General features: G+C 45.1%; 38 protein-coding genes and 1 tRNA gene. 21 read left to right on the plus strand and 18 right to left on the minus strand.

Annotation, left to right across the window (positions count from 1 at the left end):
* The first annotated feature begins 10 nt into the window (after window positions 1–10).
* Together pal and JFC06_RS01735 are read left to right on the plus strand one after the other, a co-directional pair.
* Window positions 11–529, plus strand: coding sequence for a peptidoglycan-associated lipoprotein Pal (pal, locus tag JFC06_RS01730; RefSeq protein ID WP_198333735.1), 519 nt, complete (start codon window positions 11–13; stop codon window positions 527–529).
* A gap of 125 nt (window positions 530–654) precedes the next feature.
* Window positions 655–1,449 carry a 4'-phosphopantetheinyl transferase family protein gene (locus tag JFC06_RS01735; RefSeq protein WP_198333736.1) on the plus strand — a complete coding sequence of 265 codons (795 nt, stop codon included), beginning with the start codon at window positions 655–657 and terminating at the stop codon, window positions 1,447–1,449.
* A 127-nt stretch (window positions 1,450–1,576) separates the two neighbouring features.
* Here the strand turns inward: JFC06_RS01735 and JFC06_RS01740 are convergent, their stop codons facing one another.
* Complete coding sequence (locus JFC06_RS01740; protein WP_198333737.1) at window positions 1,577–2,413, minus strand: hypothetical protein; 837 nt, start codon at window positions 2,411–2,413, stop codon at window positions 1,577–1,579.
* 591 nt (window positions 2,414–3,004) lie between these two features.
* Between JFC06_RS01740 and JFC06_RS01745 the strand changes: the two genes are divergently transcribed.
* On the plus strand, window positions 3,005–3,763 hold the full coding sequence (locus JFC06_RS01745) for an IclR family transcriptional regulator (RefSeq protein WP_193006949.1): 759 nt from the start codon (window positions 3,005–3,007) through the stop codon (window positions 3,761–3,763).
* A gap of 143 nt (window positions 3,764–3,906) precedes the next feature.
* On the opposite strand, the gene mmsB is transcribed toward JFC06_RS01745, so the two are convergent.
* The 8 genes from mmsB to JFC06_RS01785 all read right to left on the minus strand — a co-directional run bounded on the left by mmsB (window position 3,907) and on the right by JFC06_RS01785 (window position 15,707).
* Complete coding sequence (gene mmsB, locus JFC06_RS01750) at window positions 3,907–4,842, minus strand: 3-hydroxyisobutyrate dehydrogenase (RefSeq protein ID WP_198333738.1); 936 nt, start codon at window positions 4,840–4,842, stop codon at window positions 3,907–3,909.
* A gap of 112 nt (window positions 4,843–4,954) precedes the next feature.
* On the minus strand, window positions 4,955–6,208 hold the full coding sequence (locus JFC06_RS01755; protein WP_198333739.1) for an enoyl-CoA hydratase/isomerase family protein: 1,254 nt from the start codon (window positions 6,206–6,208) through the stop codon (window positions 4,955–4,957).
* A 229-nt stretch (window positions 6,209–6,437) separates the two neighbouring features.
* Window positions 6,438–7,220 carry an enoyl-CoA hydratase gene (locus JFC06_RS01760; protein WP_198333740.1) on the minus strand — a complete coding sequence of 261 codons (783 nt, stop codon included), beginning with the start codon at window positions 7,218–7,220 and terminating at the stop codon, window positions 6,438–6,440.
* A gap of 56 nt (window positions 7,221–7,276) precedes the next feature.
* The gene (locus JFC06_RS01765) at window positions 7,277–8,437 is read right to left on the minus strand and encodes an acyl-CoA dehydrogenase family protein (RefSeq protein WP_198333741.1); all 1,161 of its coding nucleotides are present in this window, start codon (window positions 8,435–8,437) and stop codon (window positions 7,277–7,279) included.
* Between the two features lie 152 nt (window positions 8,438–8,589).
* On the minus strand, window positions 8,590–10,074 hold the full coding sequence (locus JFC06_RS01770; protein ID WP_193006954.1) for a CoA-acylating methylmalonate-semialdehyde dehydrogenase: 1,485 nt from the start codon (window positions 10,072–10,074) through the stop codon (window positions 8,590–8,592).
* Window positions 10,075–10,392: 318 nt separating this feature from the next.
* Entirely contained in the window at window positions 10,393–12,414 is a 2,022-nt protein-coding gene (locus JFC06_RS01775) for a propionate--CoA ligase (protein WP_198333742.1), read from the minus strand.
* Window positions 12,415–12,637: 223 nt separating this feature from the next.
* Window positions 12,638–14,308: a fatty acid--CoA ligase gene (locus tag JFC06_RS01780; protein ID WP_198333743.1), complete on the minus strand. Its 1,671-nt coding sequence runs from the start codon at window positions 14,306–14,308 to the stop codon at window positions 12,638–12,640.
* Between the two features lie 253 nt (window positions 14,309–14,561).
* Window positions 14,562–15,707 (minus strand): MFS transporter, encoded by a 1,146-nt coding sequence (locus JFC06_RS01785; RefSeq protein WP_265091394.1) that lies wholly within the window; start codon window positions 15,705–15,707, stop codon window positions 14,562–14,564.
* A 685-nt stretch (window positions 15,708–16,392) separates the two neighbouring features.
* Here JFC06_RS01785 and JFC06_RS01790 point away from each other — a divergent pair.
* Entirely contained in the window at window positions 16,393–17,139 is a 747-nt protein-coding gene (locus tag JFC06_RS01790) for a hypothetical protein (RefSeq protein WP_198333744.1), read from the plus strand.
* 127 nt (window positions 17,140–17,266) lie between these two features.
* Window positions 17,267–18,013 carry a hypothetical protein gene (locus tag JFC06_RS01795; protein WP_198333745.1) on the plus strand — a complete coding sequence of 249 codons (747 nt, stop codon included), beginning with the start codon at window positions 17,267–17,269 and terminating at the stop codon, window positions 18,011–18,013.
* A gap of 107 nt (window positions 18,014–18,120) precedes the next feature.
* Here the strand turns inward: JFC06_RS01795 and JFC06_RS01800 are convergent, their stop codons facing one another.
* Both JFC06_RS01800 and JFC06_RS01805 read right to left on the minus strand, forming a co-directional pair.
* Window positions 18,121–18,630, minus strand: a complete 510-nt coding sequence (locus JFC06_RS01800) for an Rrf2 family transcriptional regulator (protein WP_193006959.1) — start codon at window positions 18,628–18,630, stop codon at window positions 18,121–18,123.
* A 195-nt stretch (window positions 18,631–18,825) separates the two neighbouring features.
* Window positions 18,826–20,079 (minus strand): NnrS family protein, encoded by a 1,254-nt coding sequence (locus tag JFC06_RS01805; RefSeq protein WP_198333746.1) that lies wholly within the window; start codon window positions 20,077–20,079, stop codon window positions 18,826–18,828.
* A 177-nt stretch (window positions 20,080–20,256) separates the two neighbouring features.
* Here JFC06_RS01805 and JFC06_RS01810 point away from each other — a divergent pair, with 177 nt between their 5' ends.
* A complete protein-coding gene (locus JFC06_RS01810) occupies window positions 20,257–20,487 on the plus strand; it encodes a hypothetical protein (protein WP_193006961.1) in 231 nt (76 codons plus the stop codon).
* Window positions 20,488–20,600: 113 nt separating this feature from the next.
* Here the strand turns inward: JFC06_RS01810 and JFC06_RS01815 are convergent, their stop codons facing one another.
* On the minus strand, window positions 20,601–22,091 hold the full coding sequence (locus tag JFC06_RS01815) for an aldehyde dehydrogenase family protein (RefSeq protein WP_198333747.1): 1,491 nt from the start codon (window positions 22,089–22,091) through the stop codon (window positions 20,601–20,603).
* Window positions 22,092–22,510: 419 nt separating this feature from the next.
* Here JFC06_RS01815 and JFC06_RS01820 point away from each other — a divergent pair, with 419 nt between their 5' ends.
* The 7 genes from JFC06_RS01820 to JFC06_RS01850 all read left to right on the plus strand — a co-directional run bounded on the left by JFC06_RS01820 (window position 22,511) and on the right by JFC06_RS01850 (window position 30,870).
* On the plus strand, window positions 22,511–23,122 hold the full coding sequence (locus JFC06_RS01820; RefSeq protein ID WP_406947925.1) for a TetR/AcrR family transcriptional regulator: 612 nt from the start codon (window positions 22,511–22,513) through the stop codon (window positions 23,120–23,122).
* Between the two features lie 220 nt (window positions 23,123–23,342).
* A complete protein-coding gene (locus JFC06_RS01825; RefSeq protein ID WP_198333749.1) occupies window positions 23,343–24,554 on the plus strand; it encodes an iron-containing alcohol dehydrogenase in 1,212 nt (403 codons plus the stop codon).
* 124 nt (window positions 24,555–24,678) lie between these two features.
* Window positions 24,679–25,728 (plus strand): NADP-dependent oxidoreductase, encoded by a 1,050-nt coding sequence (locus tag JFC06_RS01830; RefSeq protein ID WP_198333750.1) that lies wholly within the window; start codon window positions 24,679–24,681, stop codon window positions 25,726–25,728.
* A 259-nt stretch (window positions 25,729–25,987) separates the two neighbouring features.
* A complete protein-coding gene (locus JFC06_RS01835) occupies window positions 25,988–26,665 on the plus strand; it encodes a type 1 glutamine amidotransferase domain-containing protein (protein WP_193006966.1) in 678 nt (225 codons plus the stop codon).
* Window positions 26,666–26,712: 47 nt separating this feature from the next.
* On the plus strand, window positions 26,713–27,342 hold the full coding sequence (locus JFC06_RS01840) for a glutathione S-transferase family protein (RefSeq protein ID WP_193006967.1): 630 nt from the start codon (window positions 26,713–26,715) through the stop codon (window positions 27,340–27,342).
* 417 nt (window positions 27,343–27,759) lie between these two features.
* Window positions 27,760–29,448, plus strand: a complete 1,689-nt coding sequence (locus JFC06_RS01845; protein WP_198333786.1) for an MFS transporter — start codon at window positions 27,760–27,762, stop codon at window positions 29,446–29,448.
* Between the two features lie 90 nt (window positions 29,449–29,538).
* Window positions 29,539–30,870 carry an HlyD family secretion protein gene (locus JFC06_RS01850; RefSeq protein ID WP_198333751.1) on the plus strand — a complete coding sequence of 444 codons (1,332 nt, stop codon included), beginning with the start codon at window positions 29,539–29,541 and terminating at the stop codon, window positions 30,868–30,870.
* 76 nt (window positions 30,871–30,946) lie between these two features.
* Here the strand turns inward: JFC06_RS01850 and pdxH are convergent, their stop codons facing one another.
* The 5 genes from pdxH to cysS form a co-directional block, all read right to left on the minus strand.
* Window positions 30,947–31,606: a pyridoxamine 5'-phosphate oxidase gene (pdxH, locus tag JFC06_RS01855; RefSeq protein WP_198333787.1), complete on the minus strand. Its 660-nt coding sequence runs from the start codon at window positions 31,604–31,606 to the stop codon at window positions 30,947–30,949.
* A gap of 44 nt (window positions 31,607–31,650) precedes the next feature.
* Window positions 31,651–33,021: a phosphoglucosamine mutase gene (gene glmM / locus JFC06_RS01860; protein WP_193006969.1), complete on the minus strand. Its 1,371-nt coding sequence runs from the start codon at window positions 33,019–33,021 to the stop codon at window positions 31,651–31,653.
* A 197-nt stretch (window positions 33,022–33,218) separates the two neighbouring features.
* Window positions 33,219–34,691 (minus strand): IMP dehydrogenase, encoded by a 1,473-nt coding sequence (guaB, locus tag JFC06_RS01865; protein WP_193006970.1) that lies wholly within the window; start codon window positions 34,689–34,691, stop codon window positions 33,219–33,221.
* A 339-nt stretch (window positions 34,692–35,030) separates the two neighbouring features.
* Complete coding sequence (locus JFC06_RS01870) at window positions 35,031–36,971, minus strand: mechanosensitive ion channel family protein (protein WP_198333752.1); 1,941 nt, start codon at window positions 36,969–36,971, stop codon at window positions 35,031–35,033.
* Between the two features lie 145 nt (window positions 36,972–37,116).
* On the minus strand, window positions 37,117–38,577 hold the full coding sequence (gene cysS, locus JFC06_RS01875) for a cysteine--tRNA ligase (RefSeq protein ID WP_198333753.1): 1,461 nt from the start codon (window positions 38,575–38,577) through the stop codon (window positions 37,117–37,119).
* Window positions 38,578–38,810: 233 nt separating this feature from the next.
* Between cysS and JFC06_RS01880 the strand changes: the two genes are divergently transcribed.
* A complete protein-coding gene (locus JFC06_RS01880; protein WP_198333754.1) occupies window positions 38,811–39,407 on the plus strand; it encodes a cob(I)yrinic acid a,c-diamide adenosyltransferase in 597 nt (198 codons plus the stop codon).
* Window positions 39,408–39,534: 127 nt separating this feature from the next.
* On the opposite strand, the gene JFC06_RS01885 is transcribed toward JFC06_RS01880, so the two are convergent.
* On the minus strand, window positions 39,535–40,479 hold the full coding sequence (locus tag JFC06_RS01885; protein WP_193006974.1) for a hypothetical protein: 945 nt from the start codon (window positions 40,477–40,479) through the stop codon (window positions 39,535–39,537).
* A gap of 286 nt (window positions 40,480–40,765) precedes the next feature.
* Between JFC06_RS01885 and JFC06_RS01890 the strand changes: the two genes are divergently transcribed.
* The 7 genes from JFC06_RS01890 (at window position 40,766) to JFC06_RS01920 (ending at window position 49,889) form a co-directional block, all read left to right on the plus strand.
* The gene (locus JFC06_RS01890; RefSeq protein WP_198333755.1) at window positions 40,766–41,494 is read left to right on the plus strand and encodes a glycerophosphodiester phosphodiesterase; all 729 of its coding nucleotides are present in this window, start codon (window positions 40,766–40,768) and stop codon (window positions 41,492–41,494) included.
* A 449-nt stretch (window positions 41,495–41,943) separates the two neighbouring features.
* Entirely contained in the window at window positions 41,944–43,122 is a 1,179-nt protein-coding gene (locus JFC06_RS01895) for an acyl-CoA desaturase (protein ID WP_198333788.1), read from the plus strand.
* Between the two features lie 342 nt (window positions 43,123–43,464).
* Window positions 43,465–44,931, plus strand: coding sequence for a protein adenylyltransferase SelO (locus JFC06_RS01900; protein WP_198333756.1), 1,467 nt, complete (start codon window positions 43,465–43,467; stop codon window positions 44,929–44,931).
* Window positions 44,932–45,262: 331 nt separating this feature from the next.
* Window positions 45,263–47,599: an NADP-dependent malic enzyme gene (locus tag JFC06_RS01905; protein ID WP_193006977.1), complete on the plus strand. Its 2,337-nt coding sequence runs from the start codon at window positions 45,263–45,265 to the stop codon at window positions 47,597–47,599.
* Window positions 47,600–47,759: 160 nt separating this feature from the next.
* The gene (locus JFC06_RS01910; RefSeq protein ID WP_198333757.1) at window positions 47,760–48,947 is read left to right on the plus strand and encodes a tRNA nucleotidyltransferase; all 1,188 of its coding nucleotides are present in this window, start codon (window positions 47,760–47,762) and stop codon (window positions 48,945–48,947) included.
* 160 nt (window positions 48,948–49,107) lie between these two features.
* Window positions 49,108–49,184, plus strand: a tRNA-Ile gene (locus JFC06_RS01915).
* Between the two features lie 171 nt (window positions 49,185–49,355).
* A complete protein-coding gene (locus JFC06_RS01920) occupies window positions 49,356–49,889 on the plus strand; it encodes a DUF4102 domain-containing protein (RefSeq protein WP_201547810.1) in 534 nt (177 codons plus the stop codon).
* Window positions 49,890–49,941 lie beyond the last annotated feature (52 nt).

Raw genomic sequence — 49,941 nt, forward strand, 5'->3', positions numbered from 1 at the left:
GGAGCTCATCATGTCAACCAGTTTTTCTAAGATCGCGGTTCTTGCTATATTATCAAGCGCAGTTGCCCTAACCACAGGCTGTGCTACCAAACGTTCTACTTCTGAAGTAGTTGTGGCCCCGCTCGGTATTCCAAGTGGCCAAGCTGACTACACTGGCGCTGTCATCGTAGATAACCCAAATGCTGTTATCACTACCGCTGAGAACTTACAAGCGGTTGTCTATTTTGCTTTCGATAGTAGTGAGATTACCGCACAAGCAGCCAGTGTCTTGGACCAACACGCAGCGCTGCTAAGCTCAAATCCAGCAGCTGGCGTTGTTATCGCAGGTCACACTGATGAGCGCGGTAGCCGTGAATATAACATGGCATTAGGTGAGCGCCGTGCCCAAGCCGCCCGTGACTATCTTGCTGCTCAAGGTGTGCCCGTAAACAATATCCGTGTCATCAGCTATGGTGAAGAACGCCCTGCAGTTACTGGTAACACTGAAGAAGCTTATGCACAAAACCGCCGTGCTGAGTTGTCTTACTAAGACTGACGCAACCACCAATAACTAATAAAGCGTCGTTTAATTGATAAAAGCCCAGTAATATTGATTGCTGGGCTTTTTACGGTTTATTAAACTAAGATAACTCACCCTACTCGACACGATCAATGATGCCAACGGTAAAATTAACCCATCTTCAATACACTCAGCTCAACCCGACGACATGGTGCGCCACTGCGCAAGTAAGCGAACCTTTGTGTCTAAGTTTTGATACCTTACGGGAAAAATCGTCATGGTTATTGGTTTTTAATACGTCGACTATACACTTTAATAAAATGGTTGGTCTTAACTGGCAGTACTGTAGTCCACGCGTTATTTTATCGGCTCGTGAGATGGCCCATCAACAACGCCAAATACAGCGTAAAGGGGTGCGATTATTGCTACAGCAGCTCTTAAATTATCTAGAGCTTCGCGATACACTGGATGAATCAGACTTCCCCTATCAGCTTATCGACAGTAAACACTATGTGTGCTTTAGTCACACAGGTGCTACCCAAAAAAAAGCGATTAATCCAAACCTGAATCAGTCGTTGAATACGCGTTCAAATAGTAAAGTCGCTGTCACTATTAGCCGTCATCGACCTATAGGCATTGATATAGAGACTAACGACGTTGCATGGCATGTGGCGCAGCGTTTTTACTCAGACAATGAGCTTAGGGTCATACAGTCATTGCCAACCAGCCAACGTGACATTATCACTAAACTACTCTGGCAAATAAAAGAAAGCTTTATAAAAATTCATCAATACAAACTGGCACAAGGTTTAGGAGTAGATTATTCATACCTCATTGCTGATTTACTGAACGCTATTAGAGACCCGTCACTTTTGTGGGTCACGGCTGACTATCGCTCGCAATACCATGTTGCTATCCTACCCATTCAGCAAACTGTGGTTATTTTTTAGAGAAGTGATCACTGTACGACTTTTAAGACATTGCTTTTTCTTTACTTTAAACAAAAAAAACGATCCTTTTTAGGATCGTTTTTTTTCTTACTTTTCTTCTAACGACAGTATTTAAACTGGGCTTGGCTTAGAAGCGGTAAGTAGCACCAAGTTTGACAATTGGCATCCACTCAAGATAGTCTTTATCTTCTAACTCTGTTTCAGCAGCAGCAGCAGCGTCAACAGCCACAGCATTCAAAGGGTTCGTAGCACGCACTGTAGCGTCAGTTTTACCCATATAAGCTGCACCTAGCTCACCAAATAGACCGAAGTTATTAGTGATGTTAGGACGGAAGCCAATAGTAGCATAAGGTGCTAACTTATTACGATGCTCTAGTGAACCTTCTAAAGTTTCACCGTTACCTACAAGATAATCTTCATCATCAATCGTGAAAACACCATCTTCAGCACTTGCACGCACATCGATATCGTTATCAGGTACGATGATACCAGCGCCCATTGTGAACCAGTTACCAGCAGGACGTAACTGCACGCCTAGGTATGGGTTGCTAAAATCTGCATCAACATCATAGTTGACGTCATCTACATCAACGTCACCGCCAAAAAGATCAGCGACATCGCCACCAGCCCAACCAGCTTGTAGTTCAGTTTTCTCGTTTAGTGACCAACCGATGTTAGCACCATAACCCAGTGTACCAACTTCAGCACTAACTGAGGCTGGGTTCACTACTTTGCTAAAGAAACCTTTAGTACCACCAACGATAGCGCCAGTTGTATTGCTTACCACACCAGCGTCCGCATCGTATGCATAAGAAGCAGGCTCTGCTTCATAAGCAACCGCTACCGGCTCAGCTTCATAAACAACGGCATCATTGTCATCAACAACGATCACTGGCTCAGCAGCTAGTGCAGCACTTGATGCTAAAACGGCAGCAGAAATTGCTGTTAATTTAATAGTTTTCATAAATACTCTCCTAAAGTGTGGAATAAATCGCCCATAAAAAAATGATTATCTCGCTTTTGTGAATCAACCATTTTGTTGAGCAGATTAAAACAATTTTGCCTCAAAAAGTCACCCCTGAAGGCGCGCTTTTTATTTGCTATTATGTAAAGATTGCATAGGTATTGTAATAATTACCCTACCAACCTGCAAAACTTCGCCTTTTAGTTACACAATGCTCCTAAAGTAACCAAACAGCCTCGACATGAATATTAAGTGGCTTAATGTTCATGTAAAGGTATTACAAAATATGTCATTATAATGACTTACCTGCTTATTCAACTCAAGGGTAGTTATATAGCTTATTACTACAGTTTGTTGTGTTTTGTGAGCTAACGTAGCTATTCTTACTTTAAAACGAAATTCCAGACATATAGGCAGTCATGTAAATATTGCTATATAGTGTGACTAACGCTTGTCTGCGCTTGATATTATGCTAAATTAGAGTGAGTGATGAGTGTGGCGTAAGCCTTTGAATTGTCCCGTTTGTCCTATTTATAAATATCTTGCAATGTTTGCCGCTGTATTCTTTATTATTACTATTGAGCCATTTATATGCCTAAAGTATCGTCGATCACCCGTGTGCTAGAAATCATAGAGGCGGTATCTTATGCGTCTCTGCCTCTATCGCCCCTTGAGCTGTCACAAGAGCTAGATATACCTAAGCCGACCATTCACAGATTGATTCAGAATTTGGTCGATGAAGGGTTTTTGACCGTCGATATTGGTGGCGGTATTATTCCTGGTAAGCGGGTACGTAACCTAAGTGTTGAGCTTTGGCAGCAGCGGCTATTTTTTAATGAGCGGCAAATGATCTTGCAAAAGCTGGTTGACGAAATTAAAGAAACCTGCGGTATTGGTGTGCCCTATCATATGGATATGATCTATACCAACCGAGCACAAACGACCTTACCGCTACAGATTTATCTACCCGTGGGCGCAAAATCTCCCATGTGGTGCACCGCCACGGGCAAGCTATACCTAAGCCAGTTATCTGCTACCAGTCGCCACAAAATACTACAAGGTTTACCGTTAGATAAATTTACTAAAAACACCATTACCGATATTGATGCCTTAAATGACGAGCTTGACCGTATTGCTGAAACGGGCATCGGTATAGACAATGAAGAGTTTATCTCTGAAATGGTGGCAGTGGCAGTACCTATATTGGATAAGAAGTCACGCTATCTAGCCTCACTATACATGCATGCACCAACCATACGAGTATCTTTAGATGAGCTATTGACGCATGTACCACGTCTACAAAAAGCAGCACAGGATGTTCAGGCTCTTGTGTACGATCTACAAAGCTAAAAGCACCTAACAGTAAAAATAAAAAAGTCTGCCCTATTCAATAGGGCAGACTTTTTTATTTTACTTCTACGCATATATCTCAGCTACAACTTACATCACCAAATCAAATTAAGAATGTGTCACTGAGAGATACAGTGGCAATACTAGGACAGCACTGAGCTATCGTGACGCCCCATAATACTTGAGAAGTCCTTATCACCATTCTCTACAGTATGAGCCTCATAAAGCTCTGTCGCCTTGGCCCCCATTGGCGTTTCGACATTGGTATCCTGAGCCGTTTGCATGGCCAGATTGAGGTCTTTTTGCATCAGCTTACTCATAAATCCACCTTGATAGCCATTACTAGAAGGCACATTTTCCATGACTTGGGGATAAGGATTATAGACTTCTAATGTCCAGTTGCGACCTGAGCTTTGTAGCATAATGTCTGATAATACTTTGGGGTCTAAGCCATTTTTAACCCCTAAGTTAATGGCTTCGGCCGTTCCTGCCATGAGAATACCCAGTAGCATGTTATTACAGATTTTTGCAACTTGTCCTGCCCCATGGTCGCCGGCATGAAAAATATTTTTTCCCATCACAGCTAGTATTGGTTCAGCTTTGGCAAAGGCATGAACGCTACCACCCACAATGAAGGTTAAGCTACCAGCGACTGCACCGCCTGTACCACCAGAGACTGGTGCATCCAAGAAATCTATACCAAGGTTACTTGCTGCCTCCGCTACTACCGTCGCGTCAGCCGCTGCTATCGTGCTGCTGTCAATGACCAGTGTGCCTTTGGGCAACTCTGCAAGTAAGCCATTTTCACCTAAATAAACAGAATGAACATGCTTGCCCGCTGGCAACATACTGATAACAACTTGAGCGTTACTTGCTGCGTCTTTAGGGCTATCAGCAACGCTTGCTCCTGCTTGCTGTAGACGCTGTGTCGCTGATTCAGACAAATCATATACAGATAGCGAATACCCTGCTTTTAACAGGTTCTCCGCCATCGGCGCTCCCATATTACCAAGCCCGATAAAGGCTATGTTTGGCTTAGCACCATTTTTATCAGTCGTACTTGTATTTTGTGTACCCATCTCATCACTCCTTGATGATTGCTTATGTAGGACATTACTACAGATAGTCTGTCATTATTTTTTTGAGGCTAATTTATATCTCATACTTACGCTGCTTTGGTAAGCCAAATCTTTAGCGCACAAGCTCATTGCCTAACGCGTTTTCACTCAACCAATCGCCCAAAGGATGCTCGCCTTTGGGATAAGGATTTACAAAATGCTGTTGAATGTATGCGTGCCCTTCTGCACTCAAACAGTCGGCCAATGAACGTGACCACTGCGGATTGCGATCTTTGTCAATTAGTAGCGCCCGCACCCCTTCTTTGAAGTCCGGATTGGCGGCACAATGTACGGCCACATTGGTCTCTAAATATAAAACTTGCTCTATCGATAAATCAGTGACTTTATGATAAAGCGCATAGGTCAAAGCCGCAGTCGTGGGGCAACCGTGACGATAGGTTGCGACAGCTCGCTGTGTCCAGCTATCCTCAGCAAAGGCTGCATCTAACTGTGCCAGCGCTTCATCACTTTGGAGTACAGCATCAATATCCCCTAAGCCGCCGCTGTTCATCAATTGCTGTATAGGACGCCAATAGGTAGCCAACTTGCTAGGAGGTAAATCAGCCACTGGTTGCGCGGCAAGTGCACGGCTAACGATGCGATGAGCGCTATGATCATGACTGTTATCTGTGTTACTAGAATCCGTTGCCGCTTGCCAATTACTCTGTCTTAAGCGCTGAATAACAGCATCATAGTCACTACTGGCGACTGCATACTCTGCCAGATTGGCCAATAGAGCATCGTTACCATTACACATCGCGCCCGTCAGCCCTAAAAACAAACCAGTTTTGGCTGGCATGCGCTGTAAAAACCAACTGCCCGAGGCATCAGGAAACAGGCCAATAGTCACCTCAGGCATGGCAAAACGCGTGCGCTCAGTAACCAAGCGATGACTGCACGCCGCCATCAGTCCCATCCCGCCACCCATAATGATGCCATTCCCCCAAAGTATTAATGGTTTGGCATAAAAATGCATCTGCCGGTAGAGACGATATTCATGACTAAAAAACTCTGTCGCATACGGGTTTGGCAGTGGCGCACTGGTAGACATACTGTCATACAGCTTACGGATATCACCGCCAGCACAAAACGCTTTATCGCCTGCCCCTTTTAATACTAAAGCAACTATTTGATCATCACTCTGCCACTGCTCTAACTGTGCTGATAGTAACTGGCACATATCAACGCTCAAGGCATTCAAAGACTTAGGCGTGTTTAACGTCATGATGCCGATCAGATGGCCGCAATCTGTCGGCTCAGTATCAAATAACACCGATGCTTCCTGCTCTACAATTTTTTGATTATTACTATCATCCGTTGCTGTCATCAAGATCACCTACAAAAATTGAAAATAAAGTTACCATTAAGGCTAGGGCGTGTCCTCGATTCAATCGATAGTCATCTAAATGGACTAAAAATGGCTAAATCTTGCCAAACAGCGGCAAATAGTTGGTTAATATCTCGATATTATCTGCACTATTTTTCTTGTTTGACTGCAATTTATCTCATTTTTATCACCATTTTTAAAATGAGGACACGCCCTAAGTTTATGCCGTTTATTTATTTTGCCAGTTGGGTTTACGCTTCTCTAAAAACGCTTGAACGCCTTCGCGCTGATCTTTTGTATCGAACAACTTAACAAAGGCCTCACGCTCATGGATAAGGTTTTGCGCAGGTGGCGTGTCTCTTGCCGCTTGAATGAGTTTCTTGGAATAGCTGACGGCCACAGGTGACTGCTTAGCGACGTTTTGGGCTAATGTTTGTGCTGCTGCAAGACCCTCACCTTTAGCAGTGACTTCTTCCACCAAGCCAATACGCAATGCGGTATCGGCATCGACGCGCTCACCGCATAAGATCATACGCTTTGCCCAGCCTTCGCCAACGAGCCAAGGTAGATTTTGCGTACCGCCTGCACATGGCAATAAACCCACTCCTGTCTCTGGTAGCGCCATCTGTGCATGCGCCTCGGCGATACGAATATCACAGGCGAGCGCACATTCAAGTCCGCCACCCATCGCATAGCCATTGATAACCGCGATACTGACGCCGCGGTAAGCAGACAACGCTTCAAACGCTTCGCCAAAAGCAATGGCCATGCTGATTGCATGACCTTTATCCCCGTCTGAAAAGTTATTGAGATCCGCACCTGCTGAAAAAAACTTCTCGCCATCACCATGTACGATTAAGGCATAAATATCGTCCTTGGCATTTAGGTCAGTGATCAACTGTTTAAACGCTTGCAGACTGTCCATCGTCCAAGTATGGGCAGGCGGGTTATTCAGTGTGACGGTGGCGGTGTGACCGCTGATCGATAGTTTAAGATTGGTATAGTCTGTCATAAAACATCCTTGTTTTAGCATGGCTTTATTGGCAAATAACTGAATATATAGCTGTACTAGCGCAATTGACCCAACGCATCGTCTTGTAACAGTTGCCGTGAGACAATCACTCGCATAATTTCATTCGTGCCTTCTAAAATCTGATGGACACGCAGATCTCGTACGTGGCGCTCAAGTGGATACTCGTTTAGATAACCATAGCCGCCATGCAACTGTAAGGCTTCATTTGCAACCTCAAAACAAAGGTCGGTTGATAAGCGTTTTGCCATCGCGCAGTAGGCCGTGGCTTGCGCGTCATTAGTATCGACTTTATTAGCGGCAAGATAGAGCATTTGCCGCGCCGCAATCGTTTGAGTGAGCATATCTGCAAGCTTAAACTGTACTGATTGTAAGCTTGCAATCGGGCTGCCAAACTGGCTGCGCTCTTGGACATAATTGGTCGCCGTCTCTAGCGCTGACTGGGCCGTACCAATCGCACAAATCCCAATATTAATCCGCCCACCGTCCAAGCCCTTCATCGCAATACGAAAGCCCTGACCCTCTTCGCCGATTAAGTTTTCTGCAGGGACTTTTACGTCCTTAAAGCTAATCGTCCGCGTTGGCTGTGCTTTCCAGCCCATCTTATGCTCATTTTTACCGTACTCTATCCCAGCACTATCAGCGTCAACGACGAATGCTGACACCCCTTTTGGTCCTGCACCGCCCGTACGTGCCATAACCACTAGCACATCGGTCGAGCCTGCGCCTGATATAAAGGCTTTTTCTCCATTGAGCACATAGTCATCGCCTTGCTTCACTGCTTTGGTACGAAGAGAAGCGGCATCAGAACCCGCATTTGGTTCCGTTAAACAGTAGCTACCCAGCCATTTACCGCTGACCATATTTGGCAGATACTTTTTGCATAAGGCATCACTACCGAACTCACCGATCATCCAGCCGGCCATATTATGAATGCTCATGTAAGCGGCAACGGCCGTATCGCCCCATGCCAACTCTTCAAAAACCATGGCAGAGTCCAAACGTGGTAGCCCTAAGCCATCGTACTCTGGGTTGGTATAAAGCCCTAAAAAGCCAAGCTCACCAGTTTTTTTGATCACATCAACTGGGAAGTGCGAGGTACGATCCCATTCCGCCGCATTTGGCTTAAGCTCTTTTTGGGCAAACTGTCTGGCCGTTTGGCGAAAAGCAATCTGATCTTCGGTTAATGAAAAATCCATAGGGTCATCCTTGTGCGTGCGTAACAAATGTGGTGAATTAGAGTTGACGAACTATTATGTCAATATAAGTGCGGTTTGACGATAACAGCATCAAACTGCAAAGTTACCGTCAAAAAACTTCTCGCTGTACCGCAAATATAGTAGATCAACGACTAAATTGAAATAGTGGTATTGACGCCGCGGCTCGCCTCATCATCAAACCAGCGCGCAGTGACTGTCTTTGTTTGGGTATAAAACTGCACGGCTTGCTTGCCATAAGGGCCGAGATCACCAAGTTTACTGGCACGTGAGCCTGAGAATGAGAACATCGGTAGTGGCACTGGAATCGGTAAGTTGATACCGATTTGACCGACCTGAACGTCTTGTTGGAATTTGTGCGCGGCCGCCCCCGACTGCGTAAAAATTGCCGTACCATTACCATGTGGGTTGGCATTAAGCAGCTCAATCGCTTCATCAAGGTCGGCTGCACGCATGATACACAATACTGGCCCAAAGATTTCTTCTTTATAAATTTGCATGTCGCTTGTGACATTATCAAAAATAGTAGGTCCAACAAAGTTACCTTTCTCAAACCCTTCGACCGTGATACCGCGGCCATCCAGTAGCAGGCTCGCCCCTTCTTCTACCCCCGTACCGATCAGGTGCTCAACGCGAGCTTTGGCTGCAGGAGAAATTAGTGGACCTAAATCTTTATCGTTCTTACCCGCTGATACCACCAAGCCTTCTGCTTTGGCCTTAATATCATCGATCCAGTCACCAGCTGCCCCTACTAGCACCACAACGGACAGTGCCATGCAGCGCTGACCGGCAGCACCAAATGCGGCACCAGCTAGCTGGTTGAGCGTCTGCTCTTTATTCGCATCAGGCAAGATAACGCCATGGTTTTTGGCACCCATCATACACTGAGCCCGTTTGCCAGATTGACTAGCGCGCTCATAAACATGCTTACCAACGGCAGTAGAGCCGACAAATGATACCGCTTTAATATCAGGATGATCACAGATAGCATCGACGGTTGCTTTGCCACCATGCACCACGTTTAACACCCCTTCAGGTACGCCAGCTTCAATTGCTAATTCAACCAAACGCATGGTAACCATTGGGTCTTGCTCAGAAGGCTTAAGGATAAAGGTGTTACCGGTGGCGATCGCCATGGGGAACATCCATAGTGGAATCATCGCTGGGAAGTTAAAGGGTGTGATGCCAGCACAAACGCCTAGGGGCTGCCAGATACTATAAGTATCTACACCAGATGCGACGTTTTCTACAAAATCACCAATCTGCAAATTGGCAATACCTGCTGCATGTTCGACGACTTCTAAACCCCGAAATACATCGCCGCGAGCATCAGCGATGGTTTTACCTTGTTCTGCGGTCAAGATTTCTGCCAACTCATCCATGTGCTCACGAATGAGTGTCTGATACTTTAAAAAAATACGGGCACGCGTGGTAATAGGGGTCTTGCGCCATGTCTGAAAGGCTGTTTGGGCGGCAGCAACCGCTTGGTTAATTTCATCGTCCGTCGTTTGTGGGACTTTAGCGATGACTTCCTGCGTGGCTGGATCGGTGATATCAATCCATTCATCGGTATTCGATTGAGTAAACTGGCCGTTAATAAGCTGCTGGACGTGGTGCATAAGATATCCTTATCTTGTTTGCGAGACTACCGTTTAACGGTGTCTTTATATTCATAAAGGGGACGAATAACTATAAATTTTTCTCGATAAAACTTAATTCTAAAATGATTTAATTTGTATCGTTATTGACTATAACAATAAATCATTTTTAGGGTCAAGCGCTTTATCGAACTTTTATTTAAGTTGCGATCAATGTGGTGATCAATCAAACAAATTTTCTCTAAGACGTTAACAAATAAAAAAGCCCATGAGTCTTCATGAGCTTTCGTTTCGCATGGGCGTTGCACCATCAAAATTCGTTCTAAAAGAGACGTGAAATTAGTAGTCTTTCATAGACTGCTTGATGGCATCAATCGCTGCTGGATTATCAAGCGTAGACATATCGCCGGTGTCTTTATCTTCTGCCAAAGCACGAATAGCTCGGCGTAGAATTTTACCAGAGCGGGTCTTTGGCAGCGCTTGCGGGAAGTAAATGGCCGCGGGCCGAGCGATACCGCCCAGAGATTTAACCACCGCACCAACCACTTGTTGCTCAATGCGGAAGCGATTTTCGGTTGTCGCTACTTGTTCATGATCCTTTAACACACAAAAAGCGATGGGCAACTCACCTTTTAGCTCATCTTGAATGCCCACAACGGCGCATTCTGCCATCTCGGGATGACTGCTGATGGCCTCTTCAATCTCTTGCGTGCCGATTCGATGACCAGCGACGTTAATCACGTCATCGGTACGTCCCAAAATATAAAAGTAGCCATCTTCATCAGTCACCGCATAATCTGAAGTAGAGTACTGCTGACCATCAAACAGGCCAAAATAACTACTGATAAAACGCTCATCATTACGCCACACTGTCGTGAGGCAACCGGGTGGTAGTGGGGCTTTAATCGCTAGTAGGCCTTTTTCACCAGGCGCGCAAACCTTACCCGTTTCTTCATTTATCACCTGGGCATCATAACCGTACATCGGATAACCTGGCGATCCTTGTTTGTGCGGTTTGTGGTCAAATTTTGGCGTATTACTTAAGATTGGCCAACCGGACTCTGTTTGCCAGTAATGATCTAAAATAGGCACGCCTAAATGCTGGGTGAGCCAATTGGCCGTTGATTCATCAAGCGGTTCACCTGCCAAAAAGAATGATTTGACGCTTGATACATCATAGCGGGTCATCCACGTCTCATCTTGTTTTTTGAGCATACGCACGCCCGTGGGTGCGGTGAACAAAATATTAACTTTATTGGCCTCGACAATCCGCCACCAAATACCCGGGTTTGGACGATGCGGCAAGCCTTCATACATGACACTGGTCATGCCCGCAAGCAATGGGGCATAGATCGTATAAGAATGCCCGACCGCCCAGCCGATATCTGATATCGCCCAAAAAGTCTCGCCAGCCTTGCCATCGTAGATATAATCCATTGAGGTGGTAAGTGCGACGGCGTGCCCGCCCGTATCACGCTGCACTCCTTTTGGCGTACCCGTCGTACCAGAGGTGTAGAGCAAGTAAGATGGGGTGTTGGACTCTAACCATACCGGCTCAACAATGGCATTGGCCTCACAGCTACGGCGGCGTTCAGTGGCATAGTCCACATCAATGTCTTGAGGTTTAAATGGAAGTACGCCGCGATTCACAACGAGGACATGCTCAGGTTTTACATTTGCCTGCGCAACCCCTTGATTGACCAAGTTTTTATAATTGATGACTTTACCACCGCGCAGACCTGCATCCACTGTGATGACCATTTTTGCTTCGGCGTCATCCATACGAATTGCCAAATTGTGTGCCGCAAAGCCCCCAAACACTACCGAATGCACCGCCCCAATACGAGCACAAGCTAGCATGGCGTAAGCCGCTTCTAAAATCATCGGCATGTAGATAACGACGCGATCACCTTTCTCAATGCCGTGACGCTGTAGTACATCGGCAAAATAATTCACTTCTTTGTACAGATCATTATAGGTCAGACGACGCTTTGCATAGTCCGTATAAAACTCCACGCTATTGCCCAAATCTTTAAACGCATCGACAACGCCTGGGAAGGTTTCTGTTAACTCTTGATTGATCTCTGACGATAGCCAGATAAAGGCGTCTTGCTCTGCCCGCTCTTCTAGATGCCGATCCACACAGTTATAGCAAAGGTTGGTCTCGCCACCGACAAACCACTGCGCGAAAGGTAAATTGCTATCGTCAAGGATCTGCTCAGGCTCTTTGTGCCAATAGATACGCTTGGCTTGCTCGGCCCAAAACTGCTCTCGATCCGTAATTGAGTTATGATAAATATCAGCGAATTTAGGCATGTCTGTTGTTTGAGAAGAGACTGGATTTTTGGTTGGGTCACTCATAATAGCTGTCCTTAGCGTAAACGAGGTGTGAGGCAATGTTATTGAAGCAGTGTTATTTTAGTAGATAATATTTAATGAGTTACTGGTCATCCTTGCCAGAATTAAAAAACCGATACATAGTGTATCGGTTTAAAATGTAGCAGAGCCAATCATAAAGGTCAACTATTAAGCGTTCATCCGCCCAATCTTTTGACTGATGCACGCATTTTATCAGCTACTACCATTACACTTCGGTCTGATTGGCATACATCTCACGCATGACCTTTTTGTCATGCTTGCCTACCGAGGTTTTTGGCAGATCGTCGACAAACTTAAACTGACTGGGCACGCCATATTTAGGAATCATACCACGCTCTACTGCCTTTTCAGCAATGGCTTTAATATCATCAACACTGGTGTCTGGGCAAGCAGGCTTGAGGACAATGAGTGCTAGTGGACGCTCGCCCCACTGCTTATCGCGAACGCCAATCACTGACACATCTGCCACTGCTGGATGCAGTGATAAAATCGTTTCAATCTCTAATGAGGAAATCCACTCACCGCCGGATTTAATCACGTCTTTTAAACGATCCGTAATTCTAATATACCCATCAGGACGTATATAGGCGATATCTTGGGTATGCATGTAGCCGTTTTCCCATAGCTCCTTACCTGCATCGTCATTTTTCAAATAGCTTTGGGTCAGCCAAGGAGCACGTAATACCAGCTCACCCGTATTGTCTTCTCCTGTGCCCACTGGTTGGTTGCCTTCACCCCACACCTGAGCGTCAACCATTAGCACAGGCTTACCGGTCATACAGCGGCGAGCAATGTCTTCATCCTCTGTCATCTCAGGCTCATTTAGGCTAAATTCTGTCAAGCTGATAAGTGGCGCTGTCTCTGACATACCATAGCCCGTATAAACCTCGATGCCTTGAGCCATTGCCGTTTTTGCCAAGCCTTCAGTCAATCTTGAACCCCCAATGATCATTTTGAGACCATTAAAACTGGCATCACGATCTTGCGCTTCTTTGAGTACCATTTGCAAAATCGTGGGTACACAATGAGTAATACTCACCTTTTCATTGATAATCAAATCCATCAAAGCGTCGGGGGCATAACGGCCGGGATAGACTTGTTTCAGACCAATCATCGTGGCAGTAAATGGAAAGCCCCATGCATGGACATGAAACATCGGCGTCATTGGCATATAGACATCACCATAACTGACCCCTTGTTTATTCGGTAACATACCAAGGGTAGCCGCTTCTGTTAGGCTGTGTAATACCAATTGGCGATGGCTAAAGAACACCCCTTTTGGATCGCCGGTCGTGCCTGAGGTATAAAAGGTGGTTGCAATGGTGTTTTCATCAAACTCTGGAAAGTCAAACTCACTTTCAGCCGCTTCTAGTAACGCCTCATACTCACCCGTTACGCGGTTTTGGTTACCGCCGAAGACACCTTCGAACGTCACCCCATTGTCATCTAGCCAAATGATATGCTCAATGCTAGAGTTTTCAAACTGATAATCTTTGACCAAAGGCGCAAACTCAGAGTTGAGCAACAACACTTTAGGCTTCGCATGATTGATGGTATAAAGGATCTTTTCTGGTGACAGACGAATATTAACCGTCTGCAAGATGTACTCTGACATTGGCACGGCAAAATAAGACTCAAGATAACGATGGCTATCCCAGTCCATCACGGCCACCACATCACCAGCGTCAAGCTTCAAATCTGCTAAGACATTGGCTAAGCGATTAATACGGTTAAACAGATCCTTATAAGTAAAACGCTTTTTGTCAGCGTAAACAATTTCTTGCTCTTGCGAGACCGTCTTGGCTCGGTTTAACAACTGCTTTACCAATAATGGATAATCATAGGCAGACGGGGCGCTTTGGTAAGTATTTGACATAGGTTTGACTTCCTTGTGGGTCATATAGATGCGTTCTTTGTAGTTGTACTTAACGATAAATGGTTGTCATAAGACAGTAGCCACATACTGCTGAGCCAGTGTTTTTACGAACCTCTACCGCTTTTAAAAGCTGAGGGCTGCTGGTGCTAAAAATAAAATCAATCGCCTTTTCATTGATAGTAAAAAAAAAGTGCTTATATGTAAAGCGGCAAGTGAGTACTACCAAACCTATCGCTTGCTTTTTAAAAGCAGATTAAGCAGTGCGTGATTTAGTCTTCACCATGCCAAAACTGGCAATCAACAACGCCAAGACCTGTACGAATAGTAGCAACCATACCGTAAGCGACCACTGTCCCCGTGCATATACTATGCCGCACAGCCACGCCCCTAACGTACCTCCCGCATAATAACCCATATAATATAATCCAGACGCCAGTGAGCGCCCTTTCTTAACATTCACCGCGATATAGCTGATGGTTGCCGACTGCGTAATAAACACCCCTGTAGACATGATAGCCAGCCCTATCACCACACCCCATAATGGCATAACCAAGGTCAACAGCACCCCAGTGATAGAAATAAGGACAGCGGCTCGAACCGTACGCGCCGACCCAAATCGACGTAGCAGTGTGGTGGATAATGGCGTAATAATAACCCCTATCAAGTACACCGCAAAAATATTGGCAAGCGCGCCCGTACTCAAATTATATGGCGACTTAGCCAAATGCAGGTTGATAAAAGTAAAACAGCCGACGAGCGAAAACAGTACACAGGCACCAAGCAGACAGGCAGTCACCACATAGCGATTGGTCAGATGCTCACCTAGGGTCTGTATCGCTGAGCGAAAGTTTGGATTGGCCACAAAGTGACGCGATGAGGGTAGCATCTTAAAGACCCAGAGTGCGCCTATGAGCGTCATAGCCGCCATCACATAATAACCATAGCGCCAGCCGATCAGCTCATGCAAATGCCCAAGCAAAAATCGCCCCATAAAACCACCAAGCACCGACCCTGACACATAAAACGACATCAGCTCTGTCACCGCTCGTCCCTCAAACTCCTCACCGATATAAGCAATCGTCACCACGGTAATGCCCGGTACCGATAGTCCTTGCATAAAGCGCCACATCCCCATCCATCCGATACTTGGACTTTGCGCAATCAAGGCAGTAGGTATGGCCAAAAACAATAAAGCACCGACGATAAACGATTTGCGTCCGACCGCATCGGATAACATACCCAAAAACGGTGACATAATAGCAATCGCCAGCACGGTTGCACCCACCACCATGCCCGCTTGCACCTCGCTTGCTGACAGATCCAACATCAATACGGGCAAAATTGCCTGAATAGAATACACCTGCAAAAAAGCAAACATTCCAATCAAGCCAATCGTCAATTTCAGCACCCACGCAGGTGAGTAAAACGGCAGCTGATCAGTGGCACTAACGGGCGTCTTTGTGCTGGGATCTTGATTATTGAGGTTTGTTTGCGTGTGATCTTTGCTTTTATTTATATGATTCAAAATAGTGCTGACTGTGTTAGGAGCTTTTTTAGCGAAGGCTAGGTAGGCTAGGTGATAGAAATGGAACAATGATAACTGGGCTGAGCGTCAAAATAGAGCCAAAACTCGCGATAGAACGCTGAGTACTTTATATTATCACATCACATAGTAAACACAGGTTTCCGTGTGTTGCTTTTCTTTCGCCCTCACTGTACCCGTACGGCTGTTATGAATAACCTCCTCTCACCCTCTTGCATAGAGATTAGTGACATTTCCCTAACAACTCTTTTGTATTTTTACACATCTACATTGCTTCTCTCTTTTTTATTACAGACTTTTCCTCCTCAAAAAACCATACTTATTAAGTGCCACACATTAATAGGCCATACTAATATAGTCGACTCATTTAAAAAGGAGTATAAAGCGACTGGAATAAATTTTGCGCAGCCTCTGTGTTAGCAGCAAGCAAGGAAAATTTATACCAGTCGCCTGTAGCTATTGAGGTATCGATTTTATTTTGAACTGCCTATAACTAAATAATCCAAGAATGCAAAAATTATAACTATTAAGGAAGAAATCTATGGATGATGAGATTCATGATTTAGGCAAAGGGTTTTGGAGTATACGGGGCTCGTTTATCAAAAATGGCGTGTTTGATATAGGTGTACAATCGGCTTTGATAAAACTGGCCTCAGAACGATTTATTTTCTTAGACAGCTATACATTGACAGGGGATGTGCGTGAACAAGTAATGGGTTTGACCAACGATGGTAAAGATGTCGAAGCCGTGTTAAACGTCCATCCTTTTCACACCGTTCACTGTGCGCAAATGGCAAAAGATTTCCCGCAAGCGCTTTTTTATGGTAGTCGTCGCCATCATCAGCAAGTGCCAGAAGTACATTGGGCAAAGGATTTAGTCGAAAGCGCCACTGTCGCGGCGCGCTATACTGAACTTGAATTTTCTCTGCCTAATGGCATTTACTACATCTCGCCCGATGAAAATATCCACGCAGGCTCTTTACTGGTCTATCACCCTGCCAGCCAAAGTATCTACGTCGATGACACGTTTGAGATACCGCCTTCTAAGCTATTTAATGCCGTTCAACCTACTTTGGGCCTGCACCCAACGACCAAACAAGCGCTTAAAAATGCGAAAAATGCAGGTGAGCAATATTGCGCTTGGGCCACCGCACTGGCTCACCAATGGCGTGACACGCACTATTTTTGCGGTGCCCACTCCGGCTTGGTTGAGTTCGGTAAAGGGGAGTTTGAAGCAGCGCTGTTGTCTGCCGTTGCAGCCGCTCGCCCTGAACTGCAGTCGTTATAAGCTATAAAGGCGATAATTTAAGTAAAACCAGACGCTAATGGAACCATTAAATTTCAAAACCACCCACACTTTAAGTGATGGTTTTAAAGATTTTTAAACTATTATTAAAAAATAAGGAGAAAGATGAATGTCAGATAAAATACACGATTTAGGCAACGGTTTTTGGAATATACGCGGCTCATTTCGCCTAGGCGGTGTTCTAGATATTGGCACACAATGCTCACTGGTAAAGCTAGATTCAGGGCGCTTTATCTTTCTAGACAGTTATGCTCTAACGGATGAGGTTCGCGATGAGGTGATGGCACTGACCAATAATGGACAAGAGGTTGAAGCAGTGCTCAATGTCCACCCCTTCCATACCGTACACTGTGCACAAATGGCAGAGGATTTCCCGCAAGCCATATTTTATGGCAGTAGTCGCCATCATCAGCAAGTTCCAGAAGTGAGTTGGGCTGAGGATTTGGTCGAAAGCGAAGCGGTCGCTAAGCGCTATTCTGAGCTGCAGTTTTCGATGTCACAAGGCATTTACTATATCTCGCCTAACGAGATGATTCATGCTGGCTCCTTATTGGCCTATCACCCTGCTAGCAAAAGCTTACATGTGGATGACACCTTTATGAGTCCGCCGATGAAATTGCTAGAAGCGGTACTCCCTGAACTGATACTACATCCTACCACCAAAAAAGCACTAAAAAATGAGCCGAATGCGGGTAAGCAGTATTGCGACTGGGCAAGCAATCTTGCGCACGAATGGCGCGAGGTTCGCAATTTTTGCGCCGCCCATTCTTATTTGGTTACCTTTAACGAAGGTGAGTTTGAAAAAGCGCTGTTAAAAGCAATTGATAAAGCTCGGCCAAAGCTAGAAAACACTTAATCAACCGTATAGTTCGAAAATGTATAAAAAAAACAGGGCTACCATCTCGGTAGCCCTGTTTTTTGCGCTGACTATTTGCACTGGCTATGCCATTACCGATGATGACGCTATCGAAATAACAACGTCGCCAGCTCCTCTTCATTATTAATGACATCCGCCAATGTATAGCGCTCCAAAACGTTAATAAAGGCGGTTAATGCCTCAAAAAATACGCTTTTAAGTTGACACACTGGGCTAATGACGCAGCCTGGCGAACGCTCTACGGTTTCATCGATAAGGGTAATGGGTAGACCAGTCGAACGAGGGTGCCTGTCGTCACTGCTTATGGGTGTCGCAAAACACTCTACCAAGTCAAAGTCAGGCTCTATCTGTTTGATCAATACGCCCAAATTGATGTCTTTAGGCGCGCGCGCCAATCGTATCCCACCGTTTTTACCACGCACACTTTCTATATACCCCAGCTGTCCCAATTGATGAATAATTTTGGTCAAATGGCTTTTAGAGATACCATAGCTATTCGCAATATCGCTGATGTTTGCCAATAATGGTGGCTCCGGTCTCACTGCTAAGTAAATCAATGAGCGCAGTGCATAATCGCTATAATTGGTCAATCGCATTTGCCACTACTCCTACTTATTTTAATTTATAGTCCGGTCAATATAAAAGACAGTCAGCAGGACTGATACAAATTTTTTGCAGCCTCTGTCTGCGCAGGCACAGCAAGCAAGAAAAATTTGTATCAGTCCCACCTTAGTATCGACCAGATCATGACTGCTCTATTTTTCACCTCACTCTGGTGGTAAATCTTATTACTAACCAAACAACCCATCAGGTCTGGGACGTGCCAGCATCGGTAGGTAGGTGATGCAAAATAGTACAAAGCAGGCAATCCACGCACTTTGAGCGACCATAATCCATAATAAGTAATGGCTCATATCAACCAGCGGCAACAGTACCCGGCTGATAAATACCAGCACCATCAGACCATACATATATTTTACCATTTTGGGCGGCTGATGGATGTTTCGTCCAGTATGTCCAAGGGATACCCGCGTCATCATTGCAACCGTTATCATGCCAATGCCGGTAATAGCTAGCCCATGCATAGCAATGTTGTGATTATATCCTAACCACGGCTGCAACGCGTACAACAAAAAACTCAGACACATTCCCAAAAACGCGACATATAGTGACCAAAGCAGTGGCTTTTGCCAAATACCATGATGATACCAACCGACTAAACGGACCGTATTGACCCCTGCGACCCCAAGCGCCGTGAGGGTAAGTAAGTACTTATTGGGGTAAAATAAATCCACGATAAAAAATGCTAAAAAGAACAATAGGCTTGCGATATCTTGCGCCTTACTATTACGTAAAGTCACGGTTTGTTTTTCGCCTTTAGTATTAATCCCGCTAAGACCACGCTCAATAAAGAACGGCACCACGCGCCTACCAATGGTTAGCACCAACCCAATAATTAAATAAAAACCTAAATATGTCCCAATTTTGGTCATACTCATATCTGCTTTGACAATGCCCCAATAGCACAGACCATTACCCACGGTGAGCAGCACAAGCTTTGCCAAAATACCCAGTTGCTTATATTGCTTTACTTGTAGCACTGCTCGGCAAACCGAAAACGCCATCAGACCGATAAACAACAAATCAAACACTGCGCCAACATATAACCACGATATACTACTGCCCGCAATTGTCATCCCCAGCCCAAAAGCCAACCAGCTCAGACGCGCCAACAACCAACAACTAAAGATACCCAGTAACTTATAACCATAGGGCATCATAACCCCTGTCCACGTCTTTACCGCTGTCAGCAAAAACCCGGCAACTACTGCTAGTGCATAGCCATAAATCATCTCATGACCGTGCCAGTAGAGCGGGTTTAATACTTGGGCGTTGATGGCCGTATGACCAGTAAAAACAAAAGCCCATAGCACCATCGTGACCACCGCAAACAACGCGGCAGCACTAAAAAATATACGAAAGCTCAGATTAAGAATAGGATGCGGAGAGGTTGGCGGTTTGCTGGGCAAATCAATAGAGTGCATAGTGGCCTTCTTATGAACATATGAGTAAAATCCATCTTATAGATTCATTTTAAATGAATGTTATAAAACATACAATGGCCACCTGTGTTAATCCTACCGTATTTATCATCATTTTCATGACACTCATTGACTCTCATGGGCCTGACTGCTTAAATGGATTATCTTTAGGAGAACAATATGACTGAACAAAACGCATCAGACGAAAAGCGTCAAATCATCAATCGATTTTTGATGACTCTGACAAAAGAACAACCGCAAATGTATTACGCCACGACCTCCGAAATCGCTCGTAGCATCCATACAATGATAAAAGAACATACCAATCGCTTGTCAGTAGAGGAGCAAGCACTCGTCAGGCGGATGACGATGGAAGAAATCGAGGGTCTATTAGGGTTCCATGCTAGGTAAGAAATCATCGCAGCAACTGGCATTATTGATAAGCACCCAATAAAACGACTGCCACCAGAGCAGTCTTTTTAGTAGAACCTTGATTTAAAATATTTATTGGTTGTCTAAAACGTTTAGAACGGATAGTCACGCGGCGTATTCTGCATGGATATCCAATGCGTTCTGGTAAATTCCTCGAGTACCCATTCCCCATTGAAACGGCCAATACCTGAGTTTTTCTCACCACCAAACGGCACATTACTTTCGTCATTCACCGAGATGTCATTAATGTGGGTCATACCCGCTCTGATACCGCGAGCAAAGCGTAGACCTTTTTGCATGTCTGCCGTAAAGACCGCACTAGAGAGACCATACATTGAATCATTGGCTATCGATAGCGCCTCGTTTTCATTTTTAGCACGGATGATACCGACCAGTGGCCCAAACACTTCATTACGTGATAAATCCATATCGCGCGTCACTTCGGTAAAGATGTGCGGGGGTACGACTTGGCCTTTAATCTCACCGCTCAATACCATGTTAGCCCCTTCTTCTTGGGCTTTGGCAATCTTTTCTTTAAGCGACTCAACCTGTTTTGTATTAATGATGGGGCCGACTGCTGTCTCTTTTTTACTAGGATCACCGACATTTAGTGTCTTAACATGAGCCACAAAGCGCTCTACAAAATCATCATAAATCTCATCTTCCACGATAATACGGTTGATAGCAATACAGATTTGACCTTGGTGCAAGAACTTACCAAAAGCTGCCGCCTTAACCGCTTGTTCGATATCAGCATCCTTCAACACGACAAATGGGCTATTACCACCCAACTCAAGCGCCACTTGTTTTATATAATCGCCGCCATTGGCCAACTCGCCTATACGCTTGCCCACTGAGGTTGAACCGGTGAATGACACCAAACTCGGGATATCATGAGTAACGATGGCATCACCAATCTCACTGCCCGCCCCAACCACCACATTTAGCAGTCCTTTTGGCAGACCCGCTTCTTCAAATATTTTTGCGAGCAATAAACCGCCCGTAATAGGCGTGTCACTCGCAGGCTTTAACACCACAGCATTACCAAGCGCTAACGCTGGCGCAATAGAACGCTGCGTCAGATGCAGTGGGAAATTCCATGGACTAATAACGGCTACCACGCCAATTGGCTCACGGTAAACAAAGTTTTCTTTGCCGGGCGTATTAGACGGGCGAATCTCACCATGCACACGGCTCGGAAAAGTTGCCGCCTCAAGGGTAATCGCCCGTGCACTGCCAAATTCCACCATCGCTTTGATACGAGTGCTGCCCGACTCTTTGACAAGCCAATCGACTATTTCCTCTTGACGCTCATCTAAAATATTGACGACGTTATACATCACAGCAGCTCGCTCAGCTGGGGTTTGTTGTGCCCATTCTTTTTGGGCAGCACTTGCCGCTTGATAAGCCTCATCAAGCTGCTTATCCGTGGCTTGCTGAATGGCTACAAGGGTATCGTCATTATATGGATTGACGTCAGTATTAACGCTATTGTCTTGGCCAGCCTGCCACTTACCGGCAATGTACTGGAGATGAAAATCACTATACCCATTGGTTATCTTACTATTAGTATTGGTTGACATAATTATCCTTAGTTATTTTATGTATAAGGGTCATTGCAATTTTAAGTAAAGCTATACAGCTAGCAAATTAAGAGAGAAAATAATAGTTGGCGTCATTAGGCCTATTTGGTTATTTATCTTTTTCATTACCTAACTTATTCATTACCTAACTTACTACTCTTCGTAACGTGTAGCAAACCAAAACTTGCTAGACGACTGGTCTAATGCTAACATAAATGATCTTACAATGAGAATATTTCCTCATGCCATATTGTAGAAAAAACGTAACGTCATCACACAGCCATCGACAATAAGTGCCAAAATCGTGAATAAAAAATATAAGAACAAGCATAAAACGTATAATAAGTGGCCGTTCATGACATTTATCAATATGCTACCCCATACTCTATGCAAAAAACTTGCAAAAACTCTAGGAGAACATGACTACTATGTCTGCTAACGCAACCAAAATTCCACTAGATACCAAAACTCATTTGCTAGAAACAGGCTATCAACTGATCGCCAAAAAAGGCTTTACTGCTGTCGGTATCAAGCAGATACTAGACACAGCAGGCGTCCCTAAAGGTTCTTTTTACCATTATTTTGCCTCCAAGGAAGCCTTTGGCGAAGCCCTTATTAGCAACTATTTTGCCAACTACAAGGCACGTCTAAACACCATTGCTCAGCGAGATGTCAGCGCTCAGCAAAAGCTTTATGACTATTTTCAGAACTGGTATGACACTCAGCAAAATGGCTGTGATTATGATAAATGCTTAGTCGTTAAGCTTAGCGCTGAGGTGGCAGATATGTCGGAACCTATGCGTATCACCCTAAACGCGGGTTATCAACAAACCATCACTTGGCTTGCTGATCACATCAAAGCAGGCTGGACGGACAACTCAGTACCGCAGCCTGACAACCTCTCTGCTGAAAGCATAGCCAAACGTTGGTACTTTGCGTGGCTTGGTGCCAGCTTAATCGCCAAAATCAGTCAAACCAACACACCATTGGCAGAAGTATGGCAAATGACCACGTCACAGTTGGGACGCTAGCACCATAAACGCGACGCCATTATTAATGCAAACTCACTTATAAACGTGACTAAGCAAGTTATAAGAGAGTTTTGTAAAAACCAATAGACGACTGGTCTATTTAATGTACAATGCCCCTCCGTGCAAAAGCAAGCGGGTTAACATCATGCGTCCGACATCTTTGCAACCCATGCGTTTACAGTCTGTACATTTATTAATGATCTAACCATTTAGGAATACTATGAACAATTTCCAATATTACAATCCTGTCCGTATCGTCTTTGGCGAAGGCCAAATCACCCAATTATCAGAATTGGTGCCTGCTGAGGCACGCGTGCTTATTACTTATGGTGGCGGTTCAGCACAGCGCACAGGTACGTTAGATGAAGTAAAAGAAGCCCTAGCAGCAAGCGGTACACGCACCGTATTTGAGTTTGGTGGTATCGAAGCCAATCCAGAATTTACTACCCTCTTAAAAGCAGCTGACATGGTCAATGAGCACAACATTGACTTTATATTGGCAGTCGGCGGTGGCTCAGTCATTGACGGCAGTAAATTTGTCGCACTGGTATCTTCACTGACTGAAGCGGATGGGACTGTCTCACGCGAGCAAGCCTGGGACTCCCTGACCAGCTATTGTAAAAATCTCGACTCGGCTGTCGATTTGGGTGCTGTTCTGACCATTCCTGCTACTGGTTCTGAGATGAACTCAGGTGGTGTCATCAACTATAGTGAACGCCAAGCAAAACTGCCATTTGGTAACCCACTTGCCTTCCCTAAGTTCTCGATTTTAGACCCAGTCAAAACGTTAACTCTACCTGAACGTCAAGTGATGAATGGGGTGGCGGATGCTTTTGTTCATGTCATGGAGCAATACCTCACCTATCCCGTCAATGCAAAAGTACAAGACGCCTTTGCTGAAAGCTTACTCAAAATCCTCATTGACGAAGGTCAAGCGGTTGCACAAGATCCAGAAAACTTAGAGACACGTAAGAACATTATGTGGACAGCGACGATGGCTCTCAATGGCCTGATCGGTACAGGCGTACCACAAGACTGGACGACACATATGATTGGTCATGAGCTGACGTCACTTCATAGTATCGATCATGCGCGCACATTGACTATCTTACTACCGTCAGTGATGCGTGAGCTTAAAGCCAGTAAAAAAGAAAAGCTGCTACAGTATGCAAGAAACGTTTGGAACCTAACCGATACGGAGCAAGACGACGATGCTACTATCGAGACGGCCATTGTTTATACCGAAAACTTCTTTCGCGACCTTGGCTTGCCCGTCAGCTTAGCAGATGCGGATCTCACCGAAGCTGCGATAGATCCCATTATTAAGCAACTTGACGCCCACAAAATGGTGAAACTGGGTGAACACGGTAACAATGACTTAACCGTATCACGCCGTATCCTGCAACGTGCCGTTAACAGCAAAGCGTCTTAAGCCGTAACATCTGCGTAATAAACACTACATATCGTTATGCTATTTATAGTAGTTACTCTCTACAGAGTAACTACGCCATGCAAAATAAAAACCTAAAAACCAATAACTAAAAAGGAATCTTATTATGAGTTTTGATAAACAACAAAACCAAAAAACAAACCGTCAAATCAAACTTGCCAGCCGCCCAACAGGTGAGCCAAAAGCAGAAAATTTTGACATGATCACCAGCGACATCCCAACGCCAAACGACAACCAGATGCTCCTGCGGACAGTGTATTTATCGTTAGATCCATACATGCGCGGGCGTATGAGTGCGGCGAAGAGCTATGCAGAACCATTAGAAGTGGGTGATGTCATGATGGGCGGTACGGTGGCCCAAGTCGTTGAGTCCAATATTGATAAATTTGCCGTGGGCGACCTAGTCGTCTCAAACTCAGGCTGGCAGGACTATAGTGTCAGTGATGGCGAAGGCGTCCTAAAGCTTGATAAAGAGATGGCCAACCCCTCTTATGGTCTGGGTGTATTAGGTATGCCAGGCTTTACTGGATACATGGGGTTAACCGATATTGGCAAGCCGAAAAAAGGCGAAACCTTAGTCGTCGCTGCCGCTACCGGTCCAGTCGGTGCTACCGTCGGACAAGTCGGTAATCAGTATGGCTTACGTACTGTGGGTGTCGCAGGGGGCAAAGAAAAATGCGACTTTGCGGTTAATGAGCTTGGCTTTGACGCTTGTATCGATCATAAAGCCGATGACTTTGCCGAGCAGCTAAAAGCGGCTTGCCCAGATGGTGTCGACATCTACTACGAAAATGTGGGCGGCAAGGTATTTGATGCTGTCATGCCCCTCTTGAATGCGCATGCTCGTATCCCCGTCTGTGGTCTTGTCGCACAGTACAATGCGACTGAGCTGCCTGACGGTAAAGATCGTTTGAGTGTGTTGACGGGTCTGGTTTTAAGCCAGCGATTGACCATCAAAGGGTTTATCATTTTTGAAGAGTATGGCGATCACTTCCCTGAATTCCTAAAAACCATGAGTAAGTGGGTCGAGACCGGTGAGGTCAAAACCAAAGAATACATAGCTGAAGGCTTAGATAACGCACCTGATGCCTTTGTTCGTATGCTCAATGGCGACAACTTTGGTAAGACAGTGGTGAAAGTCGCTGACATTCATTAATCAAAATTGGTTGGTGAAAAATAACTGAAGCGTAGTCAATAACCACTTAACAACATAAATGGCTAATACTACTACTGAAAATTACTATCGCAGCACGAATACTAATATACGAATGTGATTAACCGTTAACAGTCAGTCAGCACTCATACCGATACCGTTTTCATGGGCTTATGTTAATGCGTTTCATTGATGACTTAAGCAATGAGCGTGACTGTTAATGATTTATGTTGATTGAACCCAATAACAAATAAGGATAATTATGAATATTTTAATGGTACTAACTTCTCACGATCGTTTAGGTGATACGGGTAAAAAAACGGGTTTTTGGTTAGAAGAGTTTGCCGCCCCTTACTACGCTTTTCTGGATGCTGGCGTCAATGTAACCCTTGCCTCTCCTGCTGGTGGTCAGCCACCTCTAGATCCTAGTAGCGATACTGAAGACACGCAAACCAAAGACACGAAGCGCTTTAAAGACGATAAAGAAGCTCAGGAGCATTTGGCCCATACCAAAAAGCTTGCTGATGTGAAAGCGGAAGACTTTGATTCGGTTTTTTATCCGGGTGGTCATGGCCCACTATGGGATTTGGCAGTGGATAAAAACTCTATCAACCTGATCGAGACTTTTGTGAAGCAAGACAAGCCTGTGGCCTTTGTCTGTCACTCTCCTGCTGTTCTCAAAAATGTCAAAATTGATGGGGAGTATTTGGTCAAAGGAAAGACAGTGACGGGCTTTACCAATTCAGAGGAAGAAGCCGTTGGTCTTACCGACGTTGTGCCGTTCTTAGTAGAAGATGCCCTAAAAGCCAATGGCGGTAATTATGAAAAAGCTGCTGATTGGGAATCATTTGTCGTAGAAGATGGTTTGCTCATTACTGGTCAAAACCCAGCGTCATCAGAAGAAGCGGCTAAACGTTTGATAACCAAGCTTAACGGTTAATGTATTTCAAAGATTCATAGAGCCGTCCACACCAAAAGGTTAGTATCATGATTCGCTTACATCATCTTAACCAATCACGATCGTTACGTGTTTTATGGCTTTTAGAAGAGCTAGGCGTGCCTTATGAGATCGTCAGTCATCAACGTGACGCCAAGACCCATTTAGCACCAGACTCTCTAAAGGCAGTACATCCACTCGGTAAGTCTCCGGTTATCGAAATGGATGGCCAACTTTATGCTGAGTCAGGTGCGATCACTGAGCTATTGATTGAACGGTTTGCATCAGAGCGCTTACGCCCTGCTACAGACAGTGCGGCATATGGGCGTTATTTACAGTGGCTGCATTTCGCTGAAAGCTCACTGATGTTACCTTTATCAGTTGAGCAATTTACTAAAAAAGCGGGTGTGGACGACAATGAATTTTTGAACGATTGTATCTGTCAGGAAAAACACAAGCTGTTAAGCTATTTAAACACAGAGGTTGCAGGTAAGTCCTTTATTGTTGATCACAAGCTAAGCGGCGCTGATTTTATGCTGTCGTTTGACTTAATCATGCTTGCCAAGCGCGGTGCGTTAGAGGACTATCCTTATGTTAAGCAGTATGCGTTACAACTGGCTAGTCGCGATAGTTTTCAGCGCACCATGCGTTTAGAAGCAAATTACGATCAATCAATTTGACATTTTGGCATTGTTTTTCAATGACCAAGCAATTATTTACTGTAGAAAAAACAGCTCTGAAAAGAGCTGTTTTTTCTGTTTGCTTGACCCATGGGTTACCTTGCGTGTTGGCAGACTAAAAATGTGTTTAAAAAATTTACTTAATCTGACAGCCTACCAGTGACGGTGCCATTCGCACTTAACCCAAGTCATGATAAGACAATTAATCTTTGAGTTCAGCCGCAAATTACGTGTATGTGACAAAAGCCAAAGAATAATTATGATAAAATTTTCCACGCTTTTCTTAGGTCGTTTTTTTAGTTTTATCGGTGTTCAATCACGCTAAGCTCAATGAGTATCAGTCCAACTGGCTCTATTTTCGTCTGGAATATTTTTTATGTCTCTCTACCTTCCTATAAAAACTATTATCGTACGCCCATGAGTCATGAATACCAATTCAAACCCCATGAACAGCCGTTTATGGTGGGTTCCCCTGCCAACCCTGACCACCCTGCACGCCGTAAAGTATTTTATTTACTGATTGGTATTTTTATTGGCATCACCGCCAGCTTCCAAAATGGTCTCTTGGTCGCCAATCTGACTCAAATCCAAGGAGAACTTGGCCTAACGCCGTTAGAAGGCGGTTGGATCTCCGTCGCCTACAATATGACCAACGCTTGTATTACGGTGCTGCTATACAAAATTCGCCAGCAATTTGGCATGTCACTCTTTAGTAAAATCACGCTGTTTTTTCTGTTAGTGGCCACCAGTTTACAGTGGCTGGTCAGTAGCCATCTGTTAAATACCACCGGTATCAGAATTGATCCTTACTATTTAGAGATCATTGCTAGAGGATTGAGTGGCATGGTGGCTAGCGCCATGACCGTACTCGCGATTTTCTATTGTTTGCAGGGCATGCCCGCCGCCAAACGCATCAGTGGTTTGATTTTAGGATTTGGCTTAGTACAGTTTGGCATCCCCCTATCACGGATCATCTCACCCTACTTGGCTGTCGATGGTCAGCTAGAAAATTTATTTTTATTTGAGTTTGGTTTGGTGCTCATTTGCTTTGGACTGATCAACCTTTTGGAGCTACCACCAGGCAATACGGAAAAAGTGTTTGAAAAACTTGATTTTCTAAGCTTTGCTTTTTTTGCAGGTGGGCTTGCCGCGCTGGCTGTGTTTTTGGTACAAGGTAGGATTGTATGGTGGACGACACCTTGGCTGAGCTACCCACTAATCATTGCCATCGCCGCGATTGGCATCGCTTTATGGATTGAGACACACCGCAAAAATCCGATGTTACAAGTCCGCTGGATGCGTAGCCGCAATATCATCGCTTTTACGGTCACAGGCGCTGTCATGCGTATCTTGCTCTCTGAACAAAATGTCGGCGCGGCCGGCCTACTTGCCAATCTTGGTTATGCTAATGATCAACTGATAAACTTTTATGCCATTATCTTGGCCGCCAGTGTGCTGGCACTGATCACCAGTATTTTTAGTACCAATGCCATGGATTTGCGCCGACCCGTGATTTTTGCAGTGGCACTGATTGCCATCGGCGCTTGGTTGGATACAGGCGTCTCTGTAAATTCAGCCCCTACCACGTTTTATCTCAGCCAATTCCTCATTGCTTTTGCTGCTGTTTACTTTATGGGCCCAATGGTTTTTGAGGGCATGTTTCGCGCTATTGCCAACGGTCCTGCCTATATTATTAGTTTTTCAGTGATTTTTGGGATCTCGCAGACGGTTGGCGGGCTCGCAGGTGCAGCTGTCATCCAAGCCTTTACTACGATTCGTACGCAAGTGCACTATGCAGATATGGTCAGCTCACTCAATTTAGGTAATCCGGCATTCAGTGCCCAAGTATCAGGGGCTCGCCTGGCATTATCCAGTCAAACCACAGACACAGCACAAGCAAACGTGACTGCGATGGGGCAAGTGTTGCAAGGCGTTCAGCGTCAAGCAACTGTCGCGGCATATAGCGACTTATTCGTCCTTATGGCCAGTATTGCCACCGGTGTTACGGTAATTTTGTTGATAAATTATTTTTATAATCGCTATCATAAGCGTAACCCACTTGCCAAAGAACTGGCGATTATTGCAAAAATGCGTGAATCGAAGTAACCGTGTTCATTGAGCTGACAACATTCGCGCCATTTAAGTAGCCATTAAAATACTTTAAGTATCTGTATATTCAAAACTTAGGAACGCGTCATGAGCCAAGAAAAATCCAGTGAGCTTAACCAAACACCTCAGACGTCAACTGGCGCTCCCGCTAAAGACACAGACATAGACACAGACACAGACACAGACACAGACACAGAATCCTATACCAGCTCATCGGTTACTGCTGTAAACGCTACGCAAAATAGACCAGACACACCAGAGCTAGAAACAGCTTCTGAGCCTCCAACCTCCTCACCTGTAGAGCGCTCTGTAGACAGCCATGAGCCGCCGATGCCCCCAAAAGAACCAATCGCGGATACGACTGGTTGGTCACCTAAGAAAAAATCTTATTTAAATTTAGGACTGTTGATTTTGTTGATTGTCATTGGGGTGGCGCTGATTTTATACGCATGGAAATTACCTCCTTTTACACCCACGGTACAGCAAACGGATAATGCCTTTGTTAAAGGTCAAACGACTATTATTAGCCCGCAAGTGTCGGGTTATGTGACCAAAGTCGCCGTGCAAGACTTTGCCAGTGTCAAAGCCGGTGATCTACTGATAAAAATAGACGATCGGACCTTCCAGCAACAGCTTGAACAAGCGCAAGCCAATACAGAGGTTGCGATTACCAATCGCTCCAGTAACGCGCAAGACACACAAACCAGTCAAGCGCAAATCGAAGCACGAGAAGCGGATTTATACAGCGCTAAAATCAGTGTGGACAGTGCGCGCGCAGACGTGGCGCGCTATCAAGGTTTAGATGCCATCGGTGCCGTGTCAAAAGCAGAAGTCGCTCACACCAAGGCACAACTCGCTCAGGCACAAGCGAGCGTGCAACAGGCGGAAGCCAATTTACAAGCTGCTCGTGAAAACCGCGAAAAAACCAGTGGTAACCGCTCTTCTTTGGATGCAAATATCAAAAGTGCTCAAGCAGGTGTGAAGCAAGCACAGATTAACGTGGCCAATACCATCATCACAGCACCTGAAGCGGGCCAATTGAGCCAAGTAAGTGTCAAAGAGGGCCAATACGTTAACGCCGGTACCCAGCTGATGTATATCGTACCAAAAGGCGTCTGGATTATTGCAAATTTTAAAGAAACTCAGATAGCAAACATGGCAGTTGGTGAACCGGCCACCATTCATGTAGATGCGCTTGGCGGTGCGGCGTTCAGTGGCCATGTCAGTAATATCTCACCAGCAACTGGCAGTGAGTTTAGTGCAGGCGCAGCCAATCCTGCGACAGGTAACTATATAAAAATAGCTCAACGTATTCCGGTACGAATCGACTTAGACCCAGATCAGCCTGGGCTTGCCCGGTTGCGTCCCGGTATGTCAGTCTCAGCTGCTGTCGACACCAATGCGACAGCAAAAAATTAGCATAAAAAAGCCACTGCAAATCCAGTTACACAGGTATTTACAGTGGCTGTTATCTGTCTTTAAAACCCTCTAACCGTTATGGTAGCAGGCGTTTGGTTGCCCAATTTACTACGCTCTCACTATTACGGCTGTCTTGTGTATAAACAATACGGTCGTGCATACGATTGGCACGGCCTTGCCAAAATTCTATTTTTTCAATTGTGACCTCATAGCCACCCCAAAATGTAGGGGTTGGGACTGGCGTATTCTCTGGATACTCTGCTTGTAATTCTTCAAACGTTTGTTGCATGACTTCACGATTGGCCACTTCCCCGCTTTGCGGTTGACTCACCCACGCCCCCACTTGGCTGTCATGGGGACGTTTTTGGAAATAAGCGGCAGACTTATCAGCGTCTATTTTAGTAACCTTGCCACTGATACGAATTTGACGCTCCAGCTCATGCCAAAAAAACAGCGCTTCTGCATTGGGATTTTTGGCAATATCATGCCCTTTTGCACTTTCATAATTGGTATAAAAAACAATACCCGTATCAGTGATTTCACGCAATAACACAATGCGCACACTCGGTGTATGATCCACACTGCAGGTTGCTAGACTCATGGCGTAAGGTTCTTGTACCTTCTGCTCTATTGCCTCATTCATCCATGCCTTTAAAAGCTCAAATGGCGATTCTGGTACGGACTGCTGATCCAGCACACCTTTTTCATATGACAAACGTTGATCGGTAAAATCCATGCTCATGGTAGTTCCTTCATTTAATGTGGGTATGTGACTCACTGTTAGCCTAATACCGCTTTAATATGGTCGGCTAAATCGTTCGCCAACACATCACACTCTATTTCATCATCAGACTCGACCATGACCCGAATCACAGGCTCAGTTCCTGACTGCCGAATCAATAAGCGCCCACGGCCTTCTAATGTGGCTTGCGCTTTATCAAAAGCTGTGACCAGCGCTTCATGCTCAAAAGGATCTTGCATTTGCGACAGACGCACATTGACCAACTTTTGCGGGAGCACTTCAAAACCTTCGACAAGGTCACTAAGAGCGCGACCTTGCGCCTGCATCACGGACAATACCTGTAAACCTGCGATGATAGCATCACCGGTCCGGCTTTTATCTAGACATAAAATATGCCCAGAAGGCTCGCCACCTAGTATCCAACCGTTGGCCTCAAGCTCATGCATCACATAACGATCACCTACTTTGGCGCGAGTAAACTCAATATCAGCCGCCTTTAGTGCTAACTCTAAGCCCATATTACTCATAAGTGTGCCAACCACACCTTCTGCCTTGGTTTGGCCTTGGGTAGCAAGCAAGTATAAGATGCCATCACCATCAATTAACTTGCCAGTTTCGTCAACCATCACGATACGATCACCATCACCATCTAAGGCAATACCAACGTCTGCTTCGTATTTGAGTACAGCTTTTTGTAAACCCTCAGGATGAGTCGAACCACACTCGGCATTGATATTAATACCATCAGGCGTGTTATTAATGGCAATCACATTGGCGCCGAGCTCACGCATGACTCTTGGGGCCACGCTATAGCCTGCACCATTGGCACAATCCACCACGACTGTCAGATGGCTCAAATCATACTGGTAAGGAAAACTGCCTTTACAAAATTCGATATAGCGACCTTTCGCATCATTGATCCGGTTGTTTTTACCGAGTTGTGCTGGATCAAGAATAGGCATAATCACGTCATTATCCGCCTCAGAGGCGGTCATGATGGCTTTTAACTTGTCATTAATAGAGTTTTGCATCTCATCAGACAGCTTTTTACCGTCAGCTGAAAACAGCTTAATGCCATTATCATAATAAGGATTGTGTGACGCTGAGATAACCACGCCAGCATCCGCATTAAAACTACGGGTTAAGTGTGCAATAGCCGGCGTTGGTAAGGGACCGAGCATATGAACATCGACACCAGCCGCATTGAATCCCGCTTGTAGCGCGCCTTCGATCACATAACCTGACAAGCGCGTGTCTTTACCGATGACCACGCTTGGCTTGCGCGCAGGATTGCCACTACTCTCTATTAACACCTGTCCCGTCACATAGCCCAATTTTAAAATGAAATCAGGTGTAATCGGCAACTCACCAAATTTTCCGCGAATACCATCGGTGCCAAAGTAGCTCATTATCTATGTTCCTCAAGTCTAAAAGTGAAAAGCCAAACGTGTACGCAGGCGATACTATCATTATAATAATCTGTTTTTGTATTTTACAAAAAAAACAGCCAACAATAACAAAGCATTGTTGGCTGTTTGTATCTTAAAGTCATTACAGCCCTGCAATTTAGCGGTTGTTGCTATGATACAAGACTAGGACACGGTTTTTAATTCACTCGATAGTTCGGCGCTTCTTTAGTGATTTGTACATCATGTACATGCGACTCTTTCATACCGGCTGACGTCACCTTGATGAACTGCGGGTTGGTACGCATATCTTCGATGGTTGCAGAGCCAGTATAGCCCATTGATGAGCGCAGACCGCCAACCAACTGATTCACAATACCAGCAACTGGGCCTTTATAAGGAACACGACCTTCAATACCTTCTGGTACTAATTTTTCCACGCCATCTTTGGCGTCTTGGAAATAACGGTCTGATGAACCATTAGAGCCTGACATTGCCCCAAGGCTGCCCATCCCGCGATACGCTTTGTAGTAACGACCTTGGAACAGTTCAACTTCGCCTGGCGCCTCTTCAGTGCCTGCCATTAACGAGCCTACCATAATGCACGACGCGCCCGCAGCAATGGCTTTTGCCATATCACCTGAATAGCGAATACCACCATCAGCAATCAACGGAATGCTGTCTTGCAGGGCACTGGCAACATTATCGATGGCTGAGATTTGTGGTACACCAATACCTGCAATGATACGAGTCGTACAGATAGAGCCTGGACCGATACCAACTTTTACAGCATCAGCACCAGCATCACGTAACGCCTTAGCCGCATCGCCAGTTGCGATGTTGCCACCGATCACTTGCACATGGGGGTAATTCTTCTTAATCCAAGACACCTTATCAATCACGCCTTTTGAATGACCGTGGGCAGTATCTACAACGATAACATCGACATCAGCGGCAATTAACGCTTCAACGCGCGCTTGCGTATCTGCACCAGTACCGACGGCTGCGCCAACACGAAGGCGACCTTGCTCATCTTTACAAGCATTTGGATTGTTTTCAGCTTTGGCAAAGTCATTCACTGTGATCAAACCACGTAAACGGAAGTGGTCATCAATGACGATCACTTTTTCAATCCGGTGCTCATGCAGCAGTCTTTTGATATTTTCGTTACTCTCACCTTCATGTACCGTGACCAACTGATCTTTTGGCGTCATGATTTGACTGACTGGCAGTGACAGGTTGGTTTCAAAGCGCCAATCTCTGTGAGTCACAATACCCACGACGTTATCAGTCCCTCTTTCGACCACAGGAACACCTGAGATATTATTGTCTTGCGTCAACTGTAGTAAGTGACCAATCGTCATCTCTGGATGTACAGTGATCGGATCGACAACCGTACCCGCTTCAAACTTTTTGACGCGGCGTACTTGGGTGGCTTGCTTTTCGATATCCATACTCTTATGTAAGATACCCATGCCGCCTAGTTGCGCCATGGTGATGGCCATTTCAGACTCAGTCACTGTATCCATTGCCGCAGAAATTAGCGGTAGATTAAGGGTGATGTTTTTGGTCAAACGGGTAGACAGATCCGCAGTTTTTGGCAAGACTTCTGAATAGGCGGGCAACAATAAAACGTCATCAAAGGTTAAGGCTTCATCGACAATTCGCAACATACAGACCCCTAGTGGTGGTTATTTTGATGGGTGGGATTTTTGCATTAAGACAATCAACTAAGATCACCGATATAACTGTATGATCTTCAAATCTTTTTTGATAAAGACTGACAATCACAGCGCTTTAAATAATCAGCAATGAGCCAGCTAAATACCACACTCGAAAATTGCTATTGATTTATCAGTGGTAAGGACACGCCTATGTGGCACCGCCTTACACTTAATCGCTCATTTATCCCTTAAAAATAACGCCATATTATAACAAATAAGCAGACGAATCGCATGCTATATTTATCAGAGTATTTTACTAGCATCTACCTAATAACACTGAGTCACTGCTTACTCATTTTTGTCCTTTAATATGAAACGTTCGGCTGGTAAGTAAGCTTTCTGTTCATGGTATAGATAATTAAGCATCTTCTCACGTACCTGACACTCTAAGTAAAAAGCACTCATAGGCCCATCAGATGCCACGCTACCACGCAGTTTAATGGTATTTTCGCTCAGCGACACTGTGACCATCTCAGGATCAGTTGTACCATCCCATAAGTCATTTTCCTTAACCACCTCAGTAAACTTGTCTCGAATGGCCTCAATATCTGCGCCATAGTCAACGTACAAGTAGACCACACAAGTTTGATGCACTTCTGTGTGTGACCAATTTTCTACAATTTCGGTAATCAGTCGGCGCATCGGCACAATCAATCGACGCTCATCCCACGTTTTTAGCACAGCGTAGGTATAACGCAAATCCTCAATCGTCGTCCAATCTCCCTCCATCATGACGGTATCACCAATGCGCACAGGCTGGGTCACCGCCACCTGCAAGCCTGCGATGATGTTACCCAATATTGGCTGCGCGGCGATACCGATGACCACACCTGCAATACCCGCCGAGGTCAATAACGTCTTGCCAAGGCCTTCCATGTTGGTAAATTCACTTAGCCCAATCCAGATACTACCGAGGATCATGACAAAAATAAAAACGCGGCGAAAAATCGATACGTATGTGCGGCGTCGGCGCTCCTTGTCAAAATGTTCTTCAGACAGATTTTCAATCTGCATATTTTGATAGCGGTTGGCAAAGAAGTTGATGATACGAATGCCCAGCCACATGGTACTAAACACCAAACCAATCCAAATCAGCGGGCGGGTTGATGAGGCAACGGCATCTAAATAAGGAAATCCACCTGAGACCAAGGTAAAAACCAGCAAAAAACTGATGGTGAACGTCAAAGGCACGGTTAGCTTACTGACCAAATCTACCAAACCATTGCTACTACCAACATACGTCCTATATTTTTCGTCATCGACATAGCGATTGATCAGTTTCCCCGTCACCTTACTCAATAGCCAACCAATCCCCATCGTAACGAAGAAAAATGAGAGGAGCGCCAAAAACTCCCACAAGGCGATACCAAAAAATTTAAGTTTTAGCCACACAGGCAGATAACGCTCAAACTCTGCTGGATGATATTGCTCATAAAGATTGTCGATATTGCCAACGGTCTGAGCAGAAAACACCCAAATAGGCGCGTTGTTCCCAACCCGTACCCGCTGCAAATAAATAGGCACCCGGCGCTCACGATAATCCATGTAACCAAGTTGAATAGAGCGTCTGGCCGTCCCCATTACGCTACTATTGTTACCCAGTGGCGGCTCAATCAAACCATCAGGACGATCTGGCAGCTCATCAAACACATAAAGTTTTTTTTCAGACAGTAAAAAATCAAGTTGTTTCGTCAACTCAAGGGCACGAGTGCGTTGATTCTCCTTATCAATCAGATTCATATTCAGCGCATGAGCTGCCAAGCCATACTGCTGCTTCATCACCGCTGACTGAAAAAACTCTAAAGTGGCAAGCGGTGTGGTGAGATTCGGTGGCTCAGCCAAAGGTGGCAAGCCTACATTGAGCTTGTCTAATAAGTAGTAACCCTCGTGAAACTCCCCCGTCAACCCAGCATCACCTTGTAAGGTACCCGCTTGTTCGACAGCGTTTCGCTCGGTAGGATCGAACATCTCTTCTGCGACACCAGAGACGCTCACGCCTTCGTCTTTAATATCATTGACTTTTTGGGTCGCGTACTCCGTGAGTGAATCGGAATTGCTTGCCGCATTGGCAGGGATACAAACCACACTCAGGACAATAACGAATAAACCTAGTAGCAATGGCAGGAGATTCCAGCACAGCGTAAAACGCTCTGGACTTCGGTAGTGGTCGCATTCAAAACCACTTGCCACAACCTGATCGCCAACAGCGCCATTTTTGAGAGTATTCATATTTTTAAAAACCACTAGTTTTAAAGGAGGTTATGTACAAAAATCGATCTTAATATAACCTTAACTTAATGCAGTCTACAAAAAAAGCCAGCCCAAGGCTGACTTACTTTATAACGATAAGTATGTGTGTTTTGTAACTTCTATCTTATGCACGGCGCCATGTTGTGCCAGCGCGGCTATCCTCAAGCTCGATACCCGCCTCTTTTAATTGTTCACGTATCTCATCCGCACGCGCAAAGTTTTTGTTGGTTTTGGCCTCTGCACGCTCGATGATTAGGCTGTCGATAGCCGCATCTGTTAAATCACCATCGGCTTTGTCACCAATCACTGCTTGCAAAAACTGCTGCACTGGTTGCTGTAAAACATTCAACACCTGCGCCAACGCTTTGAGTTGCTGCGCCAATTGCCAAGCGGTATCCATCTCTTCAGCTTTAACGGCTTTATTGATATCACGCGCCAGCCCAAATAACACGCTAATCGCCGTAGAACTATTAAAATCATCATTCATGGCTTTGATAAAGTCTTGTCCCGCCGCACTGCGATAAGCATCATTTATAGATGTCTTATCAACGACTAGCGTCTGTCCTTTTTGTTGTTCAGCCAGTTTCAATGCATTATACAGCCTGCTTAGGCTATTATGCGCTTCATCCAAGGCACTATCAGAAAAGTTCACTTGACTGCGATAGTGGCTCGATAATAAGAAAAACCGTACGGTTTCTGGCAGATACTTCGCCATCACATCACGAATGGTAAAAAAGTTATCTAGTGACTTAGACATTTTTTCGCCATCGACATTGATAAAGCCGACGTGCATCCAGTTACGTGCGTACTCGCAACCAGTCGCGGCCTCAGACTGTGCTATCTCGTTTTCATGATGCGGGAACTGCAAATCATGACCACCGCCATGGATATCAAAGGTGTTCCCTAAGCACTTAGTCGACATTGCTGAGCATTCAATATGCCAACCTGGACGCCCTTGTCCCCATGGTGACGCCCACTGCGGCTCATCAGGTTTTGCCGCTTTCCAAAGTACAAAATCAAACGGATTGCGCTTGTTATTTTCGACATCGACTCGCGAGCCTGCCTGCATATCATCAAGATTGCGCTTCGATAATTTGCCATACCCTGCAAAGTTATCGACCGCGTAATAAACATCGCCATTATCGCCTGCATACGCATAATTGCCCGTGACCAGCGTCTCAATCATTTGCTGCATCTCGTCGATATGATCGGTTGCCCGTGGCTCGGCATCTGGCATCTCACAGCCAAGTGCGCTCGCATCTTCGTGCATCGCTGCGATAAAACGCTGCGTCAGCTCCCCAATGTCTTCGCTGTTCTCGCGAGCGCGAGCGATGATTTTGTCATCAATGTCGGTAATATTACGCACATAATTAACGTCGTAACCCAACTGTTTGAGCCATCGCACTGCCATATCAAAGGCCACCATCACCCGCGCATGACCAATGTGACAATAATCGTAGACGGTCATACCGCACACATACATCCCTACCTGTCCTGCTTTGAGTGGTACAAACTGACGTTTGCCGCCAGTCATTGAATCATAAATGGCAAGCTGAGACATTGCATCGGCAAGTGGTGTGGACATAGTTAAAACGCCTTTTCATATAAATAGAGTAGATAAGATAACATTAACAATACTGGCCGCCTCTTGTTAGCAAGGAACACTGACTGCCACTGTTACGGTGTGATGATAACAATGACTGAAAAACGGCGACAATATAAAATTTAACCCATTATCTTAGCGAAAACAGCCATAAAATACTACAATGAGCGCGCAACTAACGTGATTCAATCATAAAAACAGGTAAGGATTTAGATATGGGCAACCGCTTAAGCAAAATATATACGCGCACGGGAGACGATGGCAGCACTGGCATGGCGGATGGTAGCCGAGTCAGTAAAGCCGACAGTTTGTTTAACGTCATGGGCGATATTGATGAGCTCAACTCGCACATTGGCCTAGTGCGTGCTCAACTACAAAAAAATACAGGGCAATCTATAAGCAAGGAGTTTTCGGAAGCCTTGGTCATCATTCAGCATTTATTATTTAACATCGGCGGTGAGCTTGCTATGCCAGAATATGAGGGCGTCAATGCGACTCATATTGAGTGGTTAGAAGAGCAAATTGACACAATGAATACAACCTTGCCACCGCTAAAAGATTTTATCTTACCGACAGGCTCAGTATTGGTCAGCCAACTGCACGTGGCACGTAGTGTTTGTCGCCGTGCTGAGCGCCAAGCGGTGCTACTACAACAGCAACGTCCGCAAGCGATTCGCGGTACAGCAGTGAGCTTTATCAATCGCTTATCGGACTGGTTGTTCGTCTCCGCGCGTTTTTGTACTGATCCCAAACAAGTCTCTGAAGTACTCTGGAACAGCCAAGTATTACAAAAATTTGCTGATGACAAATAGGTCTAGATGACAACAGCAGCCTATTGAAACGCTGCTATAAGAGACAAAAAAGCCCGCCACCTAAGATTGCGGGCTTTTTGCTGATTTGATATGACACCTAATTAACAGCGCTCACCTTACCGCTTAATCAATAAGTGGCGCTTTCATCTTCAATAATAACCATATCGATGCTTTCATCGTTAGGTACTGCTTTTGGTGCGGTGGCTGGGGTTGGTTTTTTGGCCGCCTCCGTAGGTGCTCTGTTATCGGTAGAGCTGTTTTGGTTACTACTTGGATTATTGATGGTCGGCGGCGTAGCAGGTTCAGCCGGGCGGATTGGCTCAACGGGCGTTACCGTTCTAGGCTGACGAGTTGGTGCTGACTGACTCTCATTGTTTTGTGCATTTGCACGGCGCTCAGCGGCCATTTGGGCACGCTGATCATCTATCGCTGATTTAAATACAGAACCTGCCATCACATCGGCCACCACGGTAATCAGTGCTGGCTGGCCAGCGATACGTGTCCGTACCTGTCCACCTTGAGTGCCCACCACATAGGTAAAGGCATCATCAACGAGCATATTGTTATTGATACGGATATTGTCTTGCGCTAAGCGTGATTGCAAGCTTGGCTGATTATTAGCGGCTTGTACTTGACTGGCTTGATACAAGTCTTCGCTTGGCAATGTCATGCTAACGCTTGCCTGACAGGTCGTCATACCATTGTTATTGGTTGCCTGTAAGACCGCCGCGTTTTGTATATCAATCATAACCCCATTTACTTTATCAGTGACAACGCCACTGGCCAGACTAATTTCTGCATCATTGGCATAGTTGGTAGCCAGCATTTGTGCTTGCTGATTGAGCGTATTTTTTAGAGCCGTTTTGAGACGATCTTGTACCATTGGATCATCACAGCTGACGGCGGTGGCTGCCGCATTCTCCGTCACATCTGACTCCTGCTCTGTGACCTCTGCCGTCTCGGTAACGTCCTCTTGCTCTGAGCGATCACAGCCTACAAGCGCCAAACTACATACTATGCCGACTCCAGCAACTTTCTGCCACTTGCTCAAACTCTTATTTGCTACGCTCATATTTATTTTGCTCCCATTTACTGATTCGTACCGCCACTGACAGACAGTGATTGATGCTCAAACCGTCACCCGAACTGTCATAGGCTTGAAAATCACATCATTATACGGTGTTTGGATGAAATGGTCATCAGTGTAGCCCATGGATGTACAAATAACGCCATCCATTATAGGTAAAACGGGTACTTGGTTGCAAAAACATAACAAACACCTCCCTATCCTACCTATAGACGCTGCTCATTTGGCCCTATATGCTTACTGGTAAAAGCAGCTCACAGCGTGTATTGATATGATAAAGTTCGAACATACGCTCTTATTAGGTCATCGCGGTGCTCGTGGTGAGGCATTAGAAAATACACTCATAGGTTTCGAGCACGCTCAACGTCTGAAGGCTCACGGCTTAACGGGGGTGGAGTTTGATGTGCAATTAAGCGCCGATGGCCACTTAGTTGTGTTTCATGATGATGACTTAGCGCGTATGTGCGGAGAGCAATCACGCCTTGATCAATTAAGTGTTGCTGAGATTCAACGTCATCGACAACTCGATCATCAAATTGCGACATTGGCTAGCATAGCGCCCGTACTAAGTGGCTTTACTTACATTGAGCTTGAGATTAAAACCCATGGCCGCACTGATTACGGCAAACTCATTAGAGCACTGAGTCAAGAATTAGTTGACAGCCCATTGGCCAACTTACCTATTGTCCTAACCAGCTTTGATGTCGAGCTACACGCACGGCTACAACGCAGCACACTATTAAGTCATGTCCCTCGTGGCTTGTTGATTCGCACTCCTGAGACTTTGGTAATTGCGTCCAACACTGCCCTACAACTTGGTTGTGTCCAGTTGGGTATTCATTACCCTCTGCTAAGCCAGTCGGTCATAGAACGTAGCCATCGTTATGGTCTGCCCGTGAGTGCTTGGACGGTCAATGATATCGATACCATTAAGCAGCTCATCAAATGGCAAGCTGACGTCATTATCACTGATTATCCTCGTCACTTATTACTGAATTGAAAAACCTATCCAGCCTTTTATTTACTTGAGAGGCTCTACATATCTATAGTGTTACTTACACTTTTACCCCCTGCCTGATAAGTCACCCGATATTTTTGTCAAAACATTCTATAATCCATACAAGTTATTGTTATTTAGCAATATTTTTATAGTGTATAAGTGTTCACTTTATTGGTTTTTTAAGGTACTATATAGGCTTAAATTAATACCGCTAGGGATATTATATGATTGCAAAAAAAGCACTTGGCTTCCCGCTTAAAGGCTTACGTTTCGCTATCAAATCTGGTGACACGCTTGTAAAAGCCGCCAGCGTTCAAGTCACACGCTTTAAAACACGTTTTGACGAGAATAAAACGAAAAGCTCACTCGATGAGCAACCTGTGGCTAAACGCAACTACGCGCACGCTGCCGGACAAGTTGACGTCTCTCCCAAAGAAGAGAGCCTTGACATGCGCGAGTTTGAATTTACGAAGGCACCCATCAACTGGATTCCAGCGACAATCTTGGTAGCCACGCCTATTGCTGCCGCTATCATTACGCCTTGGTACTTATTTACTCATGAGGTTAGCGCGCCAGTGTGGGGTGTATTTGGCGCCTTTATGGTGTGGACAGGCATCAGCATCACGGCGGGCTATCACCGCCTACTGTCGCATCGTGCGTATAAAGCGCATCCAGTGGTAAAAAACTTCTTGTTACTTGGCTCTACCTTAGCGGTGCAGGGTTCTGCATTTGACTGGGTATCTGGTCACCGTAGTCACCATCGTCATGTTGATGATCGCTTAGACGATCCTTATTCAGCGAAGCGTGGCTTTTGGTTTAGTCACATTGGTTGGATGCTACGCAATTATCCTAGTGGTAAGTTTGACTACAAAAACATCCCTGATTTGACCAAAGACAAAGTGCTACAAATTCAGCATAAGTACTATGGCTTATGGGTATTGGCATTGAATGTGGGTATGGTCGCTGCTGTCGGTTGGCTACTAGGTGATGTGTGGGGCACGTTAGTCCTTGCAGGTTTACTACGCTTGGTATTAACCCATCACTTTACCTTTTTTATTAACTCGTTATGCCACATGTTTGGTACGCGTCCTTATACCGATACCAACAGCGCCCGTGATAATTTCTTCTTAGCCATCTTTACTTGGGGTGAGGGTTATCATAACTACCATCACTTCTTCCAATATGATTATCGTAACGGCGTAAAATGGTGGCAGTATGACCCTACTAAGTGGTTGATTGCCGGCTTATCAAAGTTTGGCCTAACCACTGAGTTACGTACGGTTGATGATACGACTATTAAGCATGCCGAAGTGCAAATGCAATTCAAAAAAGCACAACAGCAGATTGATACAGCAGCAGTGAGTGGTCTTGATCTGCCTCATGCAATGAAAAGCTTCCAAGATCGTATCAAGTTTGAATATGATGCCTTCACTCAGACTGTAGAAGAGTGGCAAGCGCTAAAAGCCAAAACCATTGAGCTAAAAAAGACAGAGTTTGCTGATCGCATACACGAAGTTGATGACAAGTTAAAGCATGACTATGCCAAGATTGAACAAAAAATACTTGAGCATAACAGCAATCTAAAAACTGCGTTTCGCTCTATTGGCCAAAATACCAAAGCTGCTTAAACGCCAACATCTTGTGAATAGTTCATATTCCGTATTGTGACGTTATCCCTCCCTCTATCTGTAACAGATAGAGGGATTTTTTTATGTCATTTATAATAGGCTATGAGCCGTGTCCTTTCACTCATCACCTTTCCAAAAGTATGAGGCGCAAGGAAAATGAAGGTAAATCCTATATTTAGTAGACTAAGCAAGTTTGACACGGCTAATCGTATTTTTTGGGTGGGGTGTAAAACAGCTGAGCACGCTTGGTTTACAAGAGATGGACAGAGTGACACGATGCACTACGAAGGCTGTGCTATAGTGACTTCATTAATCAATCTTAGATCTCAATGGGAGCTGTGTATGCGCTATCAAAACACCTACGTTAATTTGGACACGCGCCTTTATCATGAGCAGCCACCGACACCATTGGACAATCCACGTGCAGGTCACTTCAACACACCGCTTGCGCAGCAATTGGGCTGGGCAGATGACGACGAGTTAATGGCGCGCTGGGTTGATATTCTTGGTGGTCAATACGTACCTACCGCGTTTAAACCACTGGCCATGGCCTATGCTGGTCACCAGTTTGGGCAATGGGCGGGACAACTGGGAGACGGGCGCGGCTTGTTAATGGCGCAAGTACTCGACAACAACGACCAATTGCAGGATTTGCATCTTAAAGGTATTGGTCTAACCCCCTATTCACGGATGGGGGATGGCCGCGCGGTGCTGCGTAGTACCATCCGCGAGTACTTGTGTGGACACGCGCTCACCCAGCTTGGTATTCCCTCCTCTAACGCCTTAGGGTTTGTCGTCTCTGATACGAAAGTACGCCGCGAGCGAATGGAAGCAGGCGCCGCCTTGATGCGTGTGGCTGACAGTCATATCCGCCTTGGCCATGTGGAATGGATTACTAGCTTTGCGCCAGATTTGCTCAGTGAATTTACCGACTATATGATTGATACTTACTATCCCACGTGCCGTGATAGTAAAGCGCCAGTATTAGCGTTTTTGACCGCCGTGGTGGAACGTACGGCGCGTATGATTGCTGACTGGCAGCTGATTGGCTTCGCTCATGGCGTGATGAACACAGATAACTTATCCATCACGGGAAGTACCTTAGACTTTGGTCCCTTTGGGTTTATGGAGCGCTTTAATCCTGCTTGGATCAACAATCACTCTGACCATACAGGACGCTATGCTTATCAAAACCAGCCCGCTATCGGTCATTGGAACCTCAATATCTGGCTGCCGCACTTTATGCGTCTAGAAGAGGTTACTCGTGATGGTCTATCAGATTGCTTGGCACCTTACGAAGCGACCTTTATGCAGCACTATCAGCAAGGGCTGTGCCGCAAGCTTGGACTGCCACATGAGAAGGATAGCTTAACGTTGGCCTTTGAGTGGTTGACACTGTTAGAAGACAACTTACTGGATTATACCAATAGTTTTAGGGCGTTATTGGGTCTTATAGCGCCTGATGAGCATCCTTATGAGCAGCAGCTGCTGGCAACGATGACAGCGGAGCTCGATCAAAAAGCACAAAAAGTGTGGCAAGACTGGTCAATCAGTTATTTGGCACAAATAGAGCTTGTATCTTTTGAACAAGCTATCAATGATATGAGAGCCAATAATCCTGTTTATGTCTTGCGTAACAGTATGGCACAGCGAGCGATTACTGCCGCCGAACAAGGTCAATTTGAAGAAGTAAATCGAGTGTTTAATTTACTGGGTGACCCTTATCAGGTACAAGACATCGCCACCGAGCTTGATAGTACCCCGCCTACGCCTAACGCCCCGCAAATGCCGATTAGCTGCTCGTCTTAGTAAACTGCGATAGTATTTGGAAACATTGTGAAATTAGGGTTGCTATATAGCCGTATTATTTGGCATTATCAACTAGCTAAATAATGAATATCATTTTATTATATTATTCGCAGATTTCACCGCTGTTGACTAGGCAGTGAATTGCCAATAATGCTAGAATAACGGTTTTTGTAGCATTGTTTTTTGACTTGATATTTAATCGCCGATTATTACTTCTTTTAGTGTCTCTGTACCCTTTGATTTTATCATTCGATGATTTGGATGAGGGTGAGACATTATTTTTTTATCACCATTTACTTTATTCCAATTTATTCCAACCATGGCAATTATTATGAATGACGATACCACTTTGAATACGGACACCCTTAGTACAGAAAAAGAGCAGTTTGAACAAGCTGCCTTACATTACCATGAGTTCCCACGCCCAGGTAAAATATCAGTTACCCCTATCAAGCAGCTGGCCAACCAGCGCGATTTAGCACTGGCCTACTCACCAGGTGTGGCAGTGCCTTGTCTTGAGATTGAAAGAGACCCAACACTCGCGTCTAAATATACCGCTCGTAGTAACTTGGTTGGGGTGATCACCAATGGTACTGCCGTATTGGGTTTGGGTAATATTGGTCCATTGGCGTCAAAACCCGTCATGGAAGGTAAAGGTGTCCTGTTCAAAAAATTCGCAGGTATCGACGTTTTTGACATTGAAATTGCCCAAAACGATCCAGATAAGTTCATCGAAGCCGTTGCGTCTCTTGAGCCGACTTTTGGTGGTATTAACTTAGAAGACATCAAAGCGCCAGAGTGTTTTAAAATCGAGCGTGAGTTGCGTGAGCGCATGAACATTCCAGTGTTCCACGACGACCAACATGGTACCTCAATTATTGTTGCGGCGGCGATGCTCAATGCTTTATTGATTACTGGCAAAAAAATTGAAGAGATTAAAATTGTCTGTTCAGGCGCAGGTGCGGCAGCCATTTCTTGTCTAGATATTATCTGTGCGCTTGGCGTTGATAAAAACAATATCTTTGTTTCAGACTCACGCGGTATTATTAGCACCAGCCGTGAAAACCTTGATGAAACCAAACAGCGCTATGCGCGCGATACGACTGCGACGACGATTGAAGAAGTCATGGACGATGTTGATATGTTCCTAGGACTATCAATGCCAGGCACTTTGTCTGAAGATATGGTTCGCCGTATGGCAAAAGACCCTATCGTCTTTGCTTTGGCTAACCCAACCCCTGAAATCATGCCAGAGCTGGCACATGCTGTCCGTCCAGACGTTATCATGGCGACAGGTCGCTCAGACTATCCAAACCAAGTAAACAACGCCTTATGCTTCCCTTATATCTTCCGCGGCGCATTAGATGTTGGTGCAACAACGGTTAACGAAGAGATGAAAGTGGCTTGCGTAAAAGCAATCGCTGCTATGGCACACGTTGAGGCGACACCAACCACCAACGTTAGAAACATCGAAAAAATGCAAAGTTTTGGTCGTGACTACTTAATCCCAGGTCCTCTAGAGCCAAACCTAATCATCGAAATCGCTTCTGCGGTTGCTAAAGCAGCCATGGACTCAGGTGTTGCAACCTTGCCTATCGATGATCTGCAAGCGTATCGTCAGCGTTTGTCTGAGTTTGTCTATAACTCAGCGTTTGTCATGAAGCCAATCTTTGCCCGCGCCAAATCCGATCCAAAACGTATTGTTTACTGTGAAGGCGAAGACAACAATGTATTGCTTGCGGTACAAGTCGTCGTTGACGAACAGCTAGCGAAACCCATTTTGGTTGGTCGTCCTTCAGTGATTGAAGCCAATATCGAAAAACTGGGCTTGCGTCTAAAAGATGGCGTAAACATGACTGTCGTCAATCCAGATGATGATCCTCGCTATAAAGACTACTGGCAGGGTTACTACGAAAAGAACAAACGCCGCGGTGTGAGTATTGAGCTTGCCCGTCGTGATGTACGTCGTAAAACCACCTTAATTGGCTCACTGCTGGTCGATAATGGCGATGCAGATGGCATGATTTGCGGCACATTCAGTCACTATCAGCTGCACTTAGAGTACGTTCAAAGCGTCATCGATAAAAAAGCAGACGTTAATGATTTTTACGCCATGAATGCCGTACTGATGCAAGATCGTAATATCTTTATCGCTGATACTTATGTGCATGAAGATCCAACAGCCGAACAGTTGGCTGAAATGACGGTCTTGGCTGTTGACCAGTTATGTCGCTTTGGTATCACACCACGTGTCGCGCTAGTGTCACATTCTAACTTTGGCGCTTCAAATCGTGCCAGCGCTGTCAAAATGCGTAAGGTTCACCAGTTACTGACTGATATGAATGTAGACTTTGACTTCGAAGGCGAAATGCAAGGCGATGCGGCGCTTAATGAAATTATCCGTCAAAACCATATGCCATCAAGCCCGTTAAAAGGGGCGGCGAATCTGCTTATTTTACCAACGCTTGACGCCTCTAATATTGCTTTCAACTTACTTAAGACGGCAACCGGCAGTGCCTCTATTGGTCCTATCTTATTAGGTACTAGCAAGCCTGTACACATTATGACACCATCGGCTACTGCACGTGGTATCGTCAATATGACCGCTCTTGCTGTTACTGAAGCTCAGGACCTAGAAAACGAAAATTATAGTACGTCATGCGTATGATAAAATTATAAGCGTACCATTAAGATAGGCGCTGTCATCTATTGACAGAGTCTGTCTGCTATACTAAAACCAGTCAATGCCGTTAAACAAGCATTGACTGGTTTTTTTTGATCAGTGTCCATTGGGTCAGCTCGCTCTTACTTAATAAACAGAGAATACTATGCAAATTTACCTGGTTGGTGGGGCCGTACGTGATCAACTGTTAGCGCGTCCTATTAAAGATAAAGACTTCGTTGTCGTTGGTGCCACTGTTGCAGAGATGCTTGACGCAGGGTTCCTGCAAGTGGGCGCAGATTTTCCTGTGTTTTTGCACCCTATTAGCCATGAAGAATACGCACTGGCACGCACGGAGCGCAAGCAAGGAGTTGGGTATCAAGGCTTTAGTGTGCATGCTAGTCCTGACGTCAGCCTAAAAGAGGATCTACAACGTCGTGATTTGACGATTAATGCCATGGCCATAGAAGTGATGAGTTTAACCGATGACACGCCAGTCAATGGTGAGGTGATTGATTATTATGGCGGGTTGGCAGACATAGCAAGTAAAACATTGCGCCATGTCTCAAGTGCATTTAGCGAAGATCCCCTAAGAGTGTTGCGCACCGCCCGCTTCTATAGCCGCTATTATGACTTGGGGTTTACCATCGCTGATGAAACCTTAAACTTGATGCGCCAGTTGGTTGGCTCTGGGGAACTTACGCATTTGAGTGCGGAGCGGATTTGGCAAGAGTCGAGCCGCGCAACCATGCAGCTATCGCCTCAAGTGTATTGGCAGCAGCTGTTTAGCATTGGCGCGCTCACAGAGTATTTTGCGCCATTGCACCATGCTTGGGACAATGACCACATACGAGAAACGGTGCAGACAGCTCTATATTTTTCTGGTCAGATGCAACTAAACTTATCACAGCGTTGGGCGCTATTGATGGCTAGTCTTAACGCAGATTTATTTAATGTGAGACATGTAGACTCAAACCCTAATGTAACCACGACTGTGACAGGTATTAACGAGATAGGCACTACTGCCAAAGTACCAAAAGCCCAAACGCAATTTGCCAATTTGTTCGTTCAACAGGCCAACAAACTAAGCACCATCAACAGTCTTAGTGCTGCTGAAAAAATTGACCTCATACAAGCGTGCGGTGCTCATAAAGAACCTGAAAATCTCTCACAACTACTCGTGACCAGCCATGTCTTACAGCTGGCAATACAGCACCGACAGATGATGATAGCGTTAGGCAGTTTCCACGCTATCAGTATGCAAGACATTGCGCCAGACCTAAAAGGCCCAGCGATTGGCGAGGCGTTACGATGCGCCAGAATTAAACATTTACAGGCACAAAACTCATATTAACAACTATTTAAAAAAACAAACAACGGCTGTGACTGCAAAGCTTGATACTACTCGATCAGGCAAGACTGGAGCAGCGGGCTTTGATAAAAAATATCTTTGATACGGTCATCTTTTACTTGAAAAATCGAAAAAATCAGGTATCATTGTGCGTCTAACGTTAGGGCCCATAGCTCAGTTGGTTAGAGCAGAGGACTCATAATCCTTTGGTCGTAGGTTCAAGTCCTACTGGGCCCACCAAATTCAAACCCTTACAGTCATTGACTTGTAAGGGTTTTTTATTGCTTAAATTTTATGCAAATGTACTGATGTAATTAATTTTTTGATACTATCTTGATACTTTGACCCTTGTAGTAATTAAAGTATGATGACTACTAACACTATGGTTACGTACTGCTGCACGGGTGATATATGAAGGTTAAACTTACGAAAAAATTTATTGATTCAATAGACTATACCGCTAAAGGTACTGATATCTATATGGATGATGTATTAACTGGATTTGCGCTACGTGTAGGTAAGCAGTCTAAACGCTATACATTGCATAAGCGCATTAACGGAAATCTGTATAGAGACGAAGTAGAAGAAACGCATCTAATTACGCTAACCGAAGCACGTGAAAAAGCAAGCATAATGATGGCTAACATCAAAAAAGGCATGCATGTTTATGACGGGCTTCATGAGAACCTAGAAGACCCGAAAGATAAGACCAATAATGTGCCAACACTGCAAGAAGCTTATGACTACTTCAAATCAACAAAGACGAGCTTAGCTGAAGGCACTATTACCACTTATGACCGTCAAATACTACATAAGCTGAAAGACTGGCTAAATATCCCTCTAAATAATATTACCAAGTCAATGATAAGTGATAAACATAAGGAGATAAGCAAGCATAGCGAAGCTCAGGCTAATGCAACTATGAGAGCTCTGAGATCAGTTTGAGCTATGCTGAAGAAACCGTACAAGTAAACTTGGTAAACTAACGACTCAACGA

Source organism: Psychrobacter namhaensis (genome assembly GCF_016107545.1).
Classification (GTDB): Bacteria; Pseudomonadota; Gammaproteobacteria; order Pseudomonadales; family Moraxellaceae; genus Psychrobacter; species Psychrobacter namhaensis.

Bases quoted from the DNA above. Each gene is read 5' to 3' on its own strand.
- pal (WP_198333735.1), top strand. From the start codon at position 11: ATGTCAACCAGTTTTTCTAAGATCGCGGTTCTTGCTATATTATCAAGC.
- JFC06_RS01735 (WP_198333736.1), top strand. From the start codon at position 655: ATGCCAACGGTAAAATTAACCCATCTTCAATACACTCAGCTCAACCCG.
- JFC06_RS01740 (WP_198333737.1), bottom strand. From the start codon at position 2,413: ATGAAAACTATTAAATTAACAGCAATTTCTGCTGCCGTTTTAGCATCA.
- JFC06_RS01745 (WP_193006949.1), top strand. From the start codon at position 3,005: ATGCCTAAAGTATCGTCGATCACCCGTGTGCTAGAAATCATAGAGGCG.
- mmsB (WP_198333738.1), bottom strand. From the start codon at position 4,842: ATGGGTACACAAAATACAAGTACGACTGATAAAAATGGTGCTAAGCCA.
- JFC06_RS01755 (WP_198333739.1), bottom strand. From the start codon at position 6,208: ATGACAGCAACGGATGATAGTAATAATCAAAAAATTGTAGAGCAGGAA.
- JFC06_RS01760 (WP_198333740.1), bottom strand. From the start codon at position 7,220: ATGACAGACTATACCAATCTTAAACTATCGATCAGCGGTCACACCGCC.
- JFC06_RS01765 (WP_198333741.1), bottom strand. From the start codon at position 8,437: ATGGATTTTTCATTAACCGAAGATCAGATTGCTTTTCGCCAAACGGCC.
- JFC06_RS01770 (WP_193006954.1), bottom strand. From the start codon at position 10,074: ATGCACCACGTCCAGCAGCTTATTAACGGCCAGTTTACTCAATCGAAT.
- JFC06_RS01775 (WP_198333742.1), bottom strand. From the start codon at position 12,414: ATGAGTGACCCAACCAAAAATCCAGTCTCTTCTCAAACAACAGACATG.
- JFC06_RS01780 (WP_198333743.1), bottom strand. From the start codon at position 14,308: ATGTCAAATACTTACCAAAGCGCCCCGTCTGCCTATGATTATCCATTA.
- JFC06_RS01790 (WP_198333744.1), top strand. From the start codon at position 16,393: ATGGATGATGAGATTCATGATTTAGGCAAAGGGTTTTGGAGTATACGG.
- JFC06_RS01795 (WP_198333745.1), top strand. From the start codon at position 17,267: ATGTCAGATAAAATACACGATTTAGGCAACGGTTTTTGGAATATACGC.
- JFC06_RS01800 (WP_193006959.1), bottom strand. From the start codon at position 18,630: ATGCGATTGACCAATTATAGCGATTATGCACTGCGCTCATTGATTTAC.
- JFC06_RS01805 (WP_198333746.1), bottom strand. From the start codon at position 20,079: ATGCACTCTATTGATTTGCCCAGCAAACCGCCAACCTCTCCGCATCCT.
- JFC06_RS01810 (WP_193006961.1), top strand. From the start codon at position 20,257: ATGACTGAACAAAACGCATCAGACGAAAAGCGTCAAATCATCAATCGA.
- JFC06_RS01815 (WP_198333747.1), bottom strand. From the start codon at position 22,091: ATGTCAACCAATACTAATAGTAAGATAACCAATGGGTATAGTGATTTT.
- JFC06_RS01820 (WP_406947925.1), top strand. From the start codon at position 22,511: ATGACTACTATGTCTGCTAACGCAACCAAAATTCCACTAGATACCAAA.
- JFC06_RS01825 (WP_198333749.1), top strand. From the start codon at position 23,343: ATGAACAATTTCCAATATTACAATCCTGTCCGTATCGTCTTTGGCGAA.
- JFC06_RS01830 (WP_198333750.1), top strand. From the start codon at position 24,679: ATGAGTTTTGATAAACAACAAAACCAAAAAACAAACCGTCAAATCAAA.
- JFC06_RS01835 (WP_193006966.1), top strand. From the start codon at position 25,988: ATGAATATTTTAATGGTACTAACTTCTCACGATCGTTTAGGTGATACG.
- JFC06_RS01840 (WP_193006967.1), top strand. From the start codon at position 26,713: ATGATTCGCTTACATCATCTTAACCAATCACGATCGTTACGTGTTTTA.
- JFC06_RS01845 (WP_198333786.1), top strand. From the start codon at position 27,760: ATGAGTCATGAATACCAATTCAAACCCCATGAACAGCCGTTTATGGTG.
- JFC06_RS01850 (WP_198333751.1), top strand. From the start codon at position 29,539: ATGAGCCAAGAAAAATCCAGTGAGCTTAACCAAACACCTCAGACGTCA.
- pdxH (WP_198333787.1), bottom strand. From the start codon at position 31,606: ATGGATTTTACCGATCAACGTTTGTCATATGAAAAAGGTGTGCTGGAT.
- glmM (WP_193006969.1), bottom strand. From the start codon at position 33,021: ATGAGCTACTTTGGCACCGATGGTATTCGCGGAAAATTTGGTGAGTTG.
- guaB (WP_193006970.1), bottom strand. From the start codon at position 34,691: ATGTTGCGAATTGTCGATGAAGCCTTAACCTTTGATGACGTTTTATTG.
- JFC06_RS01870 (WP_198333752.1), bottom strand. From the start codon at position 36,971: ATGAATACTCTCAAAAATGGCGCTGTTGGCGATCAGGTTGTGGCAAGT.
- cysS (WP_198333753.1), bottom strand. From the start codon at position 38,577: ATGTCCACACCACTTGCCGATGCAATGTCTCAGCTTGCCATTTATGAT.
- JFC06_RS01880 (WP_198333754.1), top strand. From the start codon at position 38,811: ATGGGCAACCGCTTAAGCAAAATATATACGCGCACGGGAGACGATGGC.
- JFC06_RS01885 (WP_193006974.1), bottom strand. From the start codon at position 40,479: ATGAGCGTAGCAAATAAGAGTTTGAGCAAGTGGCAGAAAGTTGCTGGA.
- JFC06_RS01890 (WP_198333755.1), top strand. From the start codon at position 40,766: ATGATAAAGTTCGAACATACGCTCTTATTAGGTCATCGCGGTGCTCGT.
- JFC06_RS01895 (WP_198333788.1), top strand. From the start codon at position 41,944: ATGCGCGAGTTTGAATTTACGAAGGCACCCATCAACTGGATTCCAGCG.
- JFC06_RS01900 (WP_198333756.1), top strand. From the start codon at position 43,465: ATGCGCTATCAAAACACCTACGTTAATTTGGACACGCGCCTTTATCAT.
- JFC06_RS01905 (WP_193006977.1), top strand. From the start codon at position 45,263: ATGAATGACGATACCACTTTGAATACGGACACCCTTAGTACAGAAAAA.
- JFC06_RS01910 (WP_198333757.1), top strand. From the start codon at position 47,760: ATGCAAATTTACCTGGTTGGTGGGGCCGTACGTGATCAACTGTTAGCG.
- JFC06_RS01920 (WP_201547810.1), top strand. From the start codon at position 49,356: ATGAAGGTTAAACTTACGAAAAAATTTATTGATTCAATAGACTATACC.